The organism is Aliiglaciecola sp. NS0011-25, assembly GCF_040370605.1.
In the GTDB taxonomy this organism is placed as follows: Bacteria; Pseudomonadota; Gammaproteobacteria; order Enterobacterales; family Alteromonadaceae; genus Aliiglaciecola; species Aliiglaciecola lipolytica_A.
Genome location: NZ_BAABWR010000019.1, coordinates 57672 through 104212 on the forward strand (window position 1 = coordinate 57672; position 46541 = coordinate 104212).

A 46541-nucleotide genomic window follows, 5' to 3' on the forward strand; every position below is an offset into this window, starting at 1 on the left:
TAACGTTTTTTCTCGTCTCTGGCACCTTTGTAAAATTTAACCTTGTATCCAGCTTCAGCACTTAACAGTTTTGTAATCGCGTCTTCATCTTCTAACCCCATTGGCATAACAATTTGTTTGGGGATGGTTTTGTTGCCAGCTAAATAGAACTGTAAAACGAAAGATTGTAAGATTTCCATTTCTGTCGTTTGGCTAGGTACTTTTGGAAAAAAGCTTTTACTACCTAACAACTTATTGTCACGGATAAATAAGCCTTGAATACTGGCTATTCCGTTACGATAAACAAAACCTAACACATCCATCTCTTGTTCGTTGCCACTCACCCACTGTTGCTCTTGAACTTTATTCAAGGCACTAATTTGATCGCGATAGCGGCCGGCAGATTCAAAACGCAACTCTTTACTGGCTTGCTCCATTTTATTCACCAGACTTTCAATAACTTGCTGATTTTTGCCTTTCAAAAACATAGTCGCAAGATTAATTTGTTCAGTGTACTCCTCGTCCGTCACCAAACCTTCCACACAAGGACCTGCACAACGTTTTAATTGATACTGCAAACAAGGACGGCTTCTCGCTCGATAATAGCTGTCTTCACACTGCCTAATCGGAAAAAGCTTTTGCATAGTCCTAAGACTTTCTCGGACTGCCCAAGCACTTGGGTATGGTCCAAAATAAGAGCCTTTTAACTTTTTTGATCCGCGATGCAATGCTAAACGAGGATGTCTATGTTCGGAGAGGAAAATAAAGGGGTAAGACTTATCATCACGTAAAACAACGTTGTATCGAGGTTTATATTTCTTGATGAAGTTATTTTCAAGAATGAATGCTTCCGTTTCACTGTGTACAACAGTCACATCCATGTCTGCAATTTGCCTGACCAACGACTGTGTTTTGATACTGTCGACGTTGGTTCTAAAATAACTCGATACACGCTTTTTTAAATTTTTCGCTTTACCAACATAAATAACGTCGTTTTTATCATTATACATCCGGTAGACACCGGGTTTTGAAGTGAGATTTTTTAGAAAGCCTTTGTGATCAAAAGGAACTGCTTTATCCATCATGCCAATTTTTTATAGTTGATTACTATCGATTAAATTATGACGCAGGGCTAAATGGGTTAATTCCACATCTGACCCAACTTTCAATTTTTCAAACATTCGATAGCGGTAAGTATTAACCGTTTTGGCACTAATATTTAATTTGTTTGCAATATCTGGCACTCGGCTCCCTTTGGTAAGCATAATAGTAATCTCCAGTTCCCTACGAGATAACTGATCAAAAGGGTTAGTATCATTAAGGTTTAATTGACCTATGGCAATTTGCTGGGCAATTTCAGGCGCGATATAACGTTGACCAGAAGAAACTTTACGGATAGCAATGACCATTTCCTGCGGTTCAGTACCTTTAGTGATGTAGCCGTATGCGCCTAATTGCATCACTCTTGCAGGAATCGGGTTTTCGGTATGCACAGAAACCACTATTACTTTTGAATCTTGGGCATAATGAATAATTTGCTTCGTTGCTTCTAACCCGCCAATACCTGGCATATTCATGTCCATAAGCACAATATCAGGTGGAGAGTTGCGGCAAAACTTAATCGCTTCCTCACCATTATTGACTTCACCAACAACTTTAAAATCAGCAACATCTTCAAGAATGCGACGGATACCGGTTCTCACCAATTCGTGGTCATCTACTAAAAGTAGTTTTATCAAAGCTTACCCCAAAATCAATCTACAGCACTATATTCATCAGACTTTGTAATTAATATTTGTCTTCTTAGATACATAGTTCGACAAATATTAATTACAAACTTCTAGCTAAATCCTAAAATCCCTTTGAGGAAACATATAAAGAGCAATTATAGCGGGATTAAAAATAACCTGTATAGGGTTAATTTGAAACTTAAAAACGAAAATAAGTAGGAGATATGTTTTTGCTCGCTGTAGGCGGTGGCTTTAGCCCCGCGATTACCAATTTAACACCCATGGCCTAAAGGCCATGCTACGGCTCGTTGTAGGCGCAGGCTTTAGCCCCGCGATTGCCAATTTAACACCCATGGCCTAAAGGCCATGCTACGGTGTGTTGTAGGCGGTGGCTTTAGCCCCGCGATTGCCAATTTAACATCCATGGCCTAAAGGCCATGCTACGGTTCGTTGTAGGCGCTGGCTTTAGCCCCGCGAGTAGCAATTTAACATCCATGGCCTAAAGGCCATGCTACGGTGTGTTGCAGGCGGTGGCTTTAGCCCCGCGATTGCCAATTTAACACCCATGGCCTAAAGGCCATGCTACGCTGTGTTGTAAGCGCAGGCTTTAGCCCCGCATTTCATTTCTGCGAGGACAAAAAAGCAAAAACCCGCAACAAGTGCGGGTTTTTTAATGTGGCGGATAGCGAGGGATTCGAACCCCCGGTACGTTTGACCGTACGTCTGATTTCAAGTCAGGTGCATTAAACCGAGCTCTGCCAGCTATCCGAATTTTGTACTTCTTTAGCGAATTGAACTATTTGCTTTAGAGCTAAATTGTTCTGCGCTTCCGAAGTGGGGCGAATATTAATGACCTTTTTGCAGCTTGTAAAGAGGATAACGCAAATTTTTATTCAAACGCTCTTTCTTTGTCCGATTTGTTCGCTATTTCGACAATATATGGCTTGTTACAAAGAGTTGATACGATAATACTTGAAAAAGTGAACCAAACACCATACAAATAGACTAATTAAACAATACTATAGCAATTTGCTAAGTCACTCACTTTTATATGCCTATTGGAGGTTTTTTATGGATCAAGATCGTTATGCTCATGTAGACAGGGTTGGTTCTCGCCCGTCAGTATTGGAAACCAATAAGGTTCTCCGCAATACTTACATGTTGTTAGCAATGACATTAGCGTTTAGTGCAGTTTGTGCAGGCGCAGCAATGGCCATGGGGCTTGGCCAAGGCGCAGCAATGATTATGAGTCTGGCAGCTTTGGTAATGATATTTTTCTTAAATAAAGTTGAAAACAGCTCAAGTGGAATTTTGTTTGTTTTTGCTTTTACTGGTTTATTAGGTGGCTCTTTAGGGCCAATGCTTAACTATTATTTAGCATTCCCTGGTGGCCCAGCACTAATAATGCAAGCTTTAGGTACTACTGCGTTAGTATTTTTTGGTTTATCAGCTTATGTATTAACTACCAAGAAAGATTTTTCCTTTATGGGTGGTTTTTTGATGGTAGGTTTAATCGTTGCTGTAGTAGCGAGTCTTGCTAACCTTTTCTTAGGTATACCAGTACTAAGTTTAGCCATTAGCGCAGCCATTGTGTTCATCATGTCTGGACTAATTTTATTTGATACAAGTAGAATTGTTAATGGTGGTGAAACGAATTACATTCGCGCGACTGTTTCAATGTACTTAAACATCTATAACTTATTCACGTCAATTTTGCACTTACTAGGTGCTTTTGGCGGCGACGATTAATATTTTTTGATATGCTAAAACACCTCAGCTTTGCTGGGGTGTTTTTTTATGTGGCAACTAATGTCACCGTTAATATGGGATCATTTATTTGGCTAGCTTCTGCATAATAGTTACTTCTTCCCCACTTGAATCTCAGGACTGCTACAGTGCCTATCGTTTTGTTCAAGCCGCGATCGAAGATGGACATAGTATCTCTGGCGTTTTCTTTTACCAATCAGGTGTAGAGCTTGCCAATTCATTTCAAACAATGCTTTCTGATGAATTAGCAATTTACCCTAAATGGTGTGAATTAGCAGATAAACACGCTATTCCTTTGCAAGTGTGTGTAACAGCAGCCAATCGACGGGGAATTTTAAGTGAACAAGACGCGCTACAAAATGACACACCTGCTCTATTCAATCTTAATCCTCCTTTTCAATCCGTGGGTATTGGCGAGCTAGTTAGCATGCTGAATGAAAGTGACAGGAGTATTCAATTTTGAAGTCTCTGGCAATCATTAATCAAACCGGACCAATGAACAACAATGCTGGACAAGAGTCGGTGGATTTAGTTTTAGCATCAGCAAGTTTTGGCCAATTCGTCAGCGTATTCTTTATTGATGATGGCGTGTTTCAGTTACTTACAAATCAAAATCCAGGAGAGTTAGAGCATAAGCATTTTGCAAAAAGCTTCGGTGCTTTTGAGTTTTATGATGTTGAAAATATTTTTGTGTGTAAAGAAAGTTTAGAAAAACGGGGGCTTGATAAAGCTCAGTTAAATGTAAGTTGTCAGCTATTAACGCCTTCAGAGTTAAATGCCCAGCTTCAAAAATCCGATAACATAATTACTTTGTCATGATCCTACATAAATTTTCAGTAAGTCCATTTTCCAATACTAATCTAGAAAATGCGCTGTCACGTATCGATGCTAATGACGGCATATTATTGATGCAAGACGCAGTCTATGCATTAAATTCAGCTCCTATCTGTGAGCAACTATCGCAGCGCACAAAAAATCTGCATGCCCTTGAACCTGACTGCATAGCTAGAGGTATCCAGTGTAACGAATTTCCAATTCTCATGATTGACTATAATAGTTTTGTCGCCTTAACACTTGATTACGATAACTTAATATCTTGGTAGTAGAATAAATGGAACATTACATCGAGTTTAACAATAAAAAAATTGCCACTGATAAAATGGGGTACCTATTATCTGTAGATGATTGGGAGCCTGAATTAGCCGAAGTCATTGCAGCTAAAGAGAATATCGAATTAGACGAAAATCGCTGGCAAGTAGTGACATTTGTGCGGAACTTTTATTTGGAATTTAACACCAGCCCTGCCATTCGCGCATTAGTAAAAGCCATGGCCAACGAATATGGTCCTGAAAAAGGCAATAGTCGCTACTTACAGCGTTTATTTCCTAAAGGTCCCGCTAAACAAGCTACCAAGATTGCTGGGCTGCCAAAACCAGCAAAGTGTTTGTAATCAAATTGGCTAAAAAGAGAATGCAGCATGAATCATACTGCATTCTGAACTATTAGCTAACGGTGATTACTTCAACGCCATTCATATAAGGAATTAACACTTTAGGAATGGTCACTGAGCCATCTTGCTGCTGATAATTCTCTAGAATCGCTACCAGCGTTCGTCCTACGGCTAAACCAGAACCATTTAGGGTATGCAATAACTCTGGCTTATTAGTTTCAGGATTACGATATCTGGCCTGCATTCTACGCGCTTGGAAATCCAACATATTAGAACACGAAGAAATTTCACGATAGGTATTCTGTGCTGGTAACCACACTTCTAAATCATAGGTTTTACAAGAACCGAATCCCATATCGCCAGTACACAGCAACATTTTACGATAAGGCAACTCTAGCAATTGCAGCACTTTCTCAGCGTGACCTGTCAACTCTTCCAACGCATCAAATGAATCTTCCGCCTTGACTAACTGCACCATTTCAACTTTATCGAATTGATGATTTCGAATTAACCCTTTGGTATCTCTACCATATGAACCCGCTTCACTTCGAAAACACGGAGTATGCGCTGTTAACTTTATAGGTAATTCATTGGCACTGAAGATTTCATCGCGAGCGGTGTTCGTTAAAGGCACCTCTGCGGTAGGAATTAGGGACAAGCCCTGCCCCTCTTCAGTGGCCGGCATAGTATGAAATGCATCTTCTTTAAACTTAGGAAATTGTCCGGTGCCGAACATACTTGCTTCGTTAACTAAGTATGGTACGTACATTTCAGTATAACCATGCTCAGTAGTGTGCAAATCTAACATAAACTGAGTTAACGCTCGGTTTAAGCGAGCTATTTGTCCACGCATCACAACAAAACGCGAACCAGAAAGTTTCACCCCAGTTTCAAAGTCTAAGCCTTTAGCCAGTTTTTCCGCCACATCTACGTGATCATTCACCTCAAAATCGAACTCTCGTGGTGTTCCCCAACGACTGACTTCCACATTTTGGTCTTCATTGCTTCCGACAGGAACGGATTCATCAGGCAGGTTTGGAATCCCTTGAGACCAAGCGGCAATTTCTTCTAGCAATTCAGCTAACTCAGATTTTGCTGCATCAAGATCGTCGCCTAATTTTCCCACTTCAGCTAACAGCGGAGCGATATCTTGACCAGATGCTTTCGCTTTACCAATAGATTTGGAACGAACGTTACGCTCGTTTTGCAATTCTTGGGTATGCATTTGCAACGCTTTTCGACGTTCTTCCAATGCATTAAATGCTTCTACATCAAGGGTGAAACCACGACTTTTTAATTTTTCGGCGGTTGCGTTTATATCGTTACGTAAGTATTTTGGATCTAACATTTGTTAATTCTTAACCTTTAACCAATTGCGTTCCTAACCATGCTGCCATCAAGCAACAGGTTATATTTAAAAAGATATTTAAGATCCCTTTCAACCAAAGCCCTTGCTGCATAAGCAACAAAGTATCCACAGAGAACGTTGAGAAGGTAGTAAAAGCACCGAGTAAACCGATACCAATTGCAGTTCGCCATAACACTATTTCTATTTGGCCGTGTTCAATTAACGCGTACACCAAACCAAGAAAAAACGAACCAACCACATTGACCAGCAGTGTACCAAAAGGAAAGCCTTTACCAAACCATTGCAGCATCATTTGTGAAAGAAAAAAGCGCATGCACGCACCAACTGCCCCACCTGCAGCGATATAACTATAAATAGCGATACTGTGCGTCATTAATTGCCCTTTTACTGTTTACCATCTAAATCTTTTAGGAAACGTAATTTAGCCTTAATTTTTGTCTCAAGTCCACGTTCAACTGGTTGATAATACTCAGTATCCGGCATTTCTTCAGGAAAATAATTTTCACCGGCAGCATATGCGTGGGGTTCATTGTGGGCATAACGATAATCTTTGCCGTACCCCAAATCAGCCATTATCTTAGTAGGAGCATTCCGTAAATGTGCCGGTACTGGATAATCAGGCTTGTCTTTTACATCAGCCATGGCCGCTTTGAATGCGGTGTAAACGGCGTTACTTTTTGCAGCACAAGCACAATAAATAGTGGCTTGCGCAATGGCTCTTTCGCCTTCCGCTGCACCCACCCTATGGTAAATATCCCATGCATTTAGGCAAACCTGCATGGCCCTGGGATCGGCATTGCCAATATCTTCAGTGGATATCGCTAAAAGTCGCCTTGCTACTGCTAATGCGTCGCCACCGGCGGTTAATATTCTGGCGTACCAATACAAAGCACCATCAGCAGAAGATCCTCGAACGGATTTATGAAACGCAGACAACATGTCATAAAATAGATCTCCTCCTTTATCAAATTGTGAGACTTTTTCTCCCACAGCTTGAGCGACGGTTTCAATATCAACAATGCCCTCTTGCGCAAAATCCACGCTTAGTTCTAAATAATTGAGCAATCGACGAGCGTCGCCGCCAGCCAATTCTATTAAGCGTTTTTGAGCAACTGCATCAATTTGAATCGTTTGATTGCCTAAACCATTCACTTTGTCTTTCAAAGCCTGTTCTATAACCTGTTGTAGGTCTTGATGACTTAATGCTTGTAGAACATAGACTCGGGCACGAGACAACAACGCATTATTTAGTTCAAAAGAAGGGTTTTCTGTGGTCGCACCAATAAATGTCACAGTACCGTCTTCAATAAAAGGCAAAAACGCATCCTGCTGAGCTTTGTTGAAACGATGGACCTCGTCTACAAACAATATGGTACGTTTGCTTTTTACCGCGGCATGCTGCTTGGCGACTTCAATTGCACTGCGGATGTCTTTGACCCCTGAGGTAACCGCAGAAATGCGTTCAATGTGAGCGTCACAATGGCTAGCAATAATCTCGGCTAACGTTGTCTTACCGGTACCTGGTGGCCCCCACAGAATCATTGAATGACAATTGCCGTTCTCTAATGATTTTCGTAACGGTTTATTCGGACCGATAATGTGTTGTTGACCAACGTATTGGTCAACCGTTTTGGGCCGCATTTTGGCCGCTAAAGGTTCAAATGAGGGAGTATCGTTAAAATCCAATTCCATTTTTAGCGTTGATCGTCCAAATCAAAACCATCGGGAATGGTAAAAACGAATTGTTCATCACCGATATTAATATTCTGTTTTACATCTGAGAAAGTTAACTGGCTGGTTTGTTGTTGGCGATCGATAAAACTCAACTGACTCAGCTGATTATTTTCAAATTTTAATTTTAATTCGCTAATTTGCGATTCTGGCGATATTGCAATAATACTGTACACATCATTATCAGCGTAAGTAATAGTAAATTCTGACCACTGCTCATTGCTTGGATTGGTCAATAATACGATGGGGTTGTTGGACACAGAATCGGCTTGGTTAATCGCTGTTACTTGTTCAACAAAAGGGTCTGAATACCATAGTGTTGTGCCATCAGCGACCATCAGGTTTTCATCAGGAGAATTCACCTGCCAAATCATTAAGTTGGGTTGTTTCAATGTCATTTGACCGGAGGATTCTTGCACTAGTTCCCCCTGTCCATCAGTAACTTTTTGTTCGAATGCAGCAGTAAAGGTTTTTAACGATAGTAATTTCTGTTTTAAATTTTCACTGGCATCTGGACTATCGCCTTGGTTCCCATGAGCGACGCTGATACTCGAAAGCATCAAAATTCCAACAAATACGCAGTATGACTTGATTAATTTACTTCTCATTTTGATTAATCCTTTGGTGGCGGTGGTGCTAAAACTTCACGAGTACCATTGTGACCCGCAGCACTTACGACGCCACTTTGTTCCATTTGTTCAACTAATCTTGCTGCGCGATTGTAACCAATTCTGAATTTTCGCTGCACACTGGAAACAGATGCCCGTCTAGATTCAGTAATAAACGCCACGGCTTCATCGTAAAACGCATCAAATTCCTGATCGGCTCCCTCTGGTTGCTCTCCAGGCAGCAAAACTTCTGCACTGCTTTCACCATTGAGTATTTCATCAATATAATTAGGTTCGCCCCGTTTCTTCCAATCTGCAACCACGGCATGTACTTCGTGATCATCAACAAAGGCTCCGTGCACCCGTGTGGGTACGCCTGTGCCAGGAGGTAAATACAACATATCACCCATTCCCAACAACGACTCTGCTCCTTGTTGATCTAAGATGGTACGAGAATCAATTTTCGACGACACCTGAAAGGCAATACGGGTGGGAATATTGGCTTTAATTAGTCCAGTAATAACATCCACTGAAGGACGCTGTGTGGCAAGCACTAAGTGAATTCCTGCTGCCCTCGCCTTTTGCGCGATTCGAGCAATCAGTTCTTCCACTTTTTTCCCAACAATCATCATCATGTCGGCAAATTCATCAACGACAACGACAATGGCTGGCAATTTTTCTAAATCGGGGGCAACGGTTTCCATACTTTCTTCGAATCGCCACAGTGGATCTTTGATAGGTTGTCCGTCTTCGATAGCTTGTTTAATTTTCGCGTTGTAGCCTTTAAGATTTCTAACTCCTAAAGCTGACATCAATCGATAACGACGTTCCATCTCGCCTACACACCATCTTAATGCATTCGCCGCTTCTTTCATGTCAGTTACCACTTCAGACAACAAATGCGGGATGCCTTCATAGACCGAGAGCTCTAGCATCTTAGGATCAATCATTATCATACGCACATCTTCTGGAGATGATTTGTACAACAAACTGAGGATCATCACGTTGACCCCTACCGACTTACCGGACCCTGTGGTACCTGCAACTAATAAATGTGGCATTTTAGCTAAGTCCACAATCACAGGTTTACCCGATATATCGGCACCTAACACCATAGTCAGTGGCGAATCGTTGCCTTGGAAAGCTTGGCATGCGATAACCTCACTTAAACGTACCATGTCTCTATTTTTGTTCGGCAACTCTAATCCAATAACTGATTTGCCGGGGATAACTTCAACCACCCGAACGGACATTGCCGACATAGCACGAGCTAAATCTTTAGATAATGCGGTAATTCGACTTACTTTCACGCCAGGTGCAAGGTCTAACTCAAAGCGCGTAATAACCGGACCTGGAAAAACCCCCACTACTTTAGCTTCAATATTAAAATCTAATAATTTTTCTTCCACTAGGCGGGAAACTATATCCAATTCTTCTTGGGTAATGGGGTTTTTAACTTTGTCAGCACGTTCTAACAAGTCAAATGAAGGTAACGGGCCTAAAGAATCATCGACCTCCCCTACTGGTTTTGCATTGCCATTTAAATGAGGTGCCGTGGTGTTTTGTGTTTGTTTAGGTATAGTTTCAGCTTGAATATCAGCCGTGGGCTCTGCCTTAAACGGTTCTGGTTGCTCGGTGTTTTGTTTTTCTTTTTTACCGGTTATTTTCTTTTTAAGCTCAGACACCGACAAAATACTGGGTTTAGGCTCAGGTTTAGGTTGTTCAAATATTTCTTCAGGAATAGTAATCGTTGGCTCTATGGGAGTGGCTCGTTCAGCGGCCTTAAATGTAGTGATCTCTACGTCATTATCACTTGTTTCATTGCTAGCTGATTTAAAAGTTAACCTTGCAATAGGACTTTGTTGAATTAGTTTTGGAGTGCGATATAAAAACAATCCCGACAAAATAGTAATTTCACCTAACTTATCGACGACCGTCACTAAGGAAATGCCAGTGACCAAGGTTATCCCCGTCAACAAAAAGCACAGTAACAGTAATGTAGTACCAACTAAACTAAAGTAAGGAATTAACGAACTACTGATTACGTCTCCAATCATACCACCGGCAGAAAAATGGAAAATATCATCAAAGTTGATACTCAAAATACCTGAAATACCCACTAAAAATAATATTGAGCCAATAATACGTAAGCCAATCGTTAAATAATCAATTTGTTCAATGCGTTTAACTTGCTGAAATAAAAACCAGCCAGTAAAGGCTATTATAAACGGCAAAATATACGCGAAGCGGCCAAAACTAAAAAATAGCACATCGGCAAACCAAGCACCTATAGGCCCTACCCAATTATGGATATTTCCTTGAAATCCAGCCTGAGACCAACTCGGGTCAGCACTATTAAAAGATGCTAAAGCAAGCAGAATAAAAAATGCGAAGGCACATGATAAAATCATGCCCACTTCCATTATTCGTTGTATTCCAGATAGACGCGCCATAAAACTATAATTCAATTCTAGGTATTATTTTTCTACCCATACCTTACCAGTGACAGTGCCAAAATCCTAGTTAATGCTCTCCCATTGAGTGCTATTTACTTCAGATTGATTTTAATTTGAGCAGTATGCTTAACTTCTTCCATAACCACATAAGTTCGTGATTCGCTGACACCAGGTAAACGCAATAATGTATCCCCTAGTAATTTTCGATAACTAGACATATCCGCGACTCTAGCTTTAAGTAAAAAATCAAAGTTGCCAGAAACTAGATGGCATTCTTGAATATCATCATGTTTTCTCACCGCCGTAGAAAATTCTTCGAAAATATCCACACTGGTTTTGCTTAACGTAATTTCCACAAAAACTAACATTGCAGCGCCTAACTTTTGTGGATCAAGTTGTGCGTAATAACCTGTGATATACCCTTGTTGTTCTAAACGCTTAACCCTTTCTAGACAGGGGCTGGCGCTTAATCCAACGGATTTAGCCAAATCGACATTTGAAATTTTTCCATTTTTTTGTAATTCAATCAGGATGTTACGATCGATTCTGTCGAGGTGTTTTGGGGTTTTTACCAGCATTATTTAAAACCGCAGATCATTAATTTATCAGTATAATATACTGCATAACGCATAAAAACAGAACAAAAGTTTTTTTAATGTCGCATATACTGCGTGCCTATTCTTGCAATTCAAAAGGTTGGGTTAAAAATGCTAATTGGAGTTCCTAAGGAAATTAAAAATCATGAGTACCGTGTTGGGTTAACACCTGCTGCGACAAAAGAGTTTGTCACACATGGCCACGAAGTACTGATAGAAAACAATGCTGGCGCTTCAATAGGGTTTGATAATGATCAATATATTGCTGCTGGTGCGGTAATTATTGACACAGCAGAAGAAATATTTGCCCGTGCAGAAATGATTGTGAAAGTAAAAGAGCCACAACCTAACGAATGTAAAATGCTTCGTGAAGGCCAGACCCTTTATACTTACTTGCATCTAGCACCTGACCCAACGCAAACTGAGCTATTAGTTGCATCTAGCGCAACCTGTATCGCCTATGAAACGGTTACAGACAATAGAAACGGTTTACCTCTTTTGGCTCCGATGAGTGAAGTTGCTGGCAGAATGTCTGTACAAGCAGGCGCTCATTATCTTGAAAAAGCACAAGGTGGTAGCGGCACACTACTTGGTGGTGTTCCAGGCGTAGCTCCAGGTAAAGTACTAGTAATTGGTGGTGGTGTTGTGGGCACTAATGCTGCCAAAATGGCAATTGGCCTTGGTGCTGATGTCACAATTTTAGATCGTTCATTAACTCGTTTACGCGAATTAGACGATATTTTTGCTAACCAAGTGAAAACCGTCTATTCAACCATAGATGCAATAGATTACTATTCGTCAAAAGCCGATTTGGTCGTTGGAGCAGTATTAATTCCAGGAGCGGCAGCACCTAAACTACTTAGCAAAGAACATATTGCTAACATGAAAGAGGGTTCAGTTGTGGTTGATGTGGCAATAGATCAAGGTGGCTGTTTTGCAACCTCAAAAGCTACAACTCATCAAGATCCTGTCTACATCGTTGATGGTGTTGTCCATTACTGCGTTGCTAATATGCCCGGTGGCGTAGCAAGAACATCAACTATGGCATTGAATAATGCAACACTACCTTTCGGTTTGGCATTAGCCAATAAAGGACCAAAACAAGCAATGCTTGATGATGTTCACTTGTTAAATGGATTGAATGTCCATAAAGGCAAAGTGACATATAAAGCAGTGGTTGACGCCTTAGGTAAAGAGTTAAATCTAGAATATATGGACGCACGTGCAGCACTAGAAATGTAATATTGACTATTACACGTCACACACAAAAAAGCTGCTTTTAAAGCAGCTTTTTTATTGTTTCTAATTTAATTACTCTAAGCAACTGATAGATTAATATCCAATAACGCTCTTAGAGGATCGGCAGCCTGAGTAATTGGTCGGCCAATAACCATGTAATTAACCCCTGCTAATATTGCTTCAGGAGGTGTCATCACTCGCTGTTGGTCACCTTTATCAGACCCTAAAGGTCGAATACCGGGAGTAACCAATAGAAAATCTTTATCTAAGGAGCTTCTCAGAATCGGGGCTTCTTGTGCGGAACACACTACCCCATCTAACCCACAATTTTTTGTCAACTTAGCCAGTCTTAAAACCTGTTGCTCAGGAGAATCTTTTATTCCAATTGCATTAAGTTGACTCTGTTCCATACTGGTGAGCACTGTCACTGCTATCAGTTTAGGTTGGTCCGCCCCTAGTGTAGCTAGTTGAGTTTTGGCGTTTTCCATCATTTTAGGACCACCGGAAGCATGCACATTTAACATCCATACTCCCAAGTCGGCCGCTGCCAAACATGCTTTGCCGACAGTGTTTGGAATGTCATGGAATTTAAGATCTAGAAAAACATCAAACCCCCTGTTAACTAATTCCTTTACAAACTCAGGACCAAAATAGGTAAACATTTCTTTACCGATCTTTAATTTGCATAAATTACTATCAAGTTGGCTAACTAAATTTAATGCTTTGGCCCTGTTATCAAAATCTAATGCAACTATGACTCTTGTATCACTCATAAATCGACTATTCTCCGTCTAACCCTTTAATTGGTTTTACCACACCCCATTTCTTACATGATGGACACAACCAATGTATTTGACGTCCGGAAAAACCGCAACTCAAACAACGATACTTTGGCCGCATTTTAATTTGTTCTTCTACCAATCCTTTAACCATTGTCAGACTCTCACGGGTTTTATCGTCGACTTCGTCTTCAATAAAAAATCCCATCAGGGTTTTGAAGCCTTTCATAGTTGGCGTTTTTTTTAATTGGTCGAACAATACCGTTTCCGCAGTCTCAGTATTCTCTTTTTTAGCTAACAATTTCACTTTTGCTAAATACGAAGTCGCACATTGCTGCCAATATAAATCTAAAACCGCTTCTAATTGAGCATCATTATTGAGCTTCTCAGCACATTGTTCTAGTTTAGGTACTGCTTCGCTAAACCAACTGATGTCGCGAACCGGCACTTCTTTTAAATAATCGAAGGCTTTTTGATAATCACCCTGTTGAATGGATAGATCGCCTAAAATCAACCAAGGCCTTACCCCGTGTTCATAAGCCGCAATTGCTTTTTGTAGCGATTTTTCAGCTGTTTCATATTTCTCTTGTTTGATCATTTTTAATGCTTGTTCACAATAAAAATGAGAAATACGTATACACAATTCATCGCTATCACCGTGACAATCCATCATACGCTCACCAAGCTCTATCGCTCTATCCCACTCTTTTGTAGTTTGATAGATGCTAAATAGATGCTGTTGGGCGTCTAGGAAATGTTTATCACTGTCCAATAATTCTAAAAAGGCATTTTCGGCGCGCTCTAAAAAGCCCGCCATCATATAATCTTTACCAAGTTCTCGTAGCGCTTGTCTATTTTGTGATTCGGACAATTCTTGTTTACTAACCAAATTCTGGTGCACACGAATAGCACGATCTAACTCACCACGATGTCTGAAGAAATTTCCCATAGCTATATGAGTTTCAACGGTATCACTGTCTAAGCTCATCATTTTCATTAATGTATCAACCGCTTTATCTGGTTGATCAGACAATAAAAAGTTTAAACCTTTAAAGTAATGTCGAGAGAGAATACTGGATTGTTTGCGCTGTGCTTGACGGACGCTATTGCGTCCCATGACATAACCATAACCAGCAGCAACAGGAAGTAATAAAAAAAGTAATTCAAGCATCCAGATTAACTACTTGCAATGTCAGTTGTGCGATTACGTTTCTGTAACCGATTGATGCGCCATTTTAATTTAAGCCAAACAAGTGTGAAAACTAACGAGCTAAATATTACGCCGGCAGCAAAAAAAGACATTAATAAAATTGAGAGGCGCATTTCCATGGAACCCATTAAATAATCAAACATCACGGCTTGATCATTTTTTGCACCTAAAAGTGATGCTACCAGCATGATAATAATGAAAATGATAACGATCAGGAATATTTTCAATCTTAAACCTCAAATTGTTAAGGAAAAACGCTTATTAAGCGGTATCAAAGCTTATAGTACAAAACTATGTACCTAGTTGTCACCCAAACAAAAACGGCACTCTAAAAAGAGTGCCGTTTTTTTAATATAAAATAATCTTAATGTGCCAGACCTTCGTTAACACGTTCACGCAATTCCTTACCAGGTTTAAAGTGAGGAACGTATTTACCTTCCAGTTTAACCGTTTCACCTGTTTTAGGGTTACGGCCAACGCGAGGAGCACGAAAATGCAACGAAAAACTACCAAAGCCACGTATCTCTATGCGATCACCCTTTTGAAGGGTTTGCGCCATTTGCTCTAGCATTTCTTTAATTGCAGACTCAACATCCTTAGCAGGAACGTGACGAGCTTTATCGGCGAGCCTTTCAATAAGTTCTGATTTAGTCATTAGAAATCTCCGTTAATCAAAAATACTTTACCGATGAGACTGACAATCAGGCACTTTGGTTCAAGTGCCTGAGCATAAGTTTTATTCTTCGCCTTTAGCAGCTTTGAATGCTTCGGCCATCGCGTTAGCAAATCCAGCATCATCTGGCTGTTGATTTACTTTTTCGATAGCTTCTTTCTCGTCTGCTTGGTCTTTCGCTTTAACCGACAAGTTAACGATACGGTTCTTACGATCTACGCCCATAAATTTGGCTTCAAGATCATCACCTACATTAACAACTTCAGAAGCATCTTCTAAACGTTCAACTGTCAAATCACCAACACGAACGTAACCATCTACTTCTTCTGCCAAGTTAACCGTAACACCTTTAGCGTCTACAGCGGTAACCTTACCAGTAACGATAGCACCTTTCTTGTTATCTGTCAGATACTTATTGAACGGATCTTCTTCAATCTGTTTAACACCTAGTGAAATACGCTCGCGCTCTGGGTCGACTTGCAATACCACAGCTGAGATTTCATCACCTTTCTTGTATTCACGAACAGCGTCTTCGCCAGTCTTATTCCAAGAAATGTCAGACAAGTGAACTAGTCCGTCGATGCCGCCGTCAAGACCGATGAAGATACCGAAGTCAGTGATAGATTTGATCTTACCGCTAACTTTATCGTTCTTCTCGTGAGACTTAGCAAATTCTTCCCAAGGGTTAGCTTTACATTGCTTAAGACCTAGAGAAATACGACGACGTTCTTCGTCAATTTCAAGAACCATAACTTCAACAACATCACCTAGGTTAACAACCTTAGATGGGTGGATGTTTTTGTTAGTCCAATCCATTTCAGAAACGTGAACCAAACCTTCAACACCGTCTTCGATTTCAACAAAACAACCGTAGTCAGTAAGGTTAGTAACCGCACCTGATAATTTAGAACCTTCAGGGTAACGGTTAGCAATTTCTTGCCAAGGATCGCTGCCCATTTGTTTCATACCAAGAGAAACACGAGACTTCTCTTTGTCGAACTTCAATACTTTAACGTTAATTTCGTCACCAACGTTAACGATTTCACTTGGGTGCTTAACGCGTTTCCAAGCCATATCAGTAATGTGAAGTAGACCGTCTACACCGCCTAGGTCAACGAATGCACCGTAGTCAGTAAGGTTCTTAACGATACCTTTAACTTCATGGCCTTCTTCAAGGTTAGCAAGTATTTGATCACGTTCTGCACTGCTTTCAGCTTCGATAACAGCACGACGAGAAACTACAACGTTGTTACGTTTAGCATCTAACTTGATAACTTTAAATTCTAATTCTTTACCTTCAAGGTGAGTTGTGTCGCGAACTGGGCGAACATCAACCAATGAACCAGGCAAGAATGCGCGCACTGTATTCACTTCAACAGTAAAGCCACCTTTGACTTTGCCATTGATAACACCAATGATGGTTTCTTTTTCTTCGTAAGCTTTTTCAAGTTCTACCCAAGCTTCATGACGCTTAGCTTTTTCTCTGGATAGAATAGTCTCACCAAAACCGTCTTCAACCGCGTCTAAAGCAACATCTACTGTGTCGCCAATAGCTACTTCAAGGACGCCTTCAGCGTTTTTGAATTGCTCTACGGGAATTGCGCTTTCAGATTTAAGACCTGCATCAACAAGAACAATGTCTTTATCAATTGATACGATAGTACCTTTAACGATGGCACCAGGACGTGTTTCAAGTTCTTTTAAACTTTCTTCAAATAAATCAGCAAAATTTTCAGTCATAGATTACTTTAATAGTTACTTTTAAGTGTATCCACGAAAAATCCGATTAACGTGGGGTTGTTGTTCATAACCAGATTAATCCGTTATCTGGCGGGTAGAGCAATTAAAGAGCGCATTGGACACTAAGTTTTGAACCAACAAATTCTTTAACCTTTTCAAGAACTTGCTCTACATTTAAGTGTGTAGAATCAAGCACTAATGCGTCATCAGCAGGTACCAACGGAGCAACACTTCGGTTAGCATCTCGCTCGTCTCTTGCTTTGATATCGGTTAAAAGGCGCGCAATATTAACATCATGCCCCTTATCTTTCAACTGATTGTATCGTCTCTGGGCCCTTTCATCTGCGCTAGCCGTTAGGAATATTTTGGCTTCTGCGTTAGGAAATACTACGGTTCCCATATCACGACCATCGGCAACTAAACCTGGCTCTTCTCGAAAAGCACGTTGACGTCTTAATAATGCTTCGCGAATACGCGGTAAAGAAGCTACTTTAGAAGCAATACTGCCTACCTCTTCAGTGCGAATTTCATGGGTTACATCTTCGCCTTCAAGGATGACTTTACTGTCTTTGTTAGTGGTATTGAAGTTAACATCTAGACTACTGGCTAGAGGAAGCAGAGCATCTTCATCGTCAGGTTCAATTTGATGATGGATTGCGGCAATCGCTAAAACACGATATATCGCGCCACTATCAAGGAAGTTCCAGCCTAGTGTTTTGGCCAATAACGCGCTCACTGTTCCCTTTCCTGCACCGCTAGGACCATCGATAGTGATGACTGGTGATACTTGCATGTGCTCTCCTGAGCTGAGTTAAAAATCGGGCGGAATTATACTCGTTAACGAAACATAAGCAATGCAAGCTATCTAATTAGCAATTAACACATTGATTTTAAACATAATTTTAACATTTCGTTTAATAATAAAGATAACCAAGAGATGACACTAGCCATCTCTGATTCTGGCAACTAGAAAATATTAGTCACTAATGCTGGCAAATCGTTCAAAGTAGTCTGGGAACGTTTTAGCCGTACAACTTGGATCATTTATCACCACAGCAGTATCGCTTAAAGCAACGAGTGAAAAGCACATAGCCACACGATGGTCATTGTAAGTATCAATTTCCGCTTCTTGTAGTTTTGCCGGAGCAGTAACCTCAATAAAGTCATGACCTTCTTTTACTTCTGCACCTAATTTGCGCAGTTCAGTAGCCATTGCTGCTAAACGGTCAGTCTCTTTAACCCGCCAATTATAAATATTCGTCATTTTGGTGGTGCCAGTGGCAAACAATGCTGTAGTCGCGATTGTCATAGCGGCATCGGGAATATGATTCATGTCCATATCAATGGCAGTTAATGGTGCTCCTGTAACTTCGATAAAGTCATCACCCCAAGTCACTTTTGCGCCCATAGCGGAAAGCACATCCGCAAATTTAATATCACCTTGAATACTTTTAGCGCCCACACCTGTCACTTTTACCGTGCCGCCCTTGATAGCACCGGCGGCTAAAAAGTAAGACGCTGATGAAGCATCACCTTCCACCAAAAATGTGCCTGGCGATTGATAAGTTTGATTACCTGTTATTTTAAAACTCTGATAGTTGTCATTTTCAACGGTAACCCCAAACTTGGCCATGGTATCTAGGGTAATATCAATATAAGGTTTAGAGACCAATTCGCCAATAATATCAATTTGACTGTCATCAGAAAATAACGGTGCAGCCATAAGTACTGCGGTTAAAAACTGACTAGACACACTGCCATCGACTTGGATTTTGCCACCTGAAAGAGCTTTCCCTTTAATATGTAACGGTGGATATCCATCACTTTTTAGGTAGCTTATTTCAGCGCCAGCCTGAGATAGCGCATCAACCAATGCACCAATTGGACGCTCCTCCATACGAGGTTCACCGGTAAGAACGTATTCGCCATTTGAGGCAGCTAGTGCTGCGCACAACGGACGCATAGCTGTGCCTGCATTACCTAAAAACATTTCTATCTTACTATCGGTATTGAAGACACCATTATTACCTTGGACAATACACTGAGTTTTATCGTCACTAAGTTGATAAGCAACTCCCAACAGGCTCAATGCATCCAGCATATGCCGGATATCATCGCTATCGAGTAAATTAGTTAGCGTGGTTTCACCTTTTGCTAAAGCTGCCAATAAAAGAGCGCGATTAGATAAACTCTTTGAGCCTGGAACATTCACCGTACCTTGTACTTTGGAAATAGGCTCAAGTCTTAGTTGTTGCATGTTTTATCCGTTCCTTTTAGCAAAATCATTCATAAAGTCTATCAACGCTTTTACCCCTTCGATTGGCATCGCGTTGTATATACTGGCACGCATCCCACCAACAATTCGGTGACCTTTTAATGCTTTCAAACCAGCAGCTTCGGACTCTTCTAAGAATAAAGCATCTAATTTTGTATTGGCTAAATGAAACGGCACATTCATGCGCGAACGATTTTGTACAGCCACGCTGTTTGAATAAAAATCGTTGCTATCTATCGCGCTATACAACAGATCAGACTTTTGTTTATTACGCTTTTCAATCTCAGCAACACCGCCCATATCAAGCAACCACTCAAATACTAACCCAGCCAAATACCAAGCAAATGTTGGCGGCGTGTTGTACATAGAGTCGTGTTTTGCGATCAAACCGTAATTAAGAATGGAAGGGGTTTCCACACGAGCTTTGTCTAACATGCTGTTATGCACAATGACCACAGACAATCCCGAAGGACCAATGTTCTTTTGCGCTCCACCGTATATAACTGCATAGTTATTGACGTCAATTTGTTTGGACAGAATATTCGACGACATATCAGCGACAATAGGTACCCCTTGAGTATCAGGCACTTCGTTTATTTCAATACCTTCGACTGTTTCATTAGGACAGTAATGAAAGTACGCCGCTTTATCGTTTAACTGCCAATTACTTTGGGATTGCACTTGCGTTATGCCGTCTACCACTTCTACGCCACCCACGACATCAGCAGTTAAATAGTTTTGCGCTTCATTAACCGCACCTTTAGACCAAGAGCCGGTGACCAAATGATCAGCATGGTCACCCACTGCAGATAGATTCAAGGGTACAGCTGAAAACTGCCCTCTTCCGCCGCCATGGGTAAATAGTATTTGATAATCATCAGGAACTGCCAGTAGCTTGCGCAAATTATGAGTGGCACGCTCAGCAACCTCTATATAAGCTTTGCTGCGATGGCTCATTTCCATCACCGAGCACCCTTGATCTTGCCAATTGATAAACTCTTGTTGTGCTCGCAACATAACATCAGTAGGTAACATCGCAGGACCTGCACTGAAATTATAAGTAACTGCCATAATTTGATTTTCTCCCGAAAAAAAACGAGCGGAATAAGCCACTCGTTTTAAGTATGATTAAAAACTAGCGTTTAAGATTCTACTCAGTAGCGTCAGAGTCTGGTTGTCCAGCGTCATCGTCTGCAACTTCAGCTTGTTCAGCTTCTACTGCATCTGCATCTTCGCCTTCTAATAGCTCTAAATCTTCTGCTTCAATCTCTTCTATCTTCTGTAAGCCCACTACATGTTCGTCTTTGCCAGTACGGATTAGTCTGACACCTTGAGTATTTCTGCCCACGGTAGAGACTTCATCAACACGTGTTCTAACCAAAGTACCTTGGTCACTGATCAACATAATTTCTTGACCTTCGAACACTTGCACTGCACCAACTACTGCACCATTACGCTCAGAAACCTTGATAGATACAACACCTTGTGTTGCACGGCTCTTAGCTGGGTAGTCAGCAATAGGAGTACGTTTCCCGAAACCATTCTCAGTTGCGGTTAAAATCGCGCCGTCACCTTTAGGTACAATCAGTGAAACCACTTTTTGGCCTTCTTGCAATCGGATACCGCGAACACCTGTGGCCGTTCTGCCCATTGGACGCAGCGCTAACAACTCTTCACCTGTTTCAGGGTCACGTTTTACTTCACCGGTTTCAGAATCACGTTGTTTTTCGTTAAAACGAACTACTTTACCTGCATCTGAGAACAACATAATGTCGCTTTCACCGTCTGTAATATCAACGCCAATTAATTCATCACCTTCGTTTAAGTTGACCGCAATGATACCGTTTGAACGAGGACGTGAATATTGAGAAAGTGCGGTCTTTTTAACTGTACCGTTTGCCGTAGCCATCAATACATATTTACCTTCTTCAAATTCTTGAATTGGTAAAATAGCAGTAATACGTTCACCTTCTTCTAGTGGAAGAATATTAACGATTGGACGTCCACGAGCGTTACGACTAGCGAATGGTAATTGATATACTTTCAACCAATATAAGCGGCCACGGGTTGAGAAGCACAAAATATGGTCGTGGGTATTAGCAACCAATAACTTTTCAATGAAGTCTTCGTTCTTCATTTTAGTCGCAGATTTACCTTTACCACCACGTCGCTGCGCTTCGTAATCAGAAAGTTTCTGATACTTCACGTAACCTTCACGAGAAAGTGTCACTACTACATCTTCACGTTCGATAAGATCTTCCATGTCGATGTCGTGTGTAGCGGCGGTAATTTCAGTGCGTCTTTCATCACCATATTCGTCACGAATTAACTCAAGCTCTTCTCTGATCACTTCCATCAAACGTTCTGAACTAGACAAAATGCGTAATAGTTCAGCGATAACGTCTAATAGATCTTTATATTCAGCTAAGATTTTGTCGTGTTCTAAACCTGTTAGTTTATGTAGACGTAAGTCCAAAATTGCCTGAGCTTGCTGCTCAGTTAAGAAATATTCGCCTTCGGAAATACCGAATTGAGGTTCAAGCCAATCAGGACGAGCCGCATCATCACCAGCGCGAGCTAGCATTTCAGCCACATCACCTAACGCCCATCCACGAGCGACCAAAGATGCTTTAGCGTCACTTGGACTTTGCGAGGCTTTAATTAACTCGATGATTTCATCGATATTAACCAGGGCAATCGCTAAACCTTCAAGGATATGGGCACGGTCACGGGCTTTTTTCAACTCATAAACCGTACGACGGGTAACCACTTCTCTGCGATGCAGAACAAAGGCTTCTAAAATGTCTTTTAGATTAAATACGCGAGGCTGGTTGTTATCCAAGGCTACCATATTAATACCAAATACAGTTTGTAACTGTGTTTGAGCATATAAATGGTTTAACAGTACTTCTGCTGATTCATTGCGTTTCACTTCAACAACAATACGCATACCGTCTTTATCAGACTCGTCACGTAAAGCAGATATACCTTCTATTTTCTTTTCTTTTACCAGTTCAGCAATTTTTTCAATTAACCTTGCTTTGTTAACTTGGTAAGGAATTTCGTGCACGATAATGGTTTCTTTACCGCTATCTTCAGTTTCAATCTCAGCGCGTGCGCGCATGTAGATTTTACCGCGACCTGTGCGATACGCATCATCAATGCCTTTACGACCACTGATTAATGCTGCAGTTGGGAAATCAGGACCTGGAATGTGCGTCATGATTTCTTCGATGGTCATATCGGGATTATCGATAAGTGCGATACAGCCATTCACAACTTCAGTTAAGTTATGCGGTGGAATATTAGTCGCCATACCTACCGCAATACCTGAAGAACCGTTAACTAATAAGTTAGGTACGCGGGTGGGTAGTACGTCTGGAATATGTTCTGTACCGTCATAGTTAGGTACAAAATCAACGGTTTCTTTTTCTAAATCGGCGAGAAGTTCATGGGCTATTTTAGCCATTCTCACTTCGGTATAACGCATCGCAGCTGCGGAGTCACCGTCAACAGAACCAAAGTTACCTTGGCCGTCAACTAGCATATATCGCAAGGAAAATGGCTGCGCCATACGAACAATGGTGTCGTAAACAGCAGTATCACCGTGAGGGTGATATTTACCAATCACGTCACCTACTACACGAGCGGATTTTTTGTACGGTTTATTATAATCGTTTTTCAACTCATTCATGGCGAACAATACGCGGCGGTGAACAGGTTTTAACCCATCACGCACATCCGGTAGTGCACGTCCAACAATGACACTCATTGCATAGTCGAGGTAAGAATTTTTAAGTTCTTCCTCTATATTAATGGGGAGAATTTCGTTGGCATTGTCTGTCATATACAGCCTTGTCCCTAAATTATTATCTGAATCTACTGATGAAACTGGTCAAGTCAGTTTGAAAAGTTCGACTTCACTTATAGTTATAGTGGGTTCTAAATCGACTGTAGATTCTACCACCGAGAAAACAAAATAAATAGCCGTGATTAGCTTATATAGTGTGCAATCAAACAATTATTTAGCATATCTTCGGGTATAAAGGTCTGGTTATCTAAATTAATGACAGCTTATAATAGCAAACAGATGAAAAAGGAGTGAACAATGACCAATCAAAACGTAGACGCTGCAGAAATAGATAAGTTTTCGGCTTTAGCGTCTAGGTGGTGGGATTTAGAAGGTGAATTTAAGCCTTTGCATGAAATTAATCCGCTTAGAGCAGATTACATTCAGCAACGGACTAACGGGGTGTTTGACAAAAGCATTATTGATGTTGGATGCGGCGGCGGTATTTTATCAGAGTATTTAGCTAAGCAAGGAGCACAAGTTACCGGTATTGATATGGCTTCTGAATCCTTAGAAGTAGCGCGACTTCACGGTTTAGAATCCGGTGTAAAAGTAAGCTACCAACAAATCACTGCAGAACAAATGGCTGAGCAGCATGCCAATCAATTTGACATCGTGACTTGCCTTGAGATGTTAGAGCATGTGCCAGATCCGGCCTCAATTGTACGAGCTTGCGCTACGTTAGTTAAGCCTGGCGGTGATGTGTTTTTCTCCACATTGAATCGAAACCTGAAATCCTATTTGATGGCTATTGTCGGCGCAGAAAAAGTGTTGAACCTGGTTCCTAAGGGCACCCATGAGTATGAGAAGTTTATCCAACCCTCTGAATTATTAAGTTGGGTCGATAGCACAGATTTAATCACTAAACACATGACAGGTTTGCATATGAACCCCTTTTCCAAACAGTATTACCTTTCTGAACAAAACGTTGATGTAAATTACATTGTGCATTGCCAGAAAAGTGAAGTGTAAAGATGGTCTCGAAAAACAATTTATTTAATGACAAGTACGCTGGCATTTTATTTGATTTGGATGGCACCTTGTTAGACACCGCGGCTGATTTGGGTAATGCCCTTAATCATGTGCTTGCCCATTATGATCGCCCAGCCTGCCAGCCTCAGGAATACCGCTGTGTTGCATCAGACGGTGCCCTTGGTTTGTTAAAATTGGGGTTTGCAGAGGATTTTGAAGCCCTGTCAAAGCAAGCGTTGCAGAAATGCAGACAAATGCTTCTTGACCATTACGAACAGAATGTTTGTGTTGATACAACCTGCTTTGAAGGGGTTGAGGATAGCTTAGAGTTTCTGAATCAAAATGCTATTCCTTGGGGGATTGTCACTAACAAGCCTGGATTTTTAACCACGCAATTACTGACCCACTTCCCAATTATGCAAAGTTGCGGGATTATCATCAGTGGCGACACTTATATTAAACGTAAACCTCATCCTCTGCCGCTTTTAGAAGCCGCCAGAGTGCTTGAAGTGAATCCACAAAATACCTTATATGTTGGTGACGCGCTTAGAGATATTGAAGCCGCCCGTAACGCAAATATGGTTAGTGTCGCGGCGCTCTATGGTTACATTAAAGATCAACAAGAAGTGGTTAATTGGAAAGCAGACTTTGAGATAAGTCAGTTCAGTCAGTTACACGATCTAACCTAGGCACAAAATTCATCAAATTTATGTCACTCTCACATTTCATAAATGAACAGGGGGAAGCATAAAGAATACCAGATATAGTGACAGTTGAGATTTTAAACACTATATATCGTGATATTCTAAAAATAGATTTTGTCCTTCAAAAATAATTTAACTTTTTAATTTAATCTAAAATTTGCTTGCATTCGGCTTAACTCATTCGCTAATGCAGCTTCTAAGTTAGTCAATACTAACATATCAATTGGTTGAGTTTTTTTGGCGATAAAACCACCACATATTGGGTTGCAAATAGAGGTAAACACCTCTATCTTGTGCTCGTCACATTTTTTCTAACTATTCTAAAAAATAACCGGAAGTAAACGCTTTTCAATGCGATCAATTTACTCCATGAAGTGTGGCTAGAATTTAAAACGTTAATATACAAAAACAATGTGTTCGTTAAATTTTATTTTTCAGAGCATGGGGCGCTAATTATCTTATACGGCTATCAAATACATGAATAACTCTCTAAATGTCACGAAACGCGATGGTGAACGTGAAGTCTTAAATTTGGACAAAATTCACAAAGTCATAACTTGGGCGGCCAAAGGCCTAAAAAATGTTTCAGTTTCTCAAGTTGAAATCAAAGCTCACATTCAATTTTATGATGGTATCAAAACCGAAGACATTCATGAGACCTTGATCAAATCAGCAGCAGACTTAATTTCTACTGATACACCTGATTATCAATATCTTGCAGCTCGTTTAGCCGTTTTCCATCTGCGTAAAAAAGCCTATGGTCAGTTTGAACCACCTACTTTGCTTACTCACGTAAAAGAGATGGTTGCTAAGGGAAAATATGACCAACACATTTTAGAAGACTACTCAGAGCAAGAGCTGAATGAACTAAATCAATATATGGATCATTGGCGCGACATGAACTTCAGTTATGCAGCAGTTAAACAACTGGAAGGCAAATATTTAGTTCAGAATCGCGTGACCGGTGAAATCTACGAAAGTGCCCAATTTTTGTATATTTTAGTGGCAGCGTGTTTGTTCGCTAACTATCCAAAAGACACACGTTTAGATTATGTAAAACGTTTCTATGATGCCACATCATTATTTAAAATTTCTTTGCCTACGCCAATTATGTCGGGCGTTAGAACCCCTACCCGTCAATTTAGTTCTTGTGTATTGATAGAAGCTGGCGACAGCCTAGATTCGATCAACGCGACTGCCAGCGCGATCGTAAAATACGTTAGTCAACGAGCTGGTATCGGCGTAAATGCTGGGCGTATTCGTGCTCTAGGCAGTGAAATTCGCGGTGGTGAGGCTTACCACACCGGTTGTATCCCATTTTATAAATACTTCCAAACCGCGGTGAAAAGTTGCTCTCAAGGTGGTGTTCGAGGCGGCGCAGCAACCTTATTTTATCCGGTATGGCACTTAGAAGTAGAATCTTTATTGGTACTTAAAAATAACCGTGGTGTTGAAGAAAATCGAGTTAGACATCTCGATTACGGTGTTCAGTTTAATAAACTTATGTACACACGCATGATCAAGGATCAACATATCACGCTGTTCAGCCCCTCCGATGTACCAGGGCTTTATGATGCCTTCTTTGCGGATCAAGATGAGTTCGAAGCTTTATATGTTAAGTACGAACAAGATGATTCTATTCGTAAAAAGAAAATCAGAGCAGTAGAGTTATTTAGTTTATTTATGCAAGAGCGTGCAAGTACAGGGCGTATTTATCTGCAAAATGTTGATCACTGTAATACTCACAGTCCATTTAATCCGAAACTTGCACCGGTTAGACAAAGCAACTTGTGTTTGGAGATTGCCCTTCCAACCAAACCTTTGCAGCACATTAACGACGAAAATGGCGAAATCGCACTTTGTACCTTATCTGCATTTAATCTCGGCGCAATTGAAAGCCTTGACGAATTCGAAGAAATGGCTGACTTAGCGGTACGCGCACTGGATAGCTTGTTAGACTATCAAGATTACCCAGTCCCTGCTGCATACCGTGCGTCAATTGATAGAAGAACCTTGGGTATAGGTGTCATTAACTTTGCTTACTACTTGGCTAAAAATGGCAAAAAATACTCAGATGGAAGTGGTAATGCGCTAATACACAGAACCTTTGAAGCCATGCAGTATTATCTTCTTAAAGCTTCAAATAACCTAGCTAAAGAAAAAGGTGCTTGTCCTAAGTTCAATGAAACCACCTATTCACAAGGTATATTGCCCATTGATACCTACAAAAAAGATTTAGATAAGGTATGTGACGAGCCACTTCATTACGACTGGGAATCCTTGCGTAAAGAAATTGTTGAACACGGGCTGCGAAACAGTACGTTATCAGCATTAATGCCGTCAGAAACGTCTTCACAGATATCCAATGCGACAAATGGTATAGAGCCACCTCGTGGGCATATTAGTATTAAATCCTCAAAAGATGGCGTACTCAAACAAGTGGTACCTGAATACGATAGATTGAAGGAGCAATACGAATTGCTTTGGGATATCAATTCCAACGATGGTTACCTGCAATTATGCGCCATCATGCAAAAATTTATCGATCAAACGATTTCTGCCAATACGAGTTACGATCCTGGTAAATACGAAGGTGGAAAAGTACCTATGAAATTGTTGTTAAAAGACTTATTAACCACTTATAAATTGGGTATTAAAACCTTGTATTACCACAATACACGAGATGGCGCTTCTGACACTTCACAACTTGAATTGAAAAAAGAAGTCGCTACACCTTTGGCTCAAGAAGTTGTCTTGGAAGAAGATGATGATTGTGCCGGTGGTGCATGTAAGATCTAAACCAAAAACCAAGTTTGGTGGCGTATTGCGCGCCACCCAGTGTTAAACCTCACAGAGTACTGACGGTAAATGAAATACACCACTTTTAATCAAAAACCAACGAATCCTTTATTGGAACCTATGTTTTTCGGCAATCCAGTGAATGTTGCTCGATACGACCAGCAAAAACACAGTATTTTTGAAAAATTAATTGAAAAACAAATTAGTTTTTTCTGGCGTCCAGAAGAAGTTGACGTCAGTAAAGACCGGGTTGATTTCCAGTCTTTAAGTGACTCTGAAAAACATATCTTTATTTCCAATTTAAAATATCAAACATTGTTAGATTCGGTTCAAGGAAGAAGCCCAAATATTGCATTTCTTCCGATTATTTCGTTACCTGAATTAGAAACGTGGACAGAAACATGGTCATTTTTCGAAACCATACATTCACGTTCTTACACACACATTTTGCGTAACCTGTTTACCGATCCTAGCGCTATCTTTGATGATATTGTTGTCAATGAGCAAATCAAGCAAAGAGCAGGTGATATATCAAAATACTATGATGACTTGATTTTCTATACTCAACTTTGGCAAACCCAGGGTGAAGGTGTACACACAGTTGATGGAGTTGCTTACACCATCACTATGCGTGAATTAAAGAAAAAACTGTATTTGTGTATGAACTCTGTCAATGCTTTAGAAGCAATACGTTTCTATGTTTCCTTTGCTTGTACATTTGCATTTGCCGAGCGCGAGTTAATGGAAGGTAATTCGAAAATTATTCGTCTTATTGCACGAGATGAAAATCTACACTTAACCTCGACACAGCATATTCTTAATCTTTGGCAAAAAGGCAAAGATGATCCTGAAATGGCAGAAATAGCGGAAGAGTTAAAAGACCAAGCTAAAGAAATATTTATGCAAGCTGTTGAACAAGAAAAACAATGGGCTGGATATTTATTTGCACAAGGCTCAATGATTGGCTTGAATGAAGAAATATTGTGTCAATATGTTGAATATATTGCCAATCATCGCATGTCGGCTATTGGCATGGGTCAACCTTTTGATATCACCAGCAATCCGTTACCTTGGATGAATAATTATCTCAACTCTGACAACGTACAAGTTGCCCCACAAGAATCAGAAATAAGCTCTTACTTGGTCGGTCAAATTGACGCTGAAGTAAATGCCAGTGACTTTGACGACTTCGATCTTTAATGTCCGAGAAGAAACAATACGTGATCACCATTGACGGTGATCACCCCCCTATCCTCACAGACCAATCAGACACTATTTTAGAAAGCTTGGAAAAGCGCAATATCGAAGTTCACTATCATTGTCGAGAGGGATTTTGCGGTGCTTGCAGAAGTAAACTAATAGATGGTGACATTGACTACACGACAGATCCTTTAGCCTACATTGATGATGACGAATTTCTACCCTGTTGTTCGGTAGCATTGGGAGACATAAAAATTAAACTTGTATAGTTTATCAGTTGTTAGACCCATTAAATCATCCTTCAATCTCTAGTCTCATGTTAATTTCAATTAGCCGCTGAGCATCTAAAATCCAGCAGTTAACACCTAAATTAATTCAAATACTTTCAATAAAAATATACCTAAAGTAGTGGTTAACATTGAGCCTATGCTGGTCACCGCAATGATGGCGGCAGCCAAGTAATGATTACCGTGCATAGCTTGTACCATTGGATAACTGGCCGCTGCTGTGGGGGACGCACACATAAGGTACAAGACACCAAGCTCCTCACCTCTAAACCCAATAAGAACGCCACCTAGTGTTATCACCAAAGGAAGCACTATTAACTTCATAGCGGATGACCAATAAAGTACCGAGGAAGAATGGAATTCCTTGATTCGAATAGACGCTCCGGCACATAACAAAGCCAATGGCAGCGTCATACCAGCGAAGTATTCACCTGTATGCAGCGCTATTTCAGGCACAGGCACATTCAACAGTGAAACAGCCACACCTAAAACAATAGAGATAATTAACGGGTTTTTACCAATATTGAGGAAAATAGAAGCGAACCCATTTGAGCCATTTTGATGCATGTGTCGCGACAACGTCACCACTGACAAGACGTTAAACAATATGGTTATTACCGCCAAATAGATTGACGCAATAGCTAGCGTGTCTTCGCCATATGCGCTGACCACAAAAGCTAAACTAATAATCCCCATGTTACTTCTAAACGCACCTTGCACAAATACGCCTTTATCCGCTCGTTCAGAAATAAATCGTGTGGCGAAAACGTCCAGAAACAGAAACAAAACTAGGGTCGCAATAAAGCCGTAAATCACCAATGCAGTGGGTAAACCTTGCGTAAAATCAGTCATTGATAGTTTTGTGAAAAGCAAACACGGTAAGGTGACTTTAAATACTAAAGCGGACCCCATTTTGGCAAAATCATCATTCAACCAACCAATGCGTTTGAATAAAAAGCCCAAGCCAATGATAAAGAATATAGGTGTGGTTATCTGCAACGAAAAATTTAAGTCAGAAAGCAATTTGAGTCCTAATTAATGAATATGTAGGTAAAACGGGAATATTAAAAACAAAGTAGGACTATATTCTATTTGATTTGCGCCCTGTGTACTTGTCCATTTGAATCTATTTCAATAACACATTGGTAAATTTCAAAATTAAACACACTGCTTAATACTATTAAATCTCCGCTTGTAGTTTTCTGCATTGTAAAGCTCGAAAGATTAACTGTTTTGAGCTGCCTCAAGACACTAGTTTTGCTCACTCCTTGGCTAAAATTAGCACACAGAAAAACCACCTCTTTACGGGCTTCATTCCAATAAAAAGCGAAGAGCAAGAGTCCTAAAATTGACAGTAAAAACAGTCCTATTATCGCTCGTTTTTGCAGACTAGACCAGATAACCATGTACCTTCAAATTTACCATTGTTATGCAAGTTTACGGCTAAATCTAAAAGGCAGCAATAGAGGTAATTGTAAGCATTTGCGGCTTATAGCTCTGCAGCACAGCTCAACACTGCCGGTACGTTTTTAGGTAAACAAACAACATGAGGTTGAAATTTATATGAAAAATAGCAAAGACATTTGCTAATAATTATACCAACACTCACTTCAATTGGATTCTTTGTTCGCCACATACAAAAAATCCGATAATTAAACTGATGAAAAGTGAGAGCTGACAAGCAAACTACAAACACATATTCAACGATTTAGTTATCGGATTCAAACCATACTAGCTCAGCCTGATTACACAGTGACCGCAGCTAATATGAGGGTACTTATTTAATGGAACCAAGCGTTATGCTTGGCTCCAATTAAATCTTTATTACTTTTCCAACTTAAGGAAGTAATCGAAGATTTCTGGAACGTTACCGTTACCCATGCCTTCATCGAATGCAGCTTGAAGGTTATGAGAAGTACCTTCAGCAATTTCAGCACGTGTACCAAGATCTTCAACCATCTTAAGGAAATAACCTAGATCTTTATTTGCATTAGCAATAGAAAAACCTAAATCACTTACACCATCAACAGCGTAATTCTTACAGAATTGCATAAATGGTGAATTAGATGGACCAGTAGACATGATGTCGAACAATTGTTGACGGTCAACACCTGCACGATCAGCTACAGCAAAAGCTTGTGACATAGTACAAACCGTTGTCATACCCATGAAGTTGTTAATTAGTTTAGTAGTATGACCGGCACCTAGTGCACCAAGATAAAAGACATTTTCGCCTTGTTGGTCAAGCACTGGTTTAACTTTGTCAAACGTAGCTTTATCTCCAGAAGCCATGATATTTAGAAGACCGTCTTTAGCGTGAGCTGGAGTACGACCTAAAGGAGCATCAACCATGCCCGCACCTTTCTTGGCAAGATCAGCACCAATCTTACGAGTAGAAGCCGGAATCGATGTTCCGAAATCAATCAATACAGCACCTTCTTTAATGCCTGCAAGGATACCGTCTTCGCCGTAAACAACTTTCTCGACAATTTCAGAGGTAGTAAGGGCAAGCATGATGATATCACTTGCTGCAGCTAATTCAGCTGCAGAAGTTGCGGCTTTTCCGCCTCGTGCAACAACTGCTGCAACAGCATCTTTATTCAGATCCATTACAATTGGCTCGTAGCCTTTTTTCTGCAAATTTTCTACCATATTGCCGCCCATCAGACCGAGGCCGATGAAACCGATTACTGGTTTTGTCATTTCTAACTCCTGGAGTTTTGGTATGTAAAGTTGAGTATAAAAGAATATACACCTGTTAAAATTTAAGCAAATGTAGAACAGCTATCAATATTGCTGTTCTTGAATGACTCAATCGGTGATTAAAAAATGGAATTTACTCAAATAGATGTTTGCTTATCTAACAATTACGAATAAATAAATACGTAAATTAAAGGTTAGCCTTTTGCAAAAATATCCTGACTAATTATAGCCAATTTTGAAACTCTACCATTCACACCAATTAGCAAATTTAAAAATCACATATGCAATGTCATTACCAAATGATCAAACCATTGTAGGAGATCTAAAACCATATGTCATTACCAAATTTAAAATAATAATAACAAATTGGTAATAATATACGGTTACCGACTGACTTTTAGACACAACAGCATAATTTTAATTATGTAAACTGATTAACTCATTCTGCCGCAAACCTACAGTTAAACGTCTAACCTGTTTTCTTGCGTTCTATAAAGCGTAGACTAAATAATCACAAAGATTATTTTTCTTAAACTTTCTAGTATTAACAATGAAATCGAATTGCTGATAAGTCATCGCGTAAGCGCATGCCCATTGTGGCGTAATTGGTCTACCTTCGGCACAAAAATTAACAGTGTTATCTAATTTACAGACGTTTCGGGAAAATTGAACATCAGCCGCAGCAAAGCCAAGATATAAGCCGCGATGTAGCCAATGTTCATTCTTTTTTGGCTACAGATACGTTACAAGGCGCTCGTCACTAGTGCCTAATGCGGATTAGGGTTAATCAAAATTAATTCTCTATTATTGCTCAAGCGCTTTGTGAAACGCCTCAATAAAGGCTGGGTAATCTTCAAAATGTGGCATGTGCCCTAACCCTTCTAACTCAAACAAAACCGAATCCTTGATTATGCTGTGAGCCTGTTTACCAAGTTTAGTATATTCACCTAATTTTCTAGTGACTCCAGATTTTAGCCAACCTCGACCAGGCCCCGTCTTATCGCGTGTGCCGATAATCAAAAAGGTCTTATTTTGGATTTGAGGAAACTTAGCGACAATATTTTCAGAAAATATGGGCCCATAGGTCAATGCATTGTTCCAAGCAACAATTTGCCAATCGTCACCGGCTAACATTCCTGCTAAGGGAACAAGTAACTTTTCATATTCAGTTGACCATTTGCCGTCATAGTAATTATTTTTTTGATAATTTATTGCCCCAGCCAAGGTCGTTTTGAGCTCTCTTGCATAAAAGAAATTTATATCTTTAAATTCTACGTATTCACTATAATTTTCAAGTCCAATAGGGTTAATTAGGATGAGTTTGTTCACTGAATCAGTGTAATTTACAGCAAAGGTCACTGCTAACATTCCGCCCATAGAATGACCTACAATGTCATACTTTCCAATCTTCAAACTATCCAACAACGACTTAGTATTTAAACCCAGTTGAGCAAAACTATACTGATAATAATTGGGTTTAGATGACTTACCAAAACCAATCTGATCGGGAATAATTACTCGGTAATCTTGCTTCACCAGATCGTTCGCCACTTTCTCCCAGTAGTAACCGGAGAAGTTTTTACCATGTAACAGCACTATGACCTTTTCTGCGTCTTTGTTGCCCACATCCATATAGCGCATTTTCAGTTCTTGATTTTGCGAATTGAAAATAAAAGTATGTACGTCAAATGGATATTCAAACCCATCTAACTCTTTATTAAATTTGACGGTACTGTCAGCGAAAACTGGCAACGCAAAGCTTAAACAAGCAATTACGACTAACCCTCCAAAATATCTTTTCATGTCCTTCAATCCCTAATAATAATTTGATCTATCACGCATGATTAACTGCAAACTATCTCTATCACCCTAGGTGTTAGCTTCTGCGTACGTATTAAATTTGCAAAGCCTAGCATAAGTTGTAAAAACGTTACTCAACCGATGGCTTAGCTCCTACTCTAATCATAGATATTAGGCTGCCAAATTTGCATAATTATGTCGGGGTTTTCTAGGCTTTGAAACCCAAATTGAGAATACAGACCATGAGCATCACTTGTTGCTAACATAAAACGACGTAAACCTTGCAAGTCTGGATGGGACACTACAGCTTGCATAAGTAATTTGCTGATCCCCAAACCGCGATATAATTCTGCTACGAACACATCTCCAAGATACGCAAATGTTGCTTTATCGGTAATAACACGAGCAAACCCCACCTGCTCGCCCAACTGGTTATATGCGCCAAATACTAACGAATTCGTAATCGACTTTTTAAAGGTTTCAAGGGGAATATTTTTAGCCCACGAAGTTTTAGACATAAAAGAGTGAATCACCTCTATATCTAAATCGTTGGGATTCGATGAAATTTTAAATTCATTCAATTTAATTATCCTACAACAGTTATGGCTTCAACTGAAAACCCAAATCGTTGACCTGATTATGTTTCTACAGATATATAATCACAAATTTTAAACGCTTGATCACTTCTTACTTGCAGCTTTTTTGTTATAAACCTCAAACCTTTTTAGCAATAATTTCAACGGGAGCAACGAGCCCATTAGTAATATTTTCAATCATATTTTTCATTTTAAGTGCCGTGTTGTCCTGCATCAAAATATGTAGTCCTAACGGTGAAGTATCGCTACTAGACTGTGTTTTTGCTCGTAGCTGCCTAAAAAAGTCAAGGGCAAAATCGACCCGATTATTTACACTTGAAACCGCAAAGCCAGCACCACTTAAGGCCTTTTTGTATTGGCTTGGAGTGGATAATTTACTGTTACTACTTTCAGTCGCCCACGGGACTGGATAGATCAGTTCACCATCGTTTTGACGCATAACATCATACACCCCAAAAGCTGAGCCAGGTTTCAACACACGATATATTTCACAGAATAACGATGTTTTATTCTCTATATTCATTCCAACATGCAGCATATAACCGCCATCGAACATATTATCTTGAAACGGCATTGATAAAGCACTTCCGTGATAAAGCCTAATATATTCGTCAAGATTCAACCAGCCACTCAAGGCATTTCCTGTTTCGACATATTCCGATGTTAAATCTATCCCGGTAACGCGGCTTTCATGTTTAGAAGCTAGGTGTCGTGCAGCGCCCCCTAAACCACAACCAACATCTAACAAGTGACTTCGCTTAGAAAACTTAAGTTGGTCAATGAGATGATCTGTTGCTAAACGTCCACCGATATGGAACTCATCGACTGGAGCTAGATCGTCTAAGGTTAGATTTTCGGAGGTTTTACCCAGGGCACAAAGCGCTGCTTCGATGGCACTTAGCAAATCGCCATGTAAATAATGTTCAGAGACTCGTTCATCATGGGACACAACACTCATCCTGTCGATTCTTCAATAAAATCAAGCAGCACTAACACTGCAATAGTAAGCACAATGGAATGCAGTTTACTTTAATACACTATGGTACAAATATTCCCATGCCAACTGCACACTGTGCATAGGCGGGTAGGAATAATCTTCCACTTCGGCAACCATGTATTTTGGCGGGTTAAAGTCAGCATGATGAAATAACGCCATCCAATCAATCTCGCCACTTGCCCCCAATTCCTTATAATCTTTGATGTGCCAACTTAAAAATCGATCTGAATATTTTTTAAAATAATCGATGGGTTCAACACCAGCTACTTGCATCCAATAGATGTCAGCTTGAAAATAAACATATTCGGGATCGGTATGTTCCAAAAAGTAATCATAAATGCGGGTGCCTTCAACAGTTTTAAATTCATCAGCGTGATTGTGGAAAGCGAAAGTGATCCCCTTTTCACGGCATAATTTCCCTATCGCATTGTAATAATCGCTATAGCGTTTTAGTTCACCTTTGTTTTTTATGGATGAAAGTTGATTGTTGGACGTTGTTAAATACTTTACTCCTGCTGCCACGTGATCATCTATGGTTTTTGACCACCATTCCAACGCGTCTTCCCAATCATCAGCAGCAGGGAGATCATGAAACGTCATCGAACCCCAAAACTGTATGCCGTTGCCTTCGACTAAATCCCGAAACTCTGTTGCTGACATGCCATAAAAAGTACCATTTTCATAAACAAATGTTTCCACATAGCTATAACCCATTCTAGCCAACTCACGCAGTGTTTTTTCGGGATCTTTCAACATTTGCTGATGGACAGAAACCAATTGAATACCAATATTTTTATCCTTTGGATTTGATTTAATATAGCGGGTTTTCCAAAGACTTTTACCGGATTCATCATAACCTTCTAGTAACACATTGGTTGGACTTTGAAAGTCAAATTCGACTCGCAAATAAAAGTTACCCAACATATCCAGATCTTGCATTTCCCATTTGGTTTCAGATGTAAAACGCCCCATTCCTTTGAAAATAACGCCATGCTGATTTTGTCCTAACGCAATAATTTTCTTGCTCTTAGCATCATAACCAATCAGCTCAGTCAGTATGGGAAGATATTTCCCATCTTGATATTGCAGCACTTCTACTTGCATCGAAAGCTTATTCATAGTCGAAGTATTGTGCATTCTAATGGCTGGAAATGTGGCGATACTTTCTGTACCGGCATGCTCGCTACTTACCCAATGCCCAACATATTGATGTAAGCGGTCAACTTGAGAGTCGATGGAATTTTGTGCCAAGCTATTTTGAGTGAAAACAAAAATCAACGTTAACGCAGTTAAAATTCTCATACTTGTAACCTGTTGTTTGTTTATTTGAGAACCGAAAGGTTGTCAATTATCAAGGCAAAAGTTAATTATTAACTTTAGCTGCTATATTCTGATTTTTAGCAATCCACTTTAAATAGCCATGATCGTCATTAATGCACTCAATACATCTCACAAGGCCTGAATACTGGTGATTGATTATACTGTGGGTTTACTTAATTTACGGGCAATGTAATAGCGATAAAACCCCACTGCACTGCTGCCAACAAAAACGATTTCAACTAATATACCTACAGGAGACCATAAAATAATATTATGTATTAGCCATAATGATCCTCCCAATATCATCATAATCCGCAAAAACTTATCGTTATGACTAAATGAGCCTGTGGTAACAAAAACCGTCGCAGCAAACCCTAAAATACTCAAAAAACCAATATACGTATAAACGGTAATAAATAAACTAACGACAAGTGACACGGCTGCCATCCATTGAAATTTCCATTTGATCGAAAGTAAAAACCGAAAACTAGAAAACAGGAAAATATAACCTGCAGTCGGTTGATCAAGTAACAGATAATGAAAACCATTAAACAAACAGCTAACGGATAAAAGCGCTAAAAGACGATTTTTATCCTTAAGTTGCATAGCAAAGCACTCTATCGTAAGAGTGAATGTAACTAGCACTTGAGAAAGTAAAAAATCTGGCATGTATTTCCTAAACAATGATCATTGATATACGCTGCTACAGCTAAAGACCACATATCCGCCATACTCGGCTGCTGCATCGATGTTCAAGCAATGACTTAATCATTTTCTTAAATTGACAATTTAATCAAGCTTTCTTGTTCCCCTTGGTACAGGTAAACCGGAACAAGTTCGGCGTTTCCTTCCACAGTTCTTAACTGAAAGTAATTTTCTGTGCACTCATAGGAATATGAATCATTTTCTCGTGGGATAAGCTTTCGTTTATTCTCGCCTTGATATTGGGAATAAAGTGTCCCCTGTTCGAATGAAATCGTTAAAATTTTCGAATCTGGAGCCCGATAATTGCCGACCAAAGATGTCGCTAAATCATCGACTTCTTGTTCCCCACCAATTGGCTTAGGTGAAAGCTTTAATTGAAGCCCTATCATGTCTAACAACGCTGGACCTGGATGCTTGCTATCTATATTAGTAAAAGCAGTAGCGGTTAAATCTTCACTTGGAAAATAGACATGCCAAGCAAAAAATCCCGGAACCATACCTTGATGACTAACACTCTGTAATCCACTTATCGAGAATACATCTAGTCCATAACCGTAATTCACAGGCTGATTATTATCCAATCGCGCGTTACTGGTCATTAATTGATAACTTTGTTCGGAAATAACCAGTCCCGATTTTAATCCGTTTTGCCAAAGACTCATGTCTTTGAGTGTCGAGGCAATAGCACCAGCAGAATAGATCCAACTGCGATCAACTTTCCATGCTCTGTCTGTCACTTCTTCTGGAATAAGATAGTGTTCGGGTTGGTTACGGCTACTGGTGTAACCTTTCACTTTTCCGGCAGATGTTCCACTAGTAATAACAAAAGTATCGTCCATTTTTAATGGTTTAAAGAAGGTTTTAAGCATGAACTGGTCATAAGGCATGCCGGAGGTGACTTCAATCACTTTGCCCAATAAAACATAGCCTAAATTGGAATAGCGATATTTCAGACCGGACTTTGCGCTAAGGGGTTGCTTACTAATTCTTTGAATAACCTGATCGATAGCAGCGTAATGGTCATAAAGCATAGCTACCGAAGGGTCAGCTAAATAATCAGGTAAGCCAGAAGTATGACTTAAAACACGATCAATAGTTAAATCATTATATTCTGGATTAATATCTTCAATAAACTGGCCTAATGTGTCTTGTAGAGATAGTTTTTTCTGTTCTGATAATTTTAAAATCGCAGCAGCAGTAAATGTTTTAGTCACCGAGCCTATCTGAAATATATCGTCTATTTGCAGCGCTTCCATTGTTTCGATATTTGCGATCCCCGCCGCGCCACTGTAAATATGTTTACCAGACTGATCTAACCTAACAGCCATTCCTGGTGTGTCAGCATGGGTATGACATTGTAAAACCGCATCAAAATCACTTTGTTTTGCTGTCGCATTAATTGCGTACATGCCAATATAAAAACTAACTAATAACTTTTTGTACACCTAAAAGGCTCCCTATTATTTAAAACCACCCCCCCATAATTAACACGTTTTGATAACCCAATTCCCATTCCTAAGGTGATAAGAACAGCTAAGTGATCTTGTGAGGTGCATGCAACAGAATTTTGCTTTACTGCGACCACTCGTCTTTGCTGGATTCAAAAACCGTCGATTAAATCACGCCTGACTCAACCTTTTGTCAACTGATTGGCATAGGTGTCGCCCCAATTTTTTCTGTGCTCACCTACATTTTCGCTGGTTACATCCCTTAATTGTTGTAACAAGGATGTGGACTTGCCAGAATCTAAACCTACATATCGGAATAAAGCATAAGCTATCATGCCGGTGCGATGAATTCCTGCAGAACAATGGATATATATTTGAGCGCCATTTTGTAGCGCCTTTACACAAAGGTTAAAAATATCATCTATTTCTTCAAATCTACTCGGCTCAGGCGGCTCCGCCGACTCTAGTGACAACCACAACCAGCTTAAACCGTTTTTTACAGTTGCACGCCCTATATCTTTAGCACCCTCTTTTTCAGAAAGTAAGGTGAATATGTGAGTAGCCCCACAAGCCTTCATATTCTCAAGCATCTTCACTTTTGGACGATGCCCAATAGCAATACAACCATTCAACAGTGCGACCCAATTTAAATTTAAATCAGGGTTCTGCTTCGGCATAGACTTTAATTTTCCAACCAAAGGACCAAGTTTAACTCTGGACTCTGGATTCGTATTCATAAACGCTTTAGCTTCGTCGGTCAACGCCTGATTCGCAGGTGAATCATGACTCCCAGCGCTCAATTGGCTTTCAAATTTTTTTAATAGTTCGTTAAGTTGCAACATATTTTTCTTAATTTAGGTTAAACATTTAAGCCGCAAATCCACACCATGAATCAGCCCAAACTTTAAGTTCGTTAGGTTTACATTAGATCCCGCTTAAAATCATCATACAGTTTTTGCACAATAGGTTCTGAAGCTGCATTAAAAAACTTCATCATTGATTCTTTCGATGAAAATAACGTTTTTAACTTTATTGAATATCCAGGTGCAACGGGAGAAATCGGAATAGCATTATACGACCAGATAATGTTACCCGCGCTATCAAATAACTGTGCAGCGATATTGAAACGAGAATTAAACTCGTCAGAAAAACCATGAACCATTCCTAACACCACCACATTGAGTGTAATAACCAACTTATTTTGCGAGTTACTATCAAATCGAATCTTCAAGTTATCTGCGTTTACTTTTTCAATAAATTGGTTCTGCACAATCTCATTAAGACTTATTTGGTGTTCATCCATAAATTGTAATGTAAGCTCTCTTACTCCTAGACCATCACTAGCAATTCCAAAATGATGATAACTGACACCTGTCCATTGAACCTCGACGGTGCTTATCGCGGATAGCATCGAATTGTCATTTGGACTAGCTTCGAGTTTTACAGTCTGTAATTGCTCGAAATTTTCTTTTTTTAGTTTTACATTCGGGACAGATGAACAACCACTCACAAAGATAATAAAAAACAGTCCTAAACAGTATAACTTCATCACTACTCTCCTTGGTAATTAACATTTAATTTAGCTGAGCAGTCTTTCATTACAGGCCACGACCATTACAGTCACGACTTAAAGGTCTATTTTCATATACACCTTTATGTGGTTGTAGATTAAATCTGCTGATGGGGTTTTCATACCAGCTTTTAACCCATAATAGCTGATAAAAAAACGGATAATTATTGGCTAAAATAAGTCACAAAGATACAGATACTTAATTTTTTTTGGGTGTTTTAAATGAGCTCATTTAACTTTCCAATTAAAGAAGCGAATGCAGCGATTTACAGTCGCAATGTAGGGGAAGATATAGATAAATTGCCATCTAAATCTGTTGAAAAACAGGCTGCAGATTGATTGAATTTCGTTACATGCAAAGGAGTAAAATAACCAAAGGCTTCACTAAAAATCAAAACCCAATATAAGAGGAAGACCGTAAACTAAAAACCAGGTATGACCGTTAAATGATAAAGACGCTTAGAACGGCATACTAACTTTTAAATGGATACTATATTTAACTTTTAGCGTTGTTTGTATTGAGTAGGACAATAACCTCGCGAGACATCTAAACTTCGACGCTTAAGATGCTTTGTTGAGCGTCCAGCAACCCGTGAACGCCAAAGCTTAAAACTCCCCAGTTTTAATTGACTGCGCATGAATGAAATCACTTCAGACTCATTTAAACCAAATTGTAGCTCTATCGCCTCAAAGGTAGTTCTATCTTCCCACGCCATCTCAATAATTCGTGATTCACTTTCTTTGGATAATCTCATTAGGTAATCTTTGTCTAAAAATATACTTAATTTACGCTCACACAACTTTTTTAGATCATCCAGTGCTGATTTAAAACTTCACTCGACTAACGTCTCAAATATAACTAATTTATATGCATTTCTGGCTCACTTTCACAACATAAGTCATTAATACTATCAGTAAATTAGCCGGTTAAAATCCATGTGAATGAAAGCGCCACCATGTTATTAGCGCTTAGGGTATTTAAAACATTTAGCGCGTACGCTTAAGCTGATTCCGTATTCATTACAACATAGCGCTCTGCCACCTTTCTATAGCCTAATTCTAATAGCAATTGTTGTTAACGAACAGTGGATCATTAAGCCTTCGCCACCACATTGAAGTTGAGAGCCGATTTTTCCTTTGCCGAATAAATATGTAACGTATTTGGCACCATCCTATACCTAGAAGGCGGTGTTAAGTGCAAAGTTCATCTAAGCTTTTAATTTGCCGACAGGTTAAATTAGACGGCATTGGCTGATTAGAATGATTAAGCCAAATCGCCTCTAGTCCAGCTTCTATGGCAGGAATAATATCCCTTTCTAGACTATCACCAACCATCACCATATTGGATGTTTGCTGCTTTATATTGGCTGCTATTTTCACATAGAATTCACTGCTGCCTTTTGCTACGCCTAGGTTGAAGCGACCAAAATAGCCAGCGATAAACTTTGCAAGTCCCACTTTTGCGAACGCGGCTGCAATGTCTAAAGCAGTTGATTCTGCCGCATTGGTTGCTACATAAATAGTGGAATTGGCTGCGATCGACTGTAATGTTTCATATGCCCCTGCCACAGCTTCCACCTTTGACCAGTTGCACATTTTTCCTTGCTGATCTGGAAAGTCGACCATCAATGTATCGCCCCAGTCAAAAAGATAAGTTTTGTTCAATTTTTGCACCTTATGCACAATACCCAGGTTTCAATCGGAAACAAACACATGCTTGAATTCCTAAAAGTCTTCAGGCGGATGCAGACTATAGTTAGATAGCAACTACCTGAATAAATATCTTTTGATTGATGAATGCCTATCTAATCTCAATGCTTTTACACAAACCCCCTTATAGAGGTCGCTATTTTATGGGTTAGCTAGCTATGCCGTTATTAATTTTCAATAGCACGAATATGCTTGATATAGGGTCTTAATTCCGGCTTATTTATACGCGCCTCATCTAAATGATCCGCCCATTTGGGTAAAACATCAAATATGAGAGGATTCACGCTTAACTGTACATCTATTAAACGTGTCAAAATATCAGGGGAAAAAGCTTCCATGCTCCAATACCGAGAATTTTTATAATAGTAATGACTCATTTGACGAGCAAGATTACACATATTTTTATACATGTATTTCCCCGTTTCGGGCTTTGGTTCATCATCTGGTAATAGCACATCAAAGTTAACTAATGGAGGCGCTTTCAATGAATTCCAATCTTCGAGGTAGGATAACGTTTCATCCTTTAACTTGGTGTTCAACAGAAGTCCAGAAACAGGACTAGGAACATAAACAGAATGAACTTTAGAAGCAATTAACCTAGACAATACGTTATTATTGTAACTTCCATTAATTTTGAATTCTGCGATTGGATCCCCTCTGTTTATCCAACAGTAATTCTGTTTATTCAAAAGATCAATCACACTTCCACTATGTGTAAATCCCGAGGCGTAACCGGGAATTACTGCCACTTTCGAGCCTATTGTAATGCCATTTGGTATGTCCATATCCCCCCCTAATTTTGATGATTAATTGATCCACAGAATGATTTCACAAGAACCTCTATAAAAAGGGCCAGCCTCCTCGACCAGAACCAGAGTTAGCTTGCTAAAGACTAAATCATTTAGAGGCTAGCATGAACAAACATAGCATAATTTTTTTAGCGCTCAATTAACAATTGAAAATAGTTGATTAAAATTATTACAGAATGAGCGAGCCAATGAATATGCGCCCCAATAAACGATGGGAATAGACATTATGTGTTTGTTAACAGCGCAAAAAAGACTGACATTTCATTCGTCGACCTTAGCGAACTCATGAAAGCTTTTTTAGACAGTTATGATCCTTCTATGACTGAAAATGTTGTAGTCGCCAAAACTGCAGAATTCAAAGAGCGAGTTTTGCAGATCGAGAACGTGATTACCTTCCTTGCTGCCGCATTAGAAAAGGTAAGAAGCGGACTGGATGAAACTTTAAGTAGATAAGGTCTGTTGCAGTATCACAAAAATTAGGGTGATCACTGAGGTTTTTGCAAACAGTGGAAGGTTCGACGTATTACTAATCAACTACAAAAATAACAATTGGAAGAAAATCCAATGACATTGCTTTTGCTGAGATAAGTGCATTTTGTCGTACTTTTAAGCGATACACTAACGAATCGCCTCAAGACTACAGAGCTAATACAAATCAAAAATCATTAGGTTAATTTTGTTTACTCGCAAAACTTCGTCAGTGGCGATAGAAAACAAAGCTTGATGTTTGTGCTGTAACTTATGTTTTACTAGTACTAATTACCGCCCTTAAAGTACATAAAAATAAACACAATCATTAAATGCCCTAAAGAAACGGATAAACCCAATAAACCATTTTTAATCTTTGCTTTACGATAGCCTTCCAAAGACATAATAAAGCCAATAGATACGGTAATTGGATATGTAAGTATGAACAGCGTAAGGAAAACAGCAATACCCATATCACTAGCGGTCAAGCCTTTAACCCCATGCAAAATGAGTATCACCATCATTGGCCAGATAAGAAATGACAAGCAAGCCAATCCAGAAAATATTAATAAGATAAATGAAATTCGCCTAGCGTTCAAAATGACTCCTTGTACTTTTAATCCCGTCATAGGTTACCCGACCTATAGCAAAAAAACAGTGCTCATATTACGCAAGGCAAAATTGAAATTACCTAAAAACACCGGAACCAGTAAGGTGTTAAAGTTAAGAAGAACAGCTGTAGTGAGACACGCCACCCGCATCAAAATAAACATGTGGCTTTAAGCTGTAGTACTTTTTCTCAATTTCAATCGGCTGCTGAGCATAGGGTTGTGTTAATACCTGTTGCAATTCATGAACAAGTTTGAAATTCCCGACACTTGCTTGCTGATATGCTGGCACGACTAGCCATTCTCGCCATGTGTATTTAGGATTAAGTTGCTGCATTATTTGCGCTGTTTTTTGCAAACCATCCTCAGCATTATCAATTAAACTTCGCCAGCTATGCAGCCATTTTTCCCATTGTGCTGTTAATGCGCCCGATGGAGCATTGTAGAAACTTTTACTTAAGCTAGAAATATCGTCAGGGATAGTTGAAAGCTCCCGAAAAAAGATAGTGTAGTCAACAGAGGTTTGTACCATCAGCGAGATCAGTTGATTGAATAATTCAGGGTCAAAAGACGACAAGCCAAGTTTAGACGCCCACATCGTATTGGTTTTTTCTTGCATGACTGAAGCGAACTCAAGATTTACCTGATTCAATGAAGCCATTGCCGAAGGCGATGATACGAGCAAAGGCTGCAAGGCTTTGCAAAACATATTGAAATTGGTCTGTGCTGCGGCCCCCTGATTGAAAAAGGAAAAATGTTGTCCGCCCCCCGTCCAGGGTTGGTAATAAGGTTCAAACCTCTCAACAAAGCCAAAAGGACCATAATCGAGTGTATAACCACCGCAAGCACAATTATCACTATTAAAATTTCCTTGGCAGTAGCCAACGCGCAACCAGTGACAAATCAGCGAAGTTAATCGCTCGCGAAATGCTACGGCTAATTGCACAATTTGATCTGCAATTGCTAATTCACGATTGACCTCATCTGCATATTCTCGCTCAATCAAATGCACCGCAATCATCTCTAACTCTTTAAGTGCGTCTGGATATTGATTAACCCGCGCTCGACGAGCAAAGAGTTCAAGTTGGCCAACACGTAAAAACGAAGGAGCTACCCGGGTTGAAATCGCCACAGGGTTAGAGACTGTCATATCTGGGTTGGTGGAATACGAACCTTGCGAATACCAAGGGCGACATACCTGCTCTGATTGCGAAACGAACAGGCATAAAGATCGAGACGTAGGCACACCCAAGGCATGCATATGTTCTTGCGCTAAAAATTCCCTAACACTTGAACGCAATACGGCACGGCCATCACCACCGCGGCAATAAGGCGTGCGTCCCCCACCTTTTAACTGCATCTCCCAACGTTTACCATTAATAACAGCTTCAAGAACAGAAACCGCACGGCCATCACCATAACCGTTACCCGTTTGAAAAGGGCATTGCTGAATGTATTCAGTACCGTAAATTGACAATGCGTAGCCCGTGGCCCAGCCAACTGGACGCATTGGCGAAGGTACAGCGGATATGTCGCCAGAAAATAATCGAGTAAACGCCTCTGTGTGCGCTAGGCTGTCATCAAAACCTAATTCAGCGAAGAATGCTTCACTGTGGGCAACATATAGAGGATCATCAATGGGTGTGGGCTTTACAGGAACATAATGCCCAGAAAACACTTGTCTAGGCTGATAATCATCGCCTGTTTGAGTGGCATCAGGGTCGCAATTAAGATTATCAACTAAGGAGTAGTCGCTTAACTTAGCCAAATCTTCTAGAGTCTTTACACTTACTGGAACATCCGTAATTGGTCGCTTAGCCATGGAATTCAAGCACCCTTTTTCAAATCAAATTCATAAAAGACAGTATATTGCATTTAGATTCGTCATTCTTATGATTTTAATTCGTCTACACCTCCTACCTAAAAGAACTCACTGTGACCTCCATTTTAGAAAGTTACCTAAGCAATTGAACTTGGCTAGAGGCTGGCTTCTTTAGTTTACTTTTCTTAGCTGTTGAAGAAAAGTAAATTGAGCCTCATGGGTGAGGGTTGAAAAACGTCATGGATGACGGTGAGCGACGCGAATTAAAAGCAAACCCCGTGCATTATAAGTAAGCTCGGTGCATGCTTTTGATCTTACGTCTCTTACAGCGACTCCAAGTTCACCGAGCAACGAAGACAAATAAAGAACAAATGACATGGATGTCATTTAAGCAATGCCTTGTCGGGAACAAATCATTGCGGTCTTTAATTGGCAAGTCGCGCAGGTAACAGAACTTGGCGGGAGCACGGCTTCTTTTATTTACTTTTCTTAGCTGTTGAAGAAAAGTAAATCGGGCCTCATGGATGAGGCTTGAAAAACGTCATGGATGGCGGTGAGCGACGCGAATTAA

General features: G+C 40.0%; 44 protein-coding genes and 1 tRNA gene (1 of these 45 only partly in view). 12 read left to right on the plus strand and 33 right to left on the minus strand.

Annotation, left to right across the window (positions count from 1 at the left end; genetic code table 11):
• From uvrC to ABWV72_RS16185, 3 genes are all read right to left on the minus strand, one after another.
• Nucleotides 1–1061, minus strand: partial view of an excinuclease ABC subunit UvrC gene (gene uvrC, locus ABWV72_RS16175; RefSeq protein WP_353371779.1) — the 5' portion only. It extends 766 nt beyond the left edge of the window; 1061 of the gene's 1827 nt are visible here — the first part of the coding sequence; it begins with the start codon at nt 1059–1061; its stop codon lies off the left edge, out of view.
• Nucleotides 1062–1073: 12 nt separating this feature from the next.
• Nucleotides 1074–1718, minus strand: a complete 645-nt coding sequence (uvrY, locus tag ABWV72_RS16180; protein ID WP_216046676.1) for a UvrY/SirA/GacA family response regulator transcription factor — start codon at nt 1716–1718, stop codon at nt 1074–1076.
• A gap of 667 nt (nt 1719–2385) precedes the next feature.
• A tRNA-Ser gene (locus tag ABWV72_RS16185) sits at nt 2386–2477 on the minus strand.
• Between the two features lie 303 nt (nt 2478–2780).
• Here ABWV72_RS16185 and ABWV72_RS16190 point away from each other — a divergent pair.
• The 5 genes from ABWV72_RS16190 to ABWV72_RS16210 all read left to right on the plus strand — a co-directional run bounded on the left by ABWV72_RS16190 (nt 2781) and on the right by ABWV72_RS16210 (nt 4926).
• Nucleotides 2781–3458, plus strand: a complete 678-nt coding sequence (locus ABWV72_RS16190; protein ID WP_342804404.1) for a Bax inhibitor-1/YccA family protein — start codon at nt 2781–2783, stop codon at nt 3456–3458.
• 88 nt (nt 3459–3546) lie between these two features.
• Nucleotides 3547–3939, plus strand: coding sequence for a sulfurtransferase complex subunit TusD (gene tusD / locus ABWV72_RS16195; RefSeq protein WP_342804405.1), 393 nt, complete (start codon nt 3547–3549; stop codon nt 3937–3939).
• Nucleotides 3936–4295: a sulfurtransferase complex subunit TusC gene (tusC, locus tag ABWV72_RS16200; RefSeq protein ID WP_216046679.1), complete on the plus strand. Its 360-nt coding sequence runs from the start codon at nt 3936–3938 to the stop codon at nt 4293–4295. The genes tusD and tusC overlap by 4 nt, the downstream gene beginning before the upstream one ends.
• Nucleotides 4292–4579 (plus strand): sulfurtransferase complex subunit TusB, encoded by a 288-nt coding sequence (tusB, locus tag ABWV72_RS16205; protein WP_353371729.1) that lies wholly within the window; start codon nt 4292–4294, stop codon nt 4577–4579. The genes tusC and tusB overlap by 4 nt, the downstream gene beginning before the upstream one ends.
• An 8-nt stretch (nt 4580–4587) precedes the next feature.
• Entirely contained in the window at nt 4588–4926 is a 339-nt protein-coding gene (locus tag ABWV72_RS16210) for a TusE/DsrC/DsvC family sulfur relay protein (RefSeq protein WP_216046681.1), read from the plus strand.
• Nucleotides 4927–4978: 52 nt separating this feature from the next.
• On the opposite strand, the gene serS is transcribed toward ABWV72_RS16210, so the two are convergent.
• The 6 genes from serS to lrp form a co-directional block, all read right to left on the minus strand.
• Entirely contained in the window at nt 4979–6274 is a 1296-nt protein-coding gene (serS, locus tag ABWV72_RS16215) for a serine--tRNA ligase (protein ID WP_216046682.1), read from the minus strand.
• A gap of 10 nt (nt 6275–6284) precedes the next feature.
• Nucleotides 6285–6668, minus strand: coding sequence for a fluoride efflux transporter CrcB (gene crcB / locus ABWV72_RS16220; RefSeq protein WP_216046683.1), 384 nt, complete (start codon nt 6666–6668; stop codon nt 6285–6287).
• A gap of 11 nt (nt 6669–6679) precedes the next feature.
• Entirely contained in the window at nt 6680–7987 is a 1308-nt protein-coding gene (locus ABWV72_RS16225; protein WP_216046684.1) for a replication-associated recombination protein A, read from the minus strand.
• Between the two features lie 2 nt (nt 7988–7989).
• Entirely contained in the window at nt 7990–8634 is a 645-nt protein-coding gene (gene lolA, locus ABWV72_RS16230; RefSeq protein WP_252728704.1) for an outer membrane lipoprotein periplasmic chaperone LolA, read from the minus strand.
• A 5-nt stretch (nt 8635–8639) separates the two neighbouring features.
• Nucleotides 8640–11087: a DNA translocase FtsK gene (locus ABWV72_RS16235; protein ID WP_353371733.1), complete on the minus strand. Its 2448-nt coding sequence runs from the start codon at nt 11085–11087 to the stop codon at nt 8640–8642.
• 95 nt (nt 11088–11182) lie between these two features.
• Nucleotides 11183–11668 (minus strand): leucine-responsive transcriptional regulator Lrp, encoded by a 486-nt coding sequence (lrp, locus tag ABWV72_RS16240; protein WP_216046686.1) that lies wholly within the window; start codon nt 11666–11668, stop codon nt 11183–11185.
• A gap of 129 nt (nt 11669–11797) precedes the next feature.
• On the opposite strand from lrp, the gene ald reads away from it, so the two are divergent.
• The gene (gene ald, locus ABWV72_RS16245) at nt 11798–12928 is read left to right on the plus strand and encodes an alanine dehydrogenase (RefSeq protein WP_353371736.1); all 1131 of its coding nucleotides are present in this window, start codon (nt 11798–11800) and stop codon (nt 12926–12928) included.
• 74 nt (nt 12929–13002) lie between these two features.
• Here ald and pyrF read toward each other — a convergent pair whose 3' ends face one another.
• From pyrF to gyrA, 9 genes are all read right to left on the minus strand, one after another.
• Nucleotides 13003–13698 carry an orotidine-5'-phosphate decarboxylase gene (pyrF, locus tag ABWV72_RS16250; protein WP_216046688.1) on the minus strand — a complete coding sequence of 232 codons (696 nt, stop codon included), beginning with the start codon at nt 13696–13698 and terminating at the stop codon, nt 13003–13005.
• A 7-nt stretch (nt 13699–13705) separates the two neighbouring features.
• Nucleotides 13706–14875: a lipopolysaccharide assembly protein LapB gene (lapB, locus tag ABWV72_RS16255; RefSeq protein WP_303501519.1), complete on the minus strand. Its 1170-nt coding sequence runs from the start codon at nt 14873–14875 to the stop codon at nt 13706–13708.
• A gap of 5 nt (nt 14876–14880) precedes the next feature.
• Nucleotides 14881–15141: a lipopolysaccharide assembly protein LapA domain-containing protein gene (locus ABWV72_RS16260; protein ID WP_353371738.1), complete on the minus strand. Its 261-nt coding sequence runs from the start codon at nt 15139–15141 to the stop codon at nt 14881–14883.
• Between the two features lie 137 nt (nt 15142–15278).
• Nucleotides 15279–15569, minus strand: coding sequence for an integration host factor subunit beta (gene ihfB / locus ABWV72_RS16265; RefSeq protein ID WP_216046691.1), 291 nt, complete (start codon nt 15567–15569; stop codon nt 15279–15281).
• An 81-nt stretch (nt 15570–15650) separates the two neighbouring features.
• Entirely contained in the window at nt 15651–17327 is a 1677-nt protein-coding gene (rpsA, locus tag ABWV72_RS16270) for a 30S ribosomal protein S1 (protein ID WP_216046692.1), read from the minus strand.
• Nucleotides 17328–17430: 103 nt separating this feature from the next.
• Entirely contained in the window at nt 17431–18120 is a 690-nt protein-coding gene (gene cmk, locus ABWV72_RS16275) for a (d)CMP kinase (protein WP_216046693.1), read from the minus strand.
• A 183-nt stretch (nt 18121–18303) separates the two neighbouring features.
• Nucleotides 18304–19584: a 3-phosphoshikimate 1-carboxyvinyltransferase gene (gene aroA, locus ABWV72_RS16280; protein ID WP_353371741.1), complete on the minus strand. Its 1281-nt coding sequence runs from the start codon at nt 19582–19584 to the stop codon at nt 18304–18306.
• Nucleotides 19585–19587: 3 nt separating this feature from the next.
• Entirely contained in the window at nt 19588–20673 is a 1086-nt protein-coding gene (gene serC / locus ABWV72_RS16285) for a 3-phosphoserine/phosphohydroxythreonine transaminase (protein WP_353371743.1), read from the minus strand.
• Nucleotides 20674–20752: 79 nt separating this feature from the next.
• On the minus strand, nt 20753–23449 hold the full coding sequence (gyrA, locus tag ABWV72_RS16290) for a DNA topoisomerase (ATP-hydrolyzing) subunit A (RefSeq protein WP_353371745.1): 2697 nt from the start codon (nt 23447–23449) through the stop codon (nt 20753–20755).
• Between the two features lie 261 nt (nt 23450–23710).
• On the opposite strand from gyrA, the gene ubiG reads away from it, so the two are divergent.
• The 5 genes from ubiG (at nt 23711) to yfaE (ending at nt 29396) form a co-directional block, all read left to right on the plus strand.
• A complete protein-coding gene (ubiG, locus tag ABWV72_RS16295; protein WP_353371747.1) occupies nt 23711–24424 on the plus strand; it encodes a bifunctional 2-polyprenyl-6-hydroxyphenol methylase/3-demethylubiquinol 3-O-methyltransferase UbiG in 714 nt (237 codons plus the stop codon).
• A gap of 2 nt (nt 24425–24426) precedes the next feature.
• Nucleotides 24427–25113, plus strand: a complete 687-nt coding sequence (locus tag ABWV72_RS16300) for an HAD family hydrolase (protein ID WP_353371749.1) — start codon at nt 24427–24429, stop codon at nt 25111–25113.
• A gap of 492 nt (nt 25114–25605) precedes the next feature.
• Nucleotides 25606–27927 carry a class 1a ribonucleoside-diphosphate reductase subunit alpha gene (gene nrdA / locus ABWV72_RS16305; protein ID WP_353371751.1) on the plus strand — a complete coding sequence of 774 codons (2322 nt, stop codon included), beginning with the start codon at nt 25606–25608 and terminating at the stop codon, nt 27925–27927.
• A 69-nt stretch (nt 27928–27996) separates the two neighbouring features.
• Nucleotides 27997–29127: a class Ia ribonucleoside-diphosphate reductase subunit beta gene (nrdB, locus tag ABWV72_RS16310; RefSeq protein ID WP_303501533.1), complete on the plus strand. Its 1131-nt coding sequence runs from the start codon at nt 27997–27999 to the stop codon at nt 29125–29127.
• A complete protein-coding gene (gene yfaE, locus ABWV72_RS16315; protein WP_216046701.1) occupies nt 29127–29396 on the plus strand; it encodes a class I ribonucleotide reductase maintenance protein YfaE in 270 nt (89 codons plus the stop codon). The genes nrdB and yfaE overlap by 1 nt, the downstream gene beginning before the upstream one ends.
• Nucleotides 29397–29492: 96 nt before the next feature.
• Here yfaE and ABWV72_RS16320 read toward each other — a convergent pair whose 3' ends face one another.
• The 13 genes from ABWV72_RS16320 to ABWV72_RS16380 form a co-directional block, all read right to left on the minus strand.
• Entirely contained in the window at nt 29493–30437 is a 945-nt protein-coding gene (locus tag ABWV72_RS16320) for an AEC family transporter (RefSeq protein WP_216046702.1), read from the minus strand.
• An 801-nt stretch (nt 30438–31238) separates the two neighbouring features.
• Nucleotides 31239–32117 carry an NAD(P)-dependent oxidoreductase gene (locus ABWV72_RS16325; protein ID WP_216046704.1) on the minus strand — a complete coding sequence of 293 codons (879 nt, stop codon included), beginning with the start codon at nt 32115–32117 and terminating at the stop codon, nt 31239–31241.
• Between the two features lie 804 nt (nt 32118–32921).
• Entirely contained in the window at nt 32922–33920 is a 999-nt protein-coding gene (locus ABWV72_RS16330) for an alpha/beta fold hydrolase (RefSeq protein ID WP_353371754.1), read from the minus strand.
• Nucleotides 33921–34075: 155 nt separating this feature from the next.
• Nucleotides 34076–34498, minus strand: a complete 423-nt coding sequence (locus tag ABWV72_RS16335) for a GNAT family N-acetyltransferase (protein ID WP_353371756.1) — start codon at nt 34496–34498, stop codon at nt 34076–34078.
• 133 nt (nt 34499–34631) lie between these two features.
• Nucleotides 34632–35471, minus strand: a complete 840-nt coding sequence (locus tag ABWV72_RS16340; protein ID WP_353371758.1) for a class I SAM-dependent methyltransferase — start codon at nt 35469–35471, stop codon at nt 34632–34634.
• 66 nt (nt 35472–35537) lie between these two features.
• The gene (locus ABWV72_RS16345; protein WP_353371760.1) at nt 35538–36812 is read right to left on the minus strand and encodes a sugar phosphate isomerase/epimerase family protein; all 1275 of its coding nucleotides are present in this window, start codon (nt 36810–36812) and stop codon (nt 35538–35540) included.
• 174 nt (nt 36813–36986) lie between these two features.
• Entirely contained in the window at nt 36987–37499 is a 513-nt protein-coding gene (locus ABWV72_RS16350) for a YgjV family protein (RefSeq protein ID WP_216046708.1), read from the minus strand.
• A 107-nt stretch (nt 37500–37606) separates the two neighbouring features.
• Nucleotides 37607–38980 (minus strand): serine hydrolase domain-containing protein, encoded by a 1374-nt coding sequence (locus ABWV72_RS16355; protein ID WP_353371762.1) that lies wholly within the window; start codon nt 38978–38980, stop codon nt 37607–37609.
• Nucleotides 38981–39165: 185 nt separating this feature from the next.
• Complete coding sequence (locus ABWV72_RS16360; protein ID WP_353371764.1) at nt 39166–39825, minus strand: protein-tyrosine phosphatase family protein; 660 nt, start codon at nt 39823–39825, stop codon at nt 39166–39168.
• Nucleotides 39826–39902: 77 nt separating this feature from the next.
• Nucleotides 39903–40532: a hypothetical protein gene (locus ABWV72_RS16365; protein ID WP_216046710.1), complete on the minus strand. Its 630-nt coding sequence runs from the start codon at nt 40530–40532 to the stop codon at nt 39903–39905.
• A 524-nt stretch (nt 40533–41056) separates the two neighbouring features.
• A complete protein-coding gene (locus ABWV72_RS16370) occupies nt 41057–41308 on the minus strand; it encodes a TIGR03643 family protein (protein WP_353371766.1) in 252 nt (83 codons plus the stop codon).
• Between the two features lie 436 nt (nt 41309–41744).
• Entirely contained in the window at nt 41745–42218 is a 474-nt protein-coding gene (locus ABWV72_RS16375; protein ID WP_353371768.1) for an HAD family hydrolase, read from the minus strand.
• Between the two features lie 212 nt (nt 42219–42430).
• Nucleotides 42431–43048 carry a hypothetical protein gene (locus ABWV72_RS16380; protein ID WP_353371770.1) on the minus strand — a complete coding sequence of 206 codons (618 nt, stop codon included), beginning with the start codon at nt 43046–43048 and terminating at the stop codon, nt 42431–42433.
• Nucleotides 43049–43357: 309 nt separating this feature from the next.
• Here ABWV72_RS16380 and ABWV72_RS16385 point away from each other — a divergent pair, with 309 nt between their 5' ends.
• On the plus strand, nt 43358–43525 hold the full coding sequence (locus ABWV72_RS16385) for a hypothetical protein (protein WP_216046714.1): 168 nt from the start codon (nt 43358–43360) through the stop codon (nt 43523–43525).
• A 302-nt stretch (nt 43526–43827) separates the two neighbouring features.
• Here ABWV72_RS16385 and ABWV72_RS16395 read toward each other — a convergent pair whose 3' ends face one another.
• Complete coding sequence (locus tag ABWV72_RS16395) at nt 43828–44169, minus strand: hypothetical protein (protein WP_353371772.1); 342 nt, start codon at nt 44167–44169, stop codon at nt 43828–43830.
• 94 nt (nt 44170–44263) lie between these two features.
• Complete coding sequence (locus ABWV72_RS16400) at nt 44264–45970, minus strand: protein adenylyltransferase SelO (protein WP_353371774.1); 1707 nt, start codon at nt 45968–45970, stop codon at nt 44264–44266.
• Nucleotides 45971–46541 lie beyond the last annotated feature (571 nt).

What these genes read in the sequence shown, in the direction of transcription:
- ABWV72_RS16190 (WP_342804404.1), top strand. Translation starts at nt 2,781, where the DNA reads ATGGATCAAGATCGTTATGCTCATGTAGACAGGGTTGGTTCTCGCCCG.
- tusB (WP_353371729.1), top strand. Translation starts at nt 4,292, where the DNA reads ATGATCCTACATAAATTTTCAGTAAGTCCATTTTCCAATACTAATCTA.
- ABWV72_RS16210 (WP_216046681.1), top strand. Translation starts at nt 4,588, where the DNA reads ATGGAACATTACATCGAGTTTAACAATAAAAAAATTGCCACTGATAAA.
- serS (WP_216046682.1), bottom strand. Translation starts at nt 6,274, where the DNA reads ATGTTAGATCCAAAATACTTACGTAACGATATAAACGCAACCGCCGAA.
- crcB (WP_216046683.1), bottom strand. Translation starts at nt 6,668, where the DNA reads ATGACGCACAGTATCGCTATTTATAGTTATATCGCTGCAGGTGGGGCA.
- ABWV72_RS16225 (WP_216046684.1), bottom strand. Translation starts at nt 7,987, where the DNA reads ATGGAATTGGATTTTAACGATACTCCCTCATTTGAACCTTTAGCGGCC.
- lolA (WP_252728704.1), bottom strand. Translation starts at nt 8,634, where the DNA reads ATGAGAAGTAAATTAATCAAGTCATACTGCGTATTTGTTGGAATTTTG.
- ABWV72_RS16235 (WP_353371733.1), bottom strand. Translation starts at nt 11,087, where the DNA reads ATGGCGCGTCTATCTGGAATACAACGAATAATGGAAGTGGGCATGATT.
- lrp (WP_216046686.1), bottom strand. Translation starts at nt 11,668, where the DNA reads ATGCTGGTAAAAACCCCAAAACACCTCGACAGAATCGATCGTAACATC.
- ald (WP_353371736.1), top strand. Translation starts at nt 11,798, where the DNA reads ATGCTAATTGGAGTTCCTAAGGAAATTAAAAATCATGAGTACCGTGTT.
- pyrF (WP_216046688.1), bottom strand. Translation starts at nt 13,698, where the DNA reads ATGAGTGATACAAGAGTCATAGTTGCATTAGATTTTGATAACAGGGCC.
- lapB (WP_303501519.1), bottom strand. Translation starts at nt 14,875, where the DNA reads ATGCTTGAATTACTTTTTTTATTACTTCCTGTTGCTGCTGGTTATGGT.
- ihfB (WP_216046691.1), bottom strand. Translation starts at nt 15,569, where the DNA reads ATGACTAAATCAGAACTTATTGAAAGGCTCGCCGATAAAGCTCGTCAC.
- rpsA (WP_216046692.1), bottom strand. Translation starts at nt 17,327, where the DNA reads ATGACTGAAAATTTTGCTGATTTATTTGAAGAAAGTTTAAAAGAACTT.
- cmk (WP_216046693.1), bottom strand. Translation starts at nt 18,120, where the DNA reads ATGCAAGTATCACCAGTCATCACTATCGATGGTCCTAGCGGTGCAGGA.
- aroA (WP_353371741.1), bottom strand. Translation starts at nt 19,584, where the DNA reads ATGCAACAACTAAGACTTGAGCCTATTTCCAAAGTACAAGGTACGGTG.
- serC (WP_353371743.1), bottom strand. Translation starts at nt 20,673, where the DNA reads ATGGCAGTTACTTATAATTTCAGTGCAGGTCCTGCGATGTTACCTACT.
- gyrA (WP_353371745.1), bottom strand. Translation starts at nt 23,449, where the DNA reads ATGACAGACAATGCCAACGAAATTCTCCCCATTAATATAGAGGAAGAA.
- ubiG (WP_353371747.1), top strand. Translation starts at nt 23,711, where the DNA reads ATGACCAATCAAAACGTAGACGCTGCAGAAATAGATAAGTTTTCGGCT.
- ABWV72_RS16300 (WP_353371749.1), top strand. Translation starts at nt 24,427, where the DNA reads ATGGTCTCGAAAAACAATTTATTTAATGACAAGTACGCTGGCATTTTA.
- nrdA (WP_353371751.1), top strand. Translation starts at nt 25,606, where the DNA reads ATGAATAACTCTCTAAATGTCACGAAACGCGATGGTGAACGTGAAGTC.
- nrdB (WP_303501533.1), top strand. Translation starts at nt 27,997, where the DNA reads ATGAAATACACCACTTTTAATCAAAAACCAACGAATCCTTTATTGGAA.
- yfaE (WP_216046701.1), top strand. Translation starts at nt 29,127, where the DNA reads ATGTCCGAGAAGAAACAATACGTGATCACCATTGACGGTGATCACCCC.
- ABWV72_RS16325 (WP_216046704.1), bottom strand. Translation starts at nt 32,117, where the DNA reads ATGACAAAACCAGTAATCGGTTTCATCGGCCTCGGTCTGATGGGCGGC.
- ABWV72_RS16330 (WP_353371754.1), bottom strand. Translation starts at nt 33,920, where the DNA reads ATGAAAAGATATTTTGGAGGGTTAGTCGTAATTGCTTGTTTAAGCTTT.
- ABWV72_RS16340 (WP_353371758.1), bottom strand. Translation starts at nt 35,471, where the DNA reads ATGAGTGTTGTGTCCCATGATGAACGAGTCTCTGAACATTATTTACAT.
- ABWV72_RS16345 (WP_353371760.1), bottom strand. Translation starts at nt 36,812, where the DNA reads ATGAGAATTTTAACTGCGTTAACGTTGATTTTTGTTTTCACTCAAAAT.
- ABWV72_RS16350 (WP_216046708.1), bottom strand. Translation starts at nt 37,499, where the DNA reads ATGCCAGATTTTTTACTTTCTCAAGTGCTAGTTACATTCACTCTTACG.
- ABWV72_RS16360 (WP_353371764.1), bottom strand. Translation starts at nt 39,825, where the DNA reads ATGTTGCAACTTAACGAACTATTAAAAAAATTTGAAAGCCAATTGAGC.
- ABWV72_RS16365 (WP_216046710.1), bottom strand. Translation starts at nt 40,532, where the DNA reads ATGAAGTTATACTGTTTAGGACTGTTTTTTATTATCTTTGTGAGTGGT.
- ABWV72_RS16370 (WP_353371766.1), bottom strand. Translation starts at nt 41,308, where the DNA reads ATGAGATTATCCAAAGAAAGTGAATCACGAATTATTGAGATGGCGTGG.
- ABWV72_RS16380 (WP_353371770.1), bottom strand. Translation starts at nt 43,048, where the DNA reads ATGGACATACCAAATGGCATTACAATAGGCTCGAAAGTGGCAGTAATT.
- ABWV72_RS16385 (WP_216046714.1), top strand. Translation starts at nt 43,358, where the DNA reads ATGAAAGCTTTTTTAGACAGTTATGATCCTTCTATGACTGAAAATGTT.
- ABWV72_RS16395 (WP_353371772.1), bottom strand. Translation starts at nt 44,169, where the DNA reads ATGACGGGATTAAAAGTACAAGGAGTCATTTTGAACGCTAGGCGAATT.
- ABWV72_RS16400 (WP_353371774.1), bottom strand. Translation starts at nt 45,970, where the DNA reads ATGGCTAAGCGACCAATTACGGATGTTCCAGTAAGTGTAAAGACTCTA.